General features: G+C 28.8%; 51 protein-coding genes and 1 riboswitch. Of the genes, 11 read left to right on the top strand and 40 right to left on the bottom strand.

Annotated elements, in window-relative coordinates; genetic code table 11:
• From QK892_RS11855 to QK892_RS11890, 8 genes are all read right to left on the bottom strand, one after another.
• Nucleotides 1-401: hypothetical protein (locus tag QK892_RS11855; RefSeq protein WP_317273751.1), on the bottom strand; the 401-nt coding region annotated here is incomplete at its 3' end.
• Between the two features lie 219 nt (nucleotides 402-620).
• Nucleotides 621-1286: a deoxynucleoside kinase gene (locus QK892_RS11860; RefSeq protein WP_317273752.1), complete on the bottom strand. Its 666-nt coding sequence runs from the start codon at nucleotides 1284-1286 to the stop codon at nucleotides 621-623.
• A 223-nt stretch (nucleotides 1287-1509) separates the two neighbouring features.
• Nucleotides 1510-2232, bottom strand: coding sequence for an ABC transporter ATP-binding protein (locus tag QK892_RS11865; RefSeq protein WP_317273753.1), 723 nt, complete (start codon nucleotides 2230-2232; stop codon nucleotides 1510-1512).
• Nucleotides 2213-3217, bottom strand: coding sequence for an ABC transporter substrate-binding protein (locus tag QK892_RS11870; protein ID WP_317273754.1), 1005 nt, complete (start codon nucleotides 3215-3217; stop codon nucleotides 2213-2215). Before QK892_RS11870 ends, QK892_RS11865 begins: the two co-directional genes overlap by 20 nt.
• A 15-nt stretch (nucleotides 3218-3232) precedes the next feature.
• A complete protein-coding gene (locus QK892_RS11875) occupies nucleotides 3233-4018 on the bottom strand; it encodes an ABC transporter permease (RefSeq protein WP_317273755.1) in 786 nt (261 codons plus the stop codon).
• The gene (locus QK892_RS11880) at nucleotides 3990-4280 is read right to left on the bottom strand and encodes a thiamine-binding protein (RefSeq protein WP_317273756.1); all 291 of its coding nucleotides are present in this window, start codon (nucleotides 4278-4280) and stop codon (nucleotides 3990-3992) included. Before QK892_RS11880 ends, QK892_RS11875 begins: the two co-directional genes overlap by 29 nt.
• Nucleotides 4281-4402: 122 nt before the next feature.
• Nucleotides 4403-4510: riboswitch (TPP riboswitch) on the bottom strand.
• A gap of 49 nt (nucleotides 4511-4559) precedes the next feature.
• Nucleotides 4560-5324 (bottom strand): TatD family hydrolase, encoded by a 765-nt coding sequence (locus QK892_RS11885; RefSeq protein ID WP_317273757.1) that lies wholly within the window; start codon nucleotides 5322-5324, stop codon nucleotides 4560-4562.
• A gap of 66 nt (nucleotides 5325-5390) precedes the next feature.
• Nucleotides 5391-6251 (bottom strand): metallophosphoesterase, encoded by an 861-nt coding sequence (locus QK892_RS11890; RefSeq protein WP_317273758.1) that lies wholly within the window; start codon nucleotides 6249-6251, stop codon nucleotides 5391-5393.
• 196 nt (nucleotides 6252-6447) lie between these two features.
• Between QK892_RS11890 and QK892_RS11895 the strand changes: the two genes are divergently transcribed.
• The 4 genes from QK892_RS11895 (at nucleotide 6448) to QK892_RS11910 (ending at nucleotide 10612) form a co-directional block, all read left to right on the top strand.
• A complete protein-coding gene (locus QK892_RS11895) occupies nucleotides 6448-7116 on the top strand; it encodes a response regulator transcription factor (RefSeq protein WP_317273759.1) in 669 nt (222 codons plus the stop codon).
• A 237-nt stretch (nucleotides 7117-7353) separates the two neighbouring features.
• Nucleotides 7354-7770, top strand: coding sequence for a hypothetical protein (locus tag QK892_RS11900; RefSeq protein WP_317273760.1), 417 nt, complete (start codon nucleotides 7354-7356; stop codon nucleotides 7768-7770).
• Between the two features lie 60 nt (nucleotides 7771-7830).
• On the top strand, nucleotides 7831-8598 hold the full coding sequence (locus QK892_RS11905; RefSeq protein ID WP_317273761.1) for an ABC transporter ATP-binding protein: 768 nt from the start codon (nucleotides 7831-7833) through the stop codon (nucleotides 8596-8598).
• On the top strand, nucleotides 8588-10612 hold the full coding sequence (locus QK892_RS11910; protein ID WP_317273762.1) for an ABC transporter permease: 2025 nt from the start codon (nucleotides 8588-8590) through the stop codon (nucleotides 10610-10612). Before QK892_RS11905 ends, QK892_RS11910 begins: the two co-directional genes overlap by 11 nt.
• An 89-nt stretch (nucleotides 10613-10701) precedes the next feature.
• Here QK892_RS11910 and QK892_RS11915 read toward each other — a convergent pair whose 3' ends face one another.
• The 5 genes from QK892_RS11915 to QK892_RS11935 form a co-directional block, all read right to left on the bottom strand.
• Nucleotides 10702-11514 carry an alpha/beta fold hydrolase gene (locus tag QK892_RS11915; protein WP_317273763.1) on the bottom strand — a complete coding sequence of 271 codons (813 nt, stop codon included), beginning with the start codon at nucleotides 11512-11514 and terminating at the stop codon, nucleotides 10702-10704.
• 121 nt (nucleotides 11515-11635) lie between these two features.
• Nucleotides 11636-13039 (bottom strand): APC family permease, encoded by a 1404-nt coding sequence (locus tag QK892_RS11920; protein WP_317273764.1) that lies wholly within the window; start codon nucleotides 13037-13039, stop codon nucleotides 11636-11638.
• 258 nt (nucleotides 13040-13297) lie between these two features.
• Nucleotides 13298-15085: an ABC transporter ATP-binding protein gene (locus QK892_RS11925; protein WP_317273765.1), complete on the bottom strand. Its 1788-nt coding sequence runs from the start codon at nucleotides 15083-15085 to the stop codon at nucleotides 13298-13300.
• Nucleotides 15086-16822: an ABC transporter ATP-binding protein gene (locus tag QK892_RS11930; RefSeq protein ID WP_317273766.1), complete on the bottom strand. Its 1737-nt coding sequence runs from the start codon at nucleotides 16820-16822 to the stop codon at nucleotides 15086-15088.
• A gap of 469 nt (nucleotides 16823-17291) precedes the next feature.
• Nucleotides 17292-17786 (bottom strand): deoxycytidylate deaminase, encoded by a 495-nt coding sequence (locus tag QK892_RS11935; RefSeq protein ID WP_317273767.1) that lies wholly within the window; start codon nucleotides 17784-17786, stop codon nucleotides 17292-17294.
• A 198-nt stretch (nucleotides 17787-17984) separates the two neighbouring features.
• Here QK892_RS11935 and QK892_RS11940 point away from each other — a divergent pair, with 198 nt between their 5' ends.
• Complete coding sequence (locus tag QK892_RS11940) at nucleotides 17985-18749, top strand: biotin--[acetyl-CoA-carboxylase] ligase (RefSeq protein WP_317273768.1); 765 nt, start codon at nucleotides 17985-17987, stop codon at nucleotides 18747-18749.
• A gap of 156 nt (nucleotides 18750-18905) precedes the next feature.
• On the opposite strand, the gene QK892_RS11945 is transcribed toward QK892_RS11940, so the two are convergent.
• The 12 genes from QK892_RS11945 to QK892_RS12000 form a co-directional block, all read right to left on the bottom strand.
• Nucleotides 18906-19697 (bottom strand): acetyl-CoA carboxylase carboxyltransferase subunit alpha, encoded by a 792-nt coding sequence (locus QK892_RS11945; RefSeq protein ID WP_317273769.1) that lies wholly within the window; start codon nucleotides 19695-19697, stop codon nucleotides 18906-18908.
• 2 nt (nucleotides 19698-19699) lie between these two features.
• Nucleotides 19700-20557 (bottom strand): acetyl-CoA carboxylase, carboxyltransferase subunit beta, encoded by an 858-nt coding sequence (gene accD / locus QK892_RS11950; protein WP_317273770.1) that lies wholly within the window; start codon nucleotides 20555-20557, stop codon nucleotides 19700-19702.
• 11 nt (nucleotides 20558-20568) lie between these two features.
• Nucleotides 20569-21912 (bottom strand): acetyl-CoA carboxylase biotin carboxylase subunit, encoded by a 1344-nt coding sequence (locus tag QK892_RS11955; RefSeq protein ID WP_317273771.1) that lies wholly within the window; start codon nucleotides 21910-21912, stop codon nucleotides 20569-20571.
• Nucleotides 21913-21928: 16 nt separating this feature from the next.
• Nucleotides 21929-22345, bottom strand: coding sequence for a 3-hydroxyacyl-ACP dehydratase FabZ (fabZ, locus tag QK892_RS11960; RefSeq protein WP_317273772.1), 417 nt, complete (start codon nucleotides 22343-22345; stop codon nucleotides 21929-21931).
• Nucleotides 22346-22354: 9 nt separating this feature from the next.
• Nucleotides 22355-22846: an acetyl-CoA carboxylase biotin carboxyl carrier protein gene (gene accB / locus QK892_RS11965; RefSeq protein ID WP_317273773.1), complete on the bottom strand. Its 492-nt coding sequence runs from the start codon at nucleotides 22844-22846 to the stop codon at nucleotides 22355-22357.
• 1 nt (nucleotide 22847) lies between these two features.
• A complete protein-coding gene (gene fabF / locus QK892_RS11970) occupies nucleotides 22848-24089 on the bottom strand; it encodes a beta-ketoacyl-ACP synthase II (protein WP_317273774.1) in 1242 nt (413 codons plus the stop codon).
• 14 nt (nucleotides 24090-24103) lie between these two features.
• Complete coding sequence (gene fabG / locus QK892_RS11975) at nucleotides 24104-24847, bottom strand: 3-oxoacyl-[acyl-carrier-protein] reductase (RefSeq protein ID WP_317273775.1); 744 nt, start codon at nucleotides 24845-24847, stop codon at nucleotides 24104-24106.
• On the bottom strand, nucleotides 24840-25793 hold the full coding sequence (gene fabD, locus QK892_RS11980; protein ID WP_317273776.1) for an ACP S-malonyltransferase: 954 nt from the start codon (nucleotides 25791-25793) through the stop codon (nucleotides 24840-24842). The genes fabG and fabD overlap by 8 nt, the downstream gene beginning before the upstream one ends.
• A 14-nt stretch (nucleotides 25794-25807) precedes the next feature.
• Nucleotides 25808-26734, bottom strand: coding sequence for an enoyl-[acyl-carrier-protein] reductase FabK (gene fabK / locus QK892_RS11985; protein WP_317273777.1), 927 nt, complete (start codon nucleotides 26732-26734; stop codon nucleotides 25808-25810).
• A 36-nt stretch (nucleotides 26735-26770) separates the two neighbouring features.
• Nucleotides 26771-26992: an acyl carrier protein gene (gene acpP / locus QK892_RS11990; protein ID WP_317273778.1), complete on the bottom strand. Its 222-nt coding sequence runs from the start codon at nucleotides 26990-26992 to the stop codon at nucleotides 26771-26773.
• Between the two features lie 12 nt (nucleotides 26993-27004).
• Complete coding sequence (locus tag QK892_RS11995; protein WP_317273779.1) at nucleotides 27005-27982, bottom strand: beta-ketoacyl-ACP synthase III; 978 nt, start codon at nucleotides 27980-27982, stop codon at nucleotides 27005-27007.
• 68 nt (nucleotides 27983-28050) lie between these two features.
• Nucleotides 28051-28602: a biotin transporter BioY gene (locus QK892_RS12000; protein WP_394855027.1), complete on the bottom strand. Its 552-nt coding sequence runs from the start codon at nucleotides 28600-28602 to the stop codon at nucleotides 28051-28053.
• A 183-nt stretch (nucleotides 28603-28785) separates the two neighbouring features.
• Between QK892_RS12000 and QK892_RS12005 the strand changes: the two genes are divergently transcribed.
• A complete protein-coding gene (locus QK892_RS12005) occupies nucleotides 28786-29844 on the top strand; it encodes an NAD(P)H-dependent flavin oxidoreductase (protein ID WP_317273781.1) in 1059 nt (352 codons plus the stop codon).
• A 14-nt stretch (nucleotides 29845-29858) separates the two neighbouring features.
• Here QK892_RS12005 and QK892_RS12010 read toward each other — a convergent pair whose 3' ends face one another.
• The gene (locus tag QK892_RS12010; RefSeq protein WP_317273782.1) at nucleotides 29859-30746 is read right to left on the bottom strand and encodes an AraC family transcriptional regulator; all 888 of its coding nucleotides are present in this window, start codon (nucleotides 30744-30746) and stop codon (nucleotides 29859-29861) included.
• Between the two features lie 137 nt (nucleotides 30747-30883).
• On the opposite strand from QK892_RS12010, the gene uxuA reads away from it, so the two are divergent.
• From uxuA to QK892_RS12030, 4 genes are all read left to right on the top strand, one after another.
• On the top strand, nucleotides 30884-31951 hold the full coding sequence (gene uxuA, locus QK892_RS12015; RefSeq protein WP_317273783.1) for a mannonate dehydratase: 1068 nt from the start codon (nucleotides 30884-30886) through the stop codon (nucleotides 31949-31951).
• 1 nt (nucleotide 31952) lies between these two features.
• Complete coding sequence (locus QK892_RS12020) at nucleotides 31953-33563, top strand: mannitol dehydrogenase family protein (protein ID WP_317273784.1); 1611 nt, start codon at nucleotides 31953-31955, stop codon at nucleotides 33561-33563.
• Between the two features lie 11 nt (nucleotides 33564-33574).
• Nucleotides 33575-34978: a glucuronate isomerase gene (gene uxaC / locus QK892_RS12025; RefSeq protein WP_317273785.1), complete on the top strand. Its 1404-nt coding sequence runs from the start codon at nucleotides 33575-33577 to the stop codon at nucleotides 34976-34978.
• Between the two features lie 84 nt (nucleotides 34979-35062).
• Nucleotides 35063-35887, top strand: coding sequence for a VanW family protein (locus tag QK892_RS12030; RefSeq protein WP_317273786.1), 825 nt, complete (start codon nucleotides 35063-35065; stop codon nucleotides 35885-35887).
• A 94-nt stretch (nucleotides 35888-35981) separates the two neighbouring features.
• Here the strand turns inward: QK892_RS12030 and QK892_RS12035 are convergent, their stop codons facing one another.
• From QK892_RS12035 to QK892_RS12065, 7 genes are all read right to left on the bottom strand, one after another.
• Entirely contained in the window at nucleotides 35982-36617 is a 636-nt protein-coding gene (locus QK892_RS12035) for a DsbA family oxidoreductase (protein ID WP_317273787.1), read from the bottom strand.
• Between the two features lie 156 nt (nucleotides 36618-36773).
• Nucleotides 36774-37712: a sugar kinase gene (locus QK892_RS12040; protein ID WP_317273788.1), complete on the bottom strand. Its 939-nt coding sequence runs from the start codon at nucleotides 37710-37712 to the stop codon at nucleotides 36774-36776.
• A gap of 30 nt (nucleotides 37713-37742) precedes the next feature.
• The gene (locus QK892_RS12045; RefSeq protein WP_317273789.1) at nucleotides 37743-38363 is read right to left on the bottom strand and encodes a bifunctional 4-hydroxy-2-oxoglutarate aldolase/2-dehydro-3-deoxy-phosphogluconate aldolase; all 621 of its coding nucleotides are present in this window, start codon (nucleotides 38361-38363) and stop codon (nucleotides 37743-37745) included.
• Nucleotides 38364-38380: 17 nt separating this feature from the next.
• Nucleotides 38381-39418 (bottom strand): LacI family DNA-binding transcriptional regulator, encoded by a 1038-nt coding sequence (locus QK892_RS12050; RefSeq protein ID WP_317273790.1) that lies wholly within the window; start codon nucleotides 39416-39418, stop codon nucleotides 38381-38383.
• Nucleotides 39419-39663: 245 nt separating this feature from the next.
• Nucleotides 39664-40287, bottom strand: coding sequence for a DUF47 domain-containing protein (locus tag QK892_RS12055; protein ID WP_317273791.1), 624 nt, complete (start codon nucleotides 40285-40287; stop codon nucleotides 39664-39666).
• 27 nt (nucleotides 40288-40314) lie between these two features.
• Nucleotides 40315-41367 carry an inorganic phosphate transporter gene (locus tag QK892_RS12060; protein ID WP_317273792.1) on the bottom strand — a complete coding sequence of 351 codons (1053 nt, stop codon included), beginning with the start codon at nucleotides 41365-41367 and terminating at the stop codon, nucleotides 40315-40317.
• 133 nt (nucleotides 41368-41500) lie between these two features.
• Nucleotides 41501-41704 carry a heavy-metal-associated domain-containing protein gene (locus QK892_RS12065; protein ID WP_317273793.1) on the bottom strand — a complete coding sequence of 68 codons (204 nt, stop codon included), beginning with the start codon at nucleotides 41702-41704 and terminating at the stop codon, nucleotides 41501-41503.
• A gap of 207 nt (nucleotides 41705-41911) precedes the next feature.
• On the opposite strand from QK892_RS12065, the gene QK892_RS12070 reads away from it, so the two are divergent.
• Nucleotides 41912-42856 (top strand): hypothetical protein, encoded by a 945-nt coding sequence (locus QK892_RS12070; RefSeq protein WP_317273794.1) that lies wholly within the window; start codon nucleotides 41912-41914, stop codon nucleotides 42854-42856.
• 118 nt (nucleotides 42857-42974) lie between these two features.
• Here the strand turns inward: QK892_RS12070 and QK892_RS12075 are convergent, their stop codons facing one another.
• The 7 genes from QK892_RS12075 to QK892_RS12105 all read right to left on the bottom strand — a co-directional run bounded on the left by QK892_RS12075 (nucleotide 42975) and on the right by QK892_RS12105 (nucleotide 51732).
• Entirely contained in the window at nucleotides 42975-44567 is a 1593-nt protein-coding gene (locus QK892_RS12075; RefSeq protein WP_317273795.1) for a family 20 glycosylhydrolase, read from the bottom strand.
• 177 nt (nucleotides 44568-44744) lie between these two features.
• Nucleotides 44745-46259, bottom strand: a complete 1515-nt coding sequence (locus QK892_RS12080) for a bifunctional metallophosphatase/5'-nucleotidase (RefSeq protein ID WP_317273796.1) — start codon at nucleotides 46257-46259, stop codon at nucleotides 44745-44747.
• Between the two features lie 138 nt (nucleotides 46260-46397).
• On the bottom strand, nucleotides 46398-47660 hold the full coding sequence (locus QK892_RS12085; protein ID WP_317273797.1) for an ABC transporter substrate-binding protein: 1263 nt from the start codon (nucleotides 47658-47660) through the stop codon (nucleotides 46398-46400).
• A 17-nt stretch (nucleotides 47661-47677) separates the two neighbouring features.
• A complete protein-coding gene (locus QK892_RS12090; protein WP_317273798.1) occupies nucleotides 47678-48970 on the bottom strand; it encodes an MBL fold metallo-hydrolase in 1293 nt (430 codons plus the stop codon).
• Complete coding sequence (locus QK892_RS12095) at nucleotides 48954-49772, bottom strand: carbohydrate ABC transporter permease (RefSeq protein WP_317273799.1); 819 nt, start codon at nucleotides 49770-49772, stop codon at nucleotides 48954-48956. The genes QK892_RS12090 and QK892_RS12095 overlap by 17 nt, the downstream gene beginning before the upstream one ends.
• A gap of 8 nt (nucleotides 49773-49780) precedes the next feature.
• Nucleotides 49781-50662 carry a carbohydrate ABC transporter permease gene (locus QK892_RS12100; protein ID WP_317273800.1) on the bottom strand — a complete coding sequence of 294 codons (882 nt, stop codon included), beginning with the start codon at nucleotides 50660-50662 and terminating at the stop codon, nucleotides 49781-49783.
• On the bottom strand, nucleotides 50662-51732 hold the full coding sequence (locus QK892_RS12105; protein ID WP_317273801.1) for an ABC transporter ATP-binding protein: 1071 nt from the start codon (nucleotides 51730-51732) through the stop codon (nucleotides 50662-50664). Before QK892_RS12105 ends, QK892_RS12100 begins: the two co-directional genes overlap by 1 nt.
• Nucleotides 51733-51905: the final 173 nt, after the last annotated feature.

A 51905-nucleotide genomic window follows, 5' to 3' on the forward strand; every position in this document is an offset into this window, starting at 1 on the left:
CAATTTAAAATAGAAATTATAATAGGTACAACAGTACTAAAATTCTCAAATCCATATAATGGTCCAAAACAAATTATTATGAATGGTATAATTAGTGAACCATAAATATCTAATTTTACTATAATTATAAATAATATTATTACTATAAAATCAAATATCCAAAATCCTAAAAATATCTTTAATAACTTCTTACTCTTAATTTTATATGCAAAAAATATAATTAAAAACCAGATTAATAAATAAGCTAGTGATACTACTATATTTTTAAGCTTTACTGGTCCTCCCATTAAAAGTTCATTAAAATTTAAGCATATAGAAATAACTATATTCAATATCCCTACAATAAGAATTCCCACTTTTTTAATCCTTAGTTCCAAATTTCTATTAAGATCACCTTCCAAAATATCTCCTTTCATTGACTTTATAATTTTCTTCTTTAAACTAAAGTTGATAAATACGGATACTTTAAAATCCTATATAAATATTTTACAATTTATATCTTACAAAAAAATTATTATATTACTTAAATTTTTCTAACAAACTTCATATATCTGACATTATTTATTAGTATATAAAAATAGAGCAACTAATTTGTTGCTCTATTTCTATATAACATACTATTATGCAATTTCTTCTACTTTTCTTACTTTTTTCAATTTTTCTTCAACTAATTCTATAAGTTTATATTTATCAGCTTCATTATTTACAACATCCATCTTATCCATATCTATAATCAATACTTCAGATGCTTTATAACAATTATGAACCCAATCATCATAATCCTTCCATAAGAAGTTATAATATTCTTTTAGACTTTCATCTACTTCAAAATCTCTACCTCTCAAAGCTATTCTATTTAGAACTGTTTCAAAAGACCCCTTTAAATAAACCATAACATCAGGTGCTTTCTTTGGAAGTTCTTCCAATTCTTCTAACATGTTATGTAAAAGATCTTCATAAATCTTCATTTCTAATTCATTTATTCTACCAAGCTCCATGTTTTTCTTAGCAAAATACCAATCTTCATATATTGATCTATCTAAAACATTATTATTATTTACTAATGCTTCCTTTATGCTTTTGAATCTTGTGTTTAGAAAATATAGTTGTAATAAAAATGGATATCTTCTCTTTTGAATTTCATCTTCACTCTCGCTATAGAATAAAGGCAATATAGGATTATCATCTACACTTTCATAAAATACATCTGAATTAAAATGATTTCCTAGAATTTCAGCAACTGAACTTTTCCCAAGTCCAATCATACCTCCAACAACTATCAACATGCTTCACCTATCCTTTACTTTTTGTCTTTCTCTATATTACATAATAAATAAATCACTTTCAAGTCTTGACATTTATGATTTATACTATATATGGCCATAAATAATAAAATAATACTATATATTGTATAATTGTCATAATATTTTAAATTTATAAATTAAAAAAGAAACTACATAATCGTTATAATTAATAACTATGTAGCTTCTTATTTCTTTACAGTTTAATCTACATTAAACTTAATATTTCTTTTTTAATATTTATAAATTCTTTGCTAGTCACAATTTTTTCATTTCTATCTTTAGGTAAATTAACTTCAATTTCTCCTTTAATCACAGCAGGCTTCTCAGATATAATATAAATTCTATTAGAAAGTAATATAGCTTCATCTATATCATGAGTTATAAATAAAATGGTAGAGTTCATTTCTTTAGTAAGTTCTAAAAGCCAGTTTTGCATCTTTCTTCTTGTTATAGAATCTAATGCTCCAAAAGGCTCATCTAAAAGCATAATATCACTAGATGTTAAATATGTTTTTAAGAAATTAGCCCTTTGCTTCATCCCCCCTGATAATTGCGAAGGATATTTATATTCAAAACCACTTAGTCCAAACTCATCTATATGTTTTTTAACATCTTCTCTTGCATCCTTCTTAGCAATACCCTTAAATATAAGTGGAATACCTATATTATCTATTACCTTTTTCCAAGGAACCATCATATCCTTTTGATACATATAGCTTATATTACCGTTTATTTTAACCTCACCATTATCACTATTTATAATATTAGTTAATATATTAAATATAGTACTTTTCCCACTACCTGATGGCCCTAGTATTGAAACTAACTCCCCTTCATTCACTTCAATATTAATATCTTTTAATATCTTCATGTTATCAAAGGATTTAGAAATATTTTTTAGTAAAATCTTATTTTGATAAGAATTCATTTGTATAAGCCTCACTTGCTTTCATTTCCGTATTAATTAATTTATTCTCATACAAGAAGTTAGTATAGTTATCCCATACACTATCCTTCATTTCTCCCCAAACTTCAGTATCTTCCATATATTTATCTGCTAAATACTTTTGACTTTCTATTGCTAATTCTTCACTTATTTCTGGTACTTTACTTACTAATAGTTTAGCAGACTCTTCTGGATTTGCTATTGCATCTTTATATCCTTTTGTAGTAGCTTCCATAAATTTTTTTGCTAAATCTTTTTTATTATTAACTGTATCCTCAGTAGTAGCAATAATTGGTGTATAGTAATCTAAAGCTGGGTCTAAATCTCTAACTGGAATATAATTTATATCAAACCCTCTAAGCTTAGCTTCAATATTAGTCCATGCCTCAAATGTCCATTCAAAGTCTAAATTGTTTTTAGTTGCTATAAAGAAATCTTCTGTACCTACATCAACCATTTTTAGCTTACTAAAGTCTGCTCCATTTTTCTCCATAACAGCTTTTAGTATAGCCGCTTCTGATGGGCCTCCCCATCCACCATAAACTTTATTTTCAAAGTCCTTTACAGTTTCTATTCCTTTTTCTTTAGGTGATGCAAAGCCTGATGTGTTATGTTGTATTATAGCCGCTACTGCCATAACAGGTAATGGGCTATCTGATGTTCTTGCATAAGTTAAATCTTCTTGATAGCTAACTGCAAAATCACCCTTTCCAGCTGCTAATAATTGTAGAGATGATCCTTCTGCTGGTTGTATTATTTCAACATCTAAGCCTAACTCTTTATAATATCCTTTTTCTTGTGCCACATAAAATCCTGTATGATTTGTATTTGGTGTCCAATCTAATATTAGAGTAACTTTTTGTAAATCTTCATTTTCACTAGTTCCCTTATTATTACTACATCCTGCAAATAAAGTTAATGTTGCTACAGATGCTAATACCACTGATAATATTTTCTTTTTTAACATTATTTCCGCCTCCAATTAATTTGTTTCTCTTATACCATTCACTTTTTTACTATTCCAAGGAGTAAATATCTTTTCCAAAATTGAAACTAAAATAAATATAGCCATACTAATAATGACTATTATAACAATTGCTGCAAACATCTTATCTAAAGCATACGCACTTCTTGCTCTAGTCATATATACACCAAGGCCCTTATCTCCTCCAAGCCACTCTCCAATTACAGCACCCATTATGCTATAAGTTGCTGCAATTCTCATACCTGAAAAGAAATTTATCATTCCATAAGGTAGCTTTAAATGTATAAATATATTCAACTTAGATGCACCCATTAATTTAAAATGATTTATTAAATCCTTATCTACGCCTTCTAATCCGTCAACTATACTTATTACTATTGGGAAAAAGCAAACAATAACAACTACTATTATCTTAGGTAAATAACCAAACCCAAACCATATAATGAATAGTGGGGCTAAGGCAATAGTTGGTATAGTTTGTGATATAACTAAAACTGGATAAAGAGCTCTTTTTAAAAGTGGTACCATATCCATAATTATAGCTAGTATTATAGAAAGTACTATAGCAATTAAGAATCCTATAAAACCCTCATATAATGTAGCCAATATATGCGGTATCATCACCTTAAAATCACTAACTAAAACTTTAATTACATCTGTTGGAGATGGCATTATATATTTTTCTATTCCACCAACTCTAACTACCAATTCCCATAAGCTTAATAGAATTATAATAAATATTATAGGTGCTAGTTTATTTCCTATATTTTTTGATTTTTTCATCCATAGTCACGCCTTCTTTTTTATAGTCTATTTTAACCATAGAACATACTCTTGATGCACCCTCTTCTGTGCATATCTCTTGAGCCCTCTTCACTATCTCTAGTAAAGCATCTAGTTCTCCTTCCATTGTGGTTTCCATTGCTCCAACTTCATACTTTACTCCTGTAGAAGCAATATATTCGATAACCTTGTCCACTACAGGGTAAAGTTTATCTTCACTAACTGTTGGTATTACTTGAAGACTTACATTACAAAGTGCCATAAAATATCCTCCTTTATTTTATATTAACTTTAATAATTTTTCTTAAATCTGATAGAGTGTATATTAAAAATAAAAAGCAGCATTCTTAGATAAGAACGCTGCTCAATAGCTTAATTTGTGGTTGAAAACAACACTAATCTCCCTACGTTGGCATTATCCAAATCAGGTTCATGGGTCAAAATTGTATCAATTTTATCTCAGACAGTTCACTGCCCCCCCAGATAAATTATTAAGTTTATATATACATTTTATTCATCTTGGTTATAAATGTCAAGTTAGTCAATAATTATTATCATCTATATTTTCTTTAATTCTTAATAATCTTTTTAAATTTTCTTCAACAGTGCTTAATAAATCTTTAATATTAATATTTTTATATTTTGCTACCTTTTCATAAACATTTTTTATTTCTCCTGGATATCCATATTCTCCATTCACCCATTCTAATGCAGTCGGTCCATCCGTCTCTAAAAGTAATTTATCCATTGGTATCTTACTCAATACCTCATAAGTCTTTTCTGAGTATCCTATATCCACACTAATAGTAAAATAACATCCAAGGTCAATAAATTTTTGTAAAGTACTTATATCTCCACTATACCAATGAATTATTGCTCTATTATAATTATATTTTTTAAGTGCTTCATATACCTCTTCTTCTGCATCCTTAGTATGAAGGCTTACTACTTTATTTCTCTTTATACTTTCCTCTAAAATAAAGTAAAATACCTTTCTTTGAGGTTCGAAGGTAGTCTTATCCTCTACCCAAAGATAATCTAACCCTATTTCCCCTATAAATTCACTTTCTTCAATATAGGGAATAAGTTCCTGTAAATCTCCTTTATATTCTGCTGCCTTCCATGGATGGATTCCAAAGCAAGGTTTTATAAATATACTCTTCTTGCTATATTCTTTATTTTTCATATAGCTTTCTATATCTATACTATTTGCAAGAGTAAGAATTTTATTATCATTAACATTTCTTATCGCTTCTTCAATATTATCTTCAAAAAAATCTAAATGTGTATGACAGTCTATATACATATGCCCTCCTTATTTATAAAAATCAAACCTCAAATAAGTATTTTCTAATATGCATTTTTTGTATTCTTATTTTGAAACTTTTAACGTAACAGATATAATTTCTGGCCTATTAAATATCCTGATTGGAAATAAACTATTCCCAAGTCCTCTACTAACAAACATCGTAGTTTGATTACTGTTATAGCTCCCTTCTGAGTATTTAGGAAAAAATCCTTGATTTGGCGCTATAATACCTCCTAGAAATGGAATTCTAATTTGCCCACCATGAGCATGTCCAGAAAAAACTATATTAATGTTATTTTTAGAATATAAATCAAATAATTCTGGTCTATGGGAAAGTAAAATCTTAAAACCTTCAACTCTTGACCAATTTTTTAAATTCTCTTCCATTTTACTTGTATCAGTTTCATCTAAATAACTAGTAGTAATAAAAGCAGGATCAGATAAGCCCAAGATATTAATAATACTATTATTTCTCTTAACTTCTATCATTTCATCATCAATAATATGAGCGCCCGCTTCGATTAGTTTTTCTTTTACTTCAGAATATTTACCAGACCAAGCCTCATGATTACCTGAAACATAATAAATCGGTGCAATTTTTATCGCTTTATCTACGAAATACATAGCATTTTCTATATTATATTTCCGTCTGTCCACTATATCTCCTGTTATTACAATAATATCTGGTGATAAACTTTCAACTTTTTCTAATAACTTATCTTGTTCTTTTCCAAAGACTTTATTATGTAAATCAGAAATTTGAACAATCTTGAAGCTATCAAAGCCTTTCGGAACTTTAGGGCTTGAGTAATTAAAACTAGAAATTACAATACTATTATTTTGCCATATAGAAAATATATAGAATGCCCCTACAAATAAAACTAGCATTACTAATATCTTCATTCCTCTTTTTCTCGACTTCATATTAATACCTCTTAATATATTTAATAGTTTATACATTAATATATATTTTACCATTTATATTTTCATTTTTCCTATATTTATATTCTTTAATGTATTTAAAGTAATTTTATTGATATCTTAATTTACTTTTTGCAGTTATACATATAATAAACTATAATATTGTAAACTGATAGATTTTTATAAAGGAAGTGATTCTATGTCAAAGATAATTATTATTGAGGATACTGAAACCATAAGGGAAGAATTAAAAATCTTTTTAACAAGGTATGGCTATAATGTTCTTGCGCCGTCTAATTTTGAAAATATTGTGGATTACATACTAAAAGAAGATCCTGATTTATTACTTTTAGATATAAATCTCCCTATATTTGATGGATATCACATATGCAGAGAAATAAGAAAAAGTTCAAATATGCCAATTATAGTGGTAACAAGCAGAAATAGTGAAATGGATGAGCTTATGAGTATGAATTTAGGCTCTGATGATTTTATTACAAAACCTTATAATACAGAAATTCTTTTAGCAAGGATTGCTTCGATTTTAAGAAGAGCCAGTGGATACTCTCCTCAAGATATCATGGTTTACTATGATTTAAAGCTTAATTTATCAAATAGTACAATTACTTACAAGGATAATACAGTAGAACTAACAAAAAATGAGCTTAGGATACTTTCCTGTATGATTAAAAACAAAGGGAAAATAGTTTCTAGAGATGATCTTATGGATTATATGTGGAACTCGGATATTTTTGTAGATGATAATAATTTATCTGTTAATGTCACGAGACTAAGAAAGAAACTAGATGAAGTGGGTATGAAAGAAAACATAGAAACTAAGCGTGGCCTTGGGTATATATTACCCTAATTTTAAAAGTTTATTTGATATGTATTTTTTATTCACTTTCATTACTTCATAATTTATTAAGTTAATATTACTTCACTTAAAATAATGAATTCATAGCTATGAATTCATTATTTTTTAATTTAATTATCTTTCAAAAATGTAACATTAATGAAATATAAACTAATATGTACTTATTATTATTACTAGTAAAATGATACTCATAAAGAACAAATCAATTAATGCTTGGAGGAAATTTTTATGAAAAAATTTATAATACCTATTTTACTAGTAATTTTAATATGGACTGGATTGAACTCTACTTATAATTATTTCTTTGGTCCTAAAATTTTAGAAATTACACTAACTAAATCTATAGATGAAAAAGGGAAGGCTACTGAATCAGCTGATACTTTTACTTCTAAGGATAAAATTTATCTTTCCGCAAAGGGAAAGAAATTTGCTATAAAAGAAGCAACTGTTGTTTGGTACAAGGGGGAAGTAGCAACAAAGAATAGATTTAAGGTAGAAGAAAATATAGAAAAAAATAAATCTGGATACTTTACTGCTGAATTCTCAGTTCCTGAAGGTCTTGAAGAAGGTAACTATGGAGTAGCAATCTTTAATGGGGATAACGATATTATAGAAAAAGAATTAGAGTTTGAAATAAAAAATTAAGTACTTACCCATTATTCTAATTAATAAATCTCTTTATGAGGAAATATAGGAGGAATTGTAATGAAAAATATATTACATGTAGAAAAAATTGAAAAATATTATGGTAATAAAGGCAATATAACAAAAGCTATAGATAATATAAGCTTTACTGTAGATAAGGGAGAATTTGTTGGTATAATGGGTCCTTCTGGTAGTGGTAAAACTACCCTATTAAATTGTATTTCAACTATTGATAATGTAACAACAGGTAATATTATTATAAATAATAAGGATATTACTAAACTTAGACCTAAATCTCTAGAAAAATTCAGACGCGATGAGTTAGGCTTTATATTTCAGGATTTTAATCTGTTAGATACTCTTACTGCTTATGAAAATATAGCTTTAGCTCTAACAATACAAGATAGAAAGGTTACTGAAATAGATAGCCTTATTAAAAAGGTAGCAGAAAAACTTGAGATATTAGATGTTCTAACTAAATATCCTTTTCAAATGTCAGGAGGTCAAAAGCAAAGAGTAGCTTCTGCTAGAGCTCTAGTTACTGAACCAGCACTTATACTAGCTGATGAGCCTACTGGAGCATTAGACTCCAAATCCTCAAGTCTTCTATTGGATTCCTTTGAAAAGTTAAATAAAGAATTCCAAGCTACTATACTAATGGTTACTCATGATGCTTTTACAGCAAGCTATGCCCATAGAATTCTATTTATTAAGGATGGTAAGATATTTAATGAACTTCTTCGTGGAAATGACTCTAGAAAAGAATTTTTCAATAAAATAATAGAAATTGTAACTTTACTTGGAGGTGATGCCAACGATGTTTTCTAAAATAGCAAGAAATAATGTAAAAAGGAGCTTCAAAGATTATTCTATATATTTTCTTACTCTAACCTTTGCAGTATGTATTTTTTATAGCTTTAATTCTATTGAATCTCAAAAGTCACTACTTGATATAAATAATAGTACAGAAGAATATATGGTAATGCTAAACAAACTAATAGCTGGAGCCTCTATATTTGTATCCTTTATTCTAGGAGGTCTTATAGTTTATGCTAATAACTTTCTTATAAAAAAACGTAAAAAAGAACTAGGTATATATATGACATTAGGTATGCCTAAGAAGAAAATTTCTAGAATCCTAATTCTAGAAACCTTTTTTATTGGAGTATTATCCTTAGTTGTTGGAATTCTCTTAGGAATTATAATTTCCCAAGGATTATCAGTTATTATAGCTAAATTATTATCAGTTAATATGAATACCTATAAATTTATTATATCAATAAGTTCAATAGCTAAATCTTCATTATATTTTGGAGTAATATTTATTTTAGTAATGATATTTAATCAAGTTACTATTTCTAAATATAAACTTATAGACATGCTTAATGCAGCAAAGAAAAATGAAGAAATAAGAATTAATAATCCCATTATTTCAATAATTTTATTTATTTTATCCCTAGCATCACTTATATCAGCATATATTCTAATAATAAAAATTGGGTTATCTGTTGATGATTATCGTTTTATGCTTTCAATTGTCTTGGGCTTTATTGGAACTATACTATGGTTTTTTAGTCTCTCAAGTTTCTTAATTCAAATTATACAAAAGAATAAACAAATATATTTAAAAAAATTAAATATATTTGTTTTAAGACAAATTAATAATAAAATAACAACTAACTTTATATCTATGACTACTATATGTCTTATGCTTTTCTTAACTATAACACTTTTATTTAGTATGTTTAGCTATAAGAGTACATTTGATACATCCTTAAAAGGTAATACTTACTTTGATAGCTCTGCAAAGCTTCATGTTGATACTGATGTCCAAGAAATTAATGATATGGAAGAGCTTTTAAATAGTATAAACTTTAACTTTGATCCTTCTGAAAAATATGTTTTTTTCAACCAATACAAGCTTGATATTTATCTAAGCCAATTACTAAATGATTATTTAACTAAAAAAGAGATAGATGAAATGAAGTATTCTTATTCAGATCATAATATATCAGCAGTAAAAGTATCTGAATATAATTCCATAAATAAACTTTTAGATAAAGCTCCTATAGATTTAAAAGATAATGAAATTTTAATTGTGTCAAACTATGATGAGTTTAACAAAGCCTTCAATAAATTTATTAAAAATGAGAACTCTGTAGTCATTGATAATAATACTTATATTATTAAAAATGAAAGTTTAATTAAAGATAATATATCTAGTGTGTTTCAAGAATTACAATTCCTTTATTTCATAGTACCTGATAACTTTGAAGGAAAATTAACGCTATCACACTCAAATGTTAATGTAATATTTGATAAAAGTACTTCTGCAGAATCAGAAGAAAAATTTTCAAAATTCTATGTTGATATCTTAGAAAATAGAAATCCTGATGGTTCAACTGCTTTAGTTCTTGGAAACACATTGGACCAGTTATATTCCATGGTGTATGGTGCATCTACAATGGTAGTATTCTTAGGTATGTATTTAGGGATAGTATTTTTAATATCTAGTGCTGCAGTGTTAGCATTACAGCAATTATCAGAAGCAAGTGATAGTCTTAGTAGATATAATTCTCTTAAGAAAATAGGTGTTACTGAAAAAATGATAAATAAATCAATATTAAAACAAACCTTAATTTATTTTATGGCACCTTTATCACTGGCGGTTATACATTCAATAGTTGCTATGAAAGTAGTAAATGAAGTCTTTTCTACTTATAATAAAAATTTATTTAGTAACTCTTCTATAATAATAGCCTTAGCTCTTATTATAATATATGGTGGATATTTCTATACAACTTATATTAGCTTTAAAAATATAGTTAAAAATAGTAATTAGTATTTTAAATTTATGAATAATAAGTTAGACTCCTAAATATCTTAGGAGTCTTTTCTCTTTAAATAAAATAATTCTATCTTATAATTTTTTTAATCTTCTATAAACCTCACAAGCTCTTCATTAAATTTATCTCGCTCATCATAAAATGATGCATGTCCACTAAATTCAAATGGTATAAGTTTTGAATCTTTAATAATTTGATTTTGTATTTCACCTAACTCAAATGGAACAACTTTATCATGAATGCCATGAATTATTAAAGTAGGGGTATTTATCCTCTCTAAATCTGAAAATAGAACTTCATCCATCCAAGTATTAGCAATAGCTGCAGTTGCCCATCCAGCTGCCTGTAATCCTAATTGAAAGAACCAGTCAGAAAATGGCTTGCTTATACTCTGAAAGAAAAATATATCCCCAAAATCTCTTAACATTTTAGGACGATCAGTATATGTTCCCTGAATAATTTTAACTACCTCTTCTTTTTCTAAACCATATGGGAAATTGCGACGTTTAATAAGACTAGGCGCTGCTGCTGCAAAAAGAGCTAGTTTAGATACTCCATATCCTTTATGTCGACTCATATATCGTATAGCTATAGCTCCTCCTGTTGAATGTCCTGCCAATATAAAATCTTGTAATTTTAATGCATCAACTACACATCTAACATCGTCTGCTAATCGATCATAATCGTAACCCTCATAAGGCTTACTTGAATCACCAAATCCTCTTGTATCTATTCCGATACATCTATATCCCATTCTAGGAAGCTTATCAAATTGATATTCAAATAGTTTATGACTTCCAGGCCACCCATGTAAGAACAAGATTGTCTTATTCCCGTATGGATTAAGGTCCTCTACATAAATTGTTACATCTGGTTCTACTCTAACGTAATATCCCACAGAAATACCTCCATTAATAAAATTTTATTATTAATAGACTATTCTGAGGTACACAAATATATGATTTTAGAAAAGCTGTTTAAGCAATTTATTAAATTACTTAAACAGCTTTTTCACTATATTATAAATTTGTTCTTCTTGCTATATATGGCAATATTAATCCTAATGCAATTAATATAAATGGCGTTATAACATTTAATACTAATTGGAATATATCTTCTGAATACATTCCACCTATACAAGCAAATGCTGTAAATGCAAAGCACCATGCTCCTAAAACTATTCCCAAAGTTCTGTTTTTAACAAAATAGTATTCTCTTTGGAATTTGTCTCCAACTTTCTTTAAAGCTATATAGGCAACAAATACCCATAAATATCTTAACGGCATACACACTGCATTTAACTTTACTAACCATCTAACTAATTCATCAACACTTCCAATTCCTAATGCAGGAACTATAATTAATATAGAAACTATAATAAATATTAATTTGAATCCATTAGTATATGCACCATTTTTATTTTTTACAAATAGTTTTTCCGGAATAAATCTTCTATCACCACTATCAAGTAACATACGTAATGGAGCATCAATTGAAATTATTAATACAGCAAATTGCCCAATCATATTAGTAATTGCATAAGCAATAACAAATAAATTTCCTACTCTGTAATACTCACCTAACTTTTGGAATGCATAATATGCTCCATTTGTCATTAAGTCTTTCGGAATATTATTTGAATCAAACATCATTCCTAATGAAATTGTTCCAAGTATTGCTGTAACTGAAATCATAACAGCTAATGCAATCATTCCCTTAGAAAACCCTCTTGCTGGATCTTTCATTTGATTTACATATGGAGATATTTTTTCACATCCACCAACTGCAAAAACTAATATTGATATACTTGTAAAGAATGATGCATCAAACTTAGGTATAAATGTACTTAATGACCAATCAATTTCATTTAGTTGAACATTTGTAATAGCTGGAGCTGCTATCATTAATAATATAAATAAAATAGACATCACGAACATAGATGTTCCAGCTAAAGAAGATAATTTCTTTAATGGATTTAACCCCTTAGATGCAATGTACATAGCAATTACAAAAACAATTAAACAACTTATTTGTAGTAACACTGTATTCATACTACTAACTCTGCTATCCTGGAAAATAGCCCAGCTTGTTGCAATCATAAAGCTATTAGGTTTTTGTGAAAGGTATGGCATATGAACAATCCAATATGTCCAACCTGCATAATATGCAAGCTTAGGTCCTATAGTTTCTCCAACCCAAGAACTAACACCACCTCCATGATTCTTAAATGCTGATCCTAATTCTCCAACCATCAATGCATATGGTATAAAATATATTGCAAAAATAATTAACCAAGCTGTAACTGCTTGTAATCCATTATATTCAGAAAAACCGTTGATTACATTACCAAATCCCCAGACACCTGAAAAAGCCATTAATGCAAGACTATACCACATGATTTTTTTTCTTTCGTTTTCCATCATAATTTTAACCTCGCTTAAATAAATTATAAAACTACAAATATGATATTATCATATTTTGTAGTTTTTTTTAATTATTTTTATATATTTATTTTTTATTTACCTTATTCATGATAAATGACTTCAAAATCCTCAAAGGTTTCAATATTTGCTAGACTATAAAAGGGAATGCCAAAGCATCCCCTTAATTTCTGGTTATATTACTTATTTGAGTATTTATAATGAATTTTTCAAAGTATTAAACAATATAATTAATTATTTTTAAGCACCCTCACTTAAGAATCTATATTGAGCCATATAAAGCTCGTAATAACTTCCTTTTAACTTTAATAGTTCTTCATGACTTCCAGCCTCTTGAATTCTTCCATCATTTATAACCATTATCTTATCACAATCACGAATTGTAGATAATCTATGGGCTACAACAAAGGAAGTTCTTCCATGAAGTAGTTTTTCAATTCCTTCTTGTACTAGTTTTTCAGTTTGAGTGTCAATATTTGAAGTAGCTTCATCTAGAATTAATATTCTTGGATTGGAAAGTAAAGCTCTTGCAAAGGAAACTAATTGTCTTTGTCCTAAAGATAATCTTGATCCTCTTTCATTAACTTCTGTTTCATACCCATTCTCTAAATTCATAATAAATTTATGGGCATTAACTGCCTTAGCTGCTGCAATAACTTCTTCATCTGTAGCATCTAATTTTCCATATCTTATATTTTCCATAATTGTTGATGAAAATAAGAAGGTATCTTGAAGCATTATTCCCATTTGACTTCTTAAGGATTCTAAATTAACCTTCTTTATATCCTTACCATCAATCAAAACTTCACCCTTAGTTGGATCATAGAATCTACTTATTAATGAAACAATAGTGCTTTTCCCAGCACCCGTTGCTCCAACTAAAGCAATCTTTTCTCCTTTATTAACCTTAAAGCTAACATTACTAAGTACTTCAACATCTTTGTCATATGCAAAATGAACATTTTTAAATTCAACTATACCATTAATTTTCCCCATATCTTTTGCACCTTTTAAATTCTTAATTATTGGTTTTATATCCAAAATATCAAAAATTCTATCTGCTGCTGAAAAGTTAGTAATTAAATTATTATAAAATGAAGTAAGATTCATTATAGGTCTCCAGAACATTCCTACATACATTGTAAAAGCAATTAATGTCCCTATTTTTATTTCTCCACTCATAACTAGTTTATATCCAATAAAAAACACAACAACATTTCCAATTCCCCAAGATAATTCAACTATAGGCCAAAAAAAGTCATTTATTTTTACAGCTGAAATAAAGGTATTACTTTGTTCCTTAACCATCTCTTTAAAGTTTTTTTCTGTTTCCTTTTCTTTTGCAAAGCCTTTTACTACCTTGATTCCTGAAAAATCTTCATGAGTAAAACCATTTAAGTTTGATCTCTTATTTCTATAAATCTCCCATCTTCTTCTTGATATGATCTCAATTGCAAACATGGCTCCAGTTAAAATTGGTAGAAGTACTAAACAAGCTAATGCAAGTTTTACATTAAGGATAAACATTATTATAGTTACACAAATAAGGTTTAAAATTTGTGGAATAAAGGATTGAATACTTTGAGAAAATAAATTCTTCAAAGAGTTAACATCTCCAACTACCCTTGCAAGAATTTTCCCTACTGGTCTTCCATCAAAGAAATCAAAAGATAAATATTGAATGTGTTTATATAATTCATGTCTTATATTAACCAAGATGTTATTTGTTACTGAGGTTATCATTGTCCATCTAACTTTTGATAAAATCCATGAAATTATATTTATTACAACTAAAACTATTCCAATATAAATTAATCCATTAACATTCTTATTTACAACATAATCATCAATTGCAATTCCTAATAAAAAAGGATTTACAATACCTGCTAACATAACCAAAATCATAAGGATAGAAACAATAACGGCTTGAAATTTATAAGGCTTTAAATACTTTAGAAGCTTTATAACTATCTCTGTTTTACTACGTCTTATAACTTCTTCGTCTTTTCTAATTGCATTTTTCTCCATCTATATAACCTCCTCTTCTAAAAGGTTAAAGTCTTTGAATTGATTGCAATAAATATCAAAGTATTTTCCCTTAACCTCTAATAATTCTTCATGAGTGCCCATCTCTTTTATTTCACCATCTTCTAAATAAAGAATAAGGTCTGCATTTTTAACAGCAGAAATTCTATGAGCTATAATGAAGGTTGTACTTGTGTTTTTTCTTTCTGATAAATTCTTTAAAAGACTATATTCAGTTTCCATATCTAAAGCTGAAGTTGAATCATCTAATATCAATATCTTAGATTTTCTAACTAATGCTCTAGTAATAGAAAGTCTTTGCTTTTGCCCCCCTGAAAGTCCCATACCTCTTTCACCAATTTCAGTATTTAATCCTTCTTCTAATTCATCTATAAATTCTAAGGCACAAGCAAGTCTTGCTGCTTCTCTAACTTCCTCTATAGTAGCACTATCATTACTAAACTTTATATTATTTAATATTGTATCAGAGAAAAGGAAGGTATCTTGTGGAACTATGGACATATTTTCTCTTAAGAATTTTAAATTATAGTCATTAATATTAACCTCATCTATTTCAATACTTCCATCTGTTGCATTGTAATACTTACCAATTAAATTAATTAAAGTAGATTTTCCTGATCCTGTTGTTCCCATAATAGCAACTGTACTACCTGCTTTAATATCTAAATTAATATTCTTCAATACATATTCATCTTTATATTTGAAGCTAACATTATTAAATTTTATTCTACCCTTAACTTCATTACTTTCATAAGAACCTTCTTTATTTAAACTTTCTGGTTCCTTGTCCATAATTTCAAATATCTTCTTAGCTGAAGCTGTATTTCTTGAAAGTAAGTCAAGTAATTCTCCAAGCATTCTCATTGGCCAAATAAGATTCCAAATGTAACCACTAAAAGCTACTAAAACTCCAATAGTTATATTTTCATTCATAACTAAGTAACCACCAAAAACTATCATTACAACTAAAGAAATATTAGTTAAAAATTCAATTGGTGGGAAGTAATCTCCAATTATCTTACCTTGAACCATACTTAAATCATAAAACTTCCTATTCATTTTTAAGAACTTACTAATTTCATGTTTTTCTCTTGAAAATGCCTTAACTAATCTAACTCCAGCAATGTTTTCTTGAGCTGTAGTTGTTATTTTAGCCGTTTGATCACTTAAATCTTCATAAGCTTTTCCAAACTTTTTTTCAAGTTTAATACCAATAAATCCAATAGGAATCATAATTACAAAGCAAGCCAAAGCAAGTTTTGCATTTAACATAAATAAAATAATTGTTGAAACAACAAAGTAAATTATATTTTCAATAAAAAGTCTAAGTCCAAATCCAAGAGTTTGCCAAATATTTTCAACATCTTCCCCAATTCTAGACATAAGCTCTCCAGTATTCATATCATCAAAATACTTAAACTCTAATTTTTGAATATGATTAAAAAGATCTTTCTTTATATCTTCGTGAACTTCAACTCCTAAAAGATCATAAAGATATTCTTTTCCATATCCAAGAATAGATTTTAATAAAGTAATAATAAGAAGGCCTATTAATATTTTTTTGATTAAGCTATAGTTTCCTTCTCCAATCCCATTATCAATGAATAATTGTTGTAAATAAGGTGATATTAAATCAATTCCTATTACTGAAATCATTGAAAATGTTCCAAAAAATAATAAAGCTTTATGTTTTGAAACATATTTTAGTACTCTAGTCATTTAAATTCCCCCTTTTGCTTAAGAATATTATTGCAAATTTTTTAATTAATTTTTAAACATCTCCATCATCCTTCCAAAAATAAAAAGGCCATGGAACACCATAGCCTTCTAACTTGCCTAATTTAGATAAACAAAAAAAGCCATGGTTAATAACCCTGACCTAAATTACTTTTCTATAAATTTATTCTTTAAAACAAAATAATACATTTAAAGTAAAGCTGTATAAATTTTACAATATAAATTTACACTTTGAGATAGGATTATTAATTTTATTTTTAATTTTATTATTTTTATATGGTCTTGTACTTATAATAATATTTGACATCTTTCCTACCTCCTTTTTTCTTTATTTTCTAGTCTTTTCCATTCTATTCCTTTAAATGGTATTTGTCAATATTTTTATAATTTATTTTTATAATTATCCCATAATATATAGACTAAAAGGAAGCATTACGCTTCCGTAATATATTTATATTTTATTTATATCAAAAGATATTTCTATTCTCTTATTTTTAGGTTCTAGCTCAGTCATCTTAACGCCAGCTGCACTCAACATTCTCTTTGATGCTTTAACAATATCTGTATCAGAATACTTATCTGATATATATACGACTTCTTTAATTCCTGATTGAATTATTGCTTTTGCACATTCATTACATGGAAATAAAGCAACATATATCTTTGAACCTACTAAATTACTTCCTCTACTATTTAATATAGCATTTAATTCAGCATGAACTACATAAGGATATTTTGTTTCAAGCATATTCCCTTCTCTATCCCATGGAAATTCATCATCTGAACACCCTCTTGGTAATCCATTATAGCCTTGACTTAATATTTTGTTATCATTATCCACTATACATGCACCAACTTGAGTACTTGGGTCTTTACTCCTCATCCCTGCTAAAATAGCAACCCCCATAAAATATTCATCCCAAGATATGTAATCACTTCTTTTCACTTAAAATGCCCCCTTATTGCAATTTGAATACTATATTTAAATTGGTTATTTAGTCTATATTATACCTTATATATAATATAATTTAAATCCTTTTACATCATAGACAACATTTACCACTAAGGTTAAAATATCTATAAGATACTTTATTTATTATGTTAAATACATATTCAAATATTTAGAGATGGCGGTAATATAACTATGCACAAAAAATTAATAGATACTTATAAGGATATAAATTTTATATTTCTAGATACTGTAAACTCTACTAATACATATTGTAAAGAAATATATGAAAAAGGATTTACTAAAGACACTATAGTAATAAGTGATACACAACTTGATGGAAAAGGAACAAAGGGTAGAAAATGGAATTCCCCTAAAGGAAAAGGTCTATGGTTTTCACTCCTATTAAAGCCTCATATAGAATTGAAAGATATAAACTTCTTAACAATACTAACATCTACTGCTTTACATAATACCTTTTTAGACTTTGGAATCGATACTAAAATAAAATGGCCAAATGATATTTATCTAAATTCAAAAAAATTATCCGGTATCCTTACAGAATCAAAAATTTCTGATAATAAAATTGAATACTTAATTATAGGAATAGGTATTAACGTCAATTTAGAATTAACTGATTTTAATTATGAACTAAAAAATATAGCTACTTCATTATTAATTACAACAGGAACGCTTTTTAACAGAGAAGATATATTAATTAAATTCTTAGATAATTTTTACGAACAGTATAATGAACTACTAAACGGAAACAAAAATAATATTTTAACAATATATAAAAATAACTCCCTTATACTAAATAAAGAAGTTAGTCTAGAATATAAAAATTCTACAAGAAAAGTAACACCAATAGATATATTAGAAGATGGATCGCTATTAGTCAGAAACCTAAATAGAGAGGTAGAAAAAATAGTTTCTGGAGAAATATCCTTAAGATTATAATATCATTTTGATGCGACTTGGAGTTTACGACGGAACAAGCAAATCTGAAACTCCGAACTTTGAGGAGTTTCTTCCTTCAGTTTTAAAGGGGAAAAATATCATTTTGATGCGACTTGGAGCCTGCGACGGAGCACTCAAAATGATATTTTCCCCTTATTAAAATTTTCTAAACCTTTGATATCTTTCTTCTAAAAGTATATTTTTAGGTTTGTTAAGTAAAATCTTAAATTCTTTAATTAATTCATCCTTTATAGAGTTTGCAACTAAATCTAAATTCTTATGAGCCCCACCATTTGGCTCCTTTATTATTTTTTCAATTACACCTCTATCTAAAAGTTCATATGATGTGATTCCCATAACTTCTGAAACTTCTTTTGATTTAGATGGATCTTTTAATAAAATGGATGCAAACCCTTCTGGTGATAAAATTGAATATACTGAGTTTTCAAGCATCCATACTCTATCTCCACATGCTAATGCAAGAGCTCCTCCACTTCCACCTTCACCGATTATTATAGATATTATAGGAACTTTTATTTGTGATATTTCTATTAAATTCCTAGCAATTGCTTCCCCTTGACCTCTTTCTTCTGCTCCAACACCACAATATGCTCCAGAAGTGTTTATAAAACAAACTATTGGTCTATTAAACTTTTCTGCTTGTTTCATCAGCCTTAATGCCTTTCTATATCCCTCTGGATGAGGAGCACCAAAATTTCTTTCAATATTTTCTTTTAAGTCTTTTCCCTTTTGAATACCAACTATAGTAATTGGTCTACCATTTAAGAGACCTATTCCCCCTACTATGGATTTATCATCATGAAAAATTCTATCACCATGTAATTCAAAAAAATTTGTGAATATTTTATCTATATAGTCTAGTGCAGTAGGTCTTTCTATCATTCTAGAAATTAATAGTCTGTCATATGCTTTAATAGTATTCTTCACCCCTACACCTCCTTACTTCTATGAAAACTTAGAAGAGATGAAAGTGCCATTTTCATATTTTCCCTTTTTACAATATTATCTATAAATCCATTTTCTAATAAAAATTCAGTGCTTTGGAAATTTTCCGGCAATTTTTCTTTTATAGTTCCTTCAATAACTCTTCTTCCTGCAAATCCAACTAAAGCTTTTGGCTCTGCTAATATTATATCTCCAAGCATTGCAAAGCTAGCTGTAACTCCACCAGTTGTTGGATCTGTTAAAACTGTAATATAAAGCAATCCTGCTTCACTATGCTTTGCTAATGCATTACTAATTTTCGCCATCTGCATAAGGGATAATATTCCTTCTTGCATTCTTGCACCACCTGAAGCAGTAAATATAATAATGGGTAGTCTTCTCTTTGTAGCTTCTTCCACAGCAAAAGTGATTTTTTCGCCCACTACAGTTCCCATACTCCCCATTAAAAAATTCGAATCCATTACTGCAATAATAGTTTTATTCCCGGTAATTTCACATATCCCTGTTATTACAGCCTCATTAATACCACTTTTTTCTTCATCTCTAATTAATTTTTCTTCATAGTTTGGAAAATTCATTGGATTTTTAGACTTCATAAATTTATTAAACTCTTTAAAACTACCTTTATCGCAAACTTGCTTGATTCTTTCATAACTACCAATTCTAAAATGATAATTGCAATTAGTACAAACATTATAATTTTCTTCTAAAGATTTTTTATATAAAATCTTGCCACAATCATTACATTTTATCCAAGTTCCATCTGGAACTACAGGTATATCCTTTTCTTCTAATTGTGTTATGTTTATAACTCCATATTGTCTTTTTTTAAAAATACCCATATTTTCACCAACTATAAATTATATTCTTTGCTTATGAAACTAGTATCGTAATTTCCTAAGCGAAATTTTTCATTATTTAATATATCTATTTGAAATTCAATATTATTGTCAATTCCTTCTATTACAAATTCATCTAAAGCTCTAAGCATCTTGTTTATAGCCTCTTCCCTATCCTTACCATAAGCTATTAACTTTGCTATCATCGAATCGTAGGTAGGAGGTATATTATACCCTGTAAAAACAGCTGTATCCACTCTTATTCCATTTCCACCTGGTAAATTTAAAAACTCTATCCTTCCTGGAGAAGGTATAAATCCTTTGCTTGGATTTTCGGCATTTATTCTACATTCAATAGCATGCCCTTTAATTTCAATATCTTCTTGAGAAAAACTTAATCTTTCTCCATTAGCAATCTTTATTTGTTCTTTTACTATATCTGTAGATGTAACCATTTCTGTTATAGGATGTTCTACTTGTATTCTAGTATTCATCTCCATAAAATAGAAATGTCTATGCTTATCTACTAAAAATTCTATAGTACCTGCATTAACATAATTTACTGCTTTAGCAGCATTAATAGCTGCTTTTCCCATTTGTATTCTAAGTTCATCACTTAAAATCGTAGATGGAGCTTCTTCCAATACTTTTTGATTTCTTCTTTGAACAGTACAATCTCTTTCTCCTAAGTGAACTATATTGCCATACTCATCTCCTAAAATTTGAAATTCAATATGTCTAGGATTCTCAATAAATTTCTCTATATATATTGTATCGTCACCAAAGTTTATCTTAGCTTCAGTTTTTGCAGTATTATAAGCATTTTCTAAATCATTTTCTTGATGAACAATTCTTATCCCTTTACCGCCTCCACCTAAAGCAGCCTTTATCATAACTGGATATCCTATTTTTTCAGCTTCGAAATATGCATCCTCTAAGCTTTTAACTATTCCTTTACTTCCTGGAATTATAGGAACATCTGCATTTTTCATAATTTCTCTTGCCCTAGACTTATCCCCCATTATCCCAATGGTCCTACTGCTAGGTCCAATAAATTTAATATTACATTCTTCACATATCGCTGCAAACTCGCTATTTTCAGATAAGAATCCAAAGCCAGGGTGAATGGCATTACACTTAGTTATTACTGCAGCACTTATAATATTACTTTCATTTAAGTATGAGTCCTTAGATTTAGATTTTCCAACACAAATAGCTTCATCCGCCAACTGTGCATGCATAGCATCTTTATCGGCCTCTGAGTAAATAGCTACTGTTTCTATTCCAAGTTCTTTACAAGCCCTTATTATTCTTACTGCTATTTCTCCTCTGTTAGCTATTAATACCTTTCTAATCATAAAAACACCTCTTTTATTAACCAACCATAAAGGTTAGATCTGCCTCGCAGGCCTTTTTGTCATCTACATAAGCTATTCCTTTACCTATACCTGCTGCCCCTCTAATTTTAGTGAGTTCTACTTCTAATCTTAATGTATCTCCTGGTACAACCTTTTTTCTAAATTTAGCATTATTTATTCCACCAAAATATGCTATTTTCCCTTTAAACTCTTCTCTTGTAAGTAAAGCCACAGCACCTGCTTGAGCCAAAGCTTCTATAATCAAGACTCCTGGCATTACTGGTTCTATTGGAAAATGACCTTGAAAGAATTGTTCATTCATAGTGACATTTTTTATAGCAACTATTTTATTATCTTGTAAATAATCTACTCTATCTATTAATAAAAATGGATATCTATGTGGTATTATTTCCATTATTTCTTTTATATCCAAAGATTTCACCTACTTTATCTTAAATAATTCCATGCCGAATTCTACAATATCGTCATCACTTCTTAAAACTTCAACTACTTCACCATCAAATTCAGAAGTTATTTCATTCATGATCTTCATAGCCTCTACTATACAAAGAACATCTCCTTTTTTGACATGATCTCCTTTATTAACATAGGCCTTTCCTCCAGGAGTTCCAGAGGAATAATAAGTTCCTACTAATGGAGATTTAACTACATTATATGAAGAGTCACTAGTATCAATATTAGTTTCATCATTATTTACTTCTTCTGTCCTATTAACTACATTATTATTTATTTTTAATGGAACAATTTGTTTTGGGTCTTCGTTTAATTTATCACTATCTTTTATATTAGTATTTAAGTTTTCTTCGTTTTTACTTAACTTTAATTTAAATTCTTGATTTTCCAATTCAAAGACTCTAAGAGAGGATGAGTCTATTGATTTAATTAATTCTTTAATTTGCTCATAAGTTAACATCTTATTTACCTCTCCATTTTTTAAATATTACCGTTCCATTATGACCACCAAAGCCTAATGAATTAGACATAGCATACTCTATTTCTTCTTTCTTACCTTCATTTACTACTAGATTTAGATCGCACTCTTCATCAGGATTTAAGTAATTTATATTTGCTGGTATAAAACCATCCTCTAATGCCTTAATTGAAATTATAGCTTCAACTGCCCCTGCTGCTCCAAGTAAATGACCAGTCATTGATTTAGTTGAACTTACATATACATTTTTTGCTGCTTCTGCAAAAGCATTTTTAATTGCTAATGTCTCTACCTTATCATTTATTTCTGTTGAAGTACCATGTGCATTTACATATCCAATATCATTAGGAGATATATTAGCATCTCTTATTGCATCTCTCATAGCTCTATATGCTCCATCACCATCTAATCTTGGTGATGTAATATGATAAGCATCACATGTAGTTCCATATCCAACTACTTCCCCATAAATTTTAGCACCTCTACTTAAAGCACTATCTAAATCTTCTAATATAAGTGCACCTGCACCTTCACCCATTACAAAACCACTTCTATCTTTATCAAAAGGAATAGATGCTCTATTAGCATCTTCACTTGTACTAAGGGCAGTCATAGATTGAAACCCTGAAATTCCAAACCTACATATTGAAGCCTCTGTCCCTCCAACTATAGCTCTGTCTAAATATCCATCTTTTATACTTCTATAAGCTTCTCCAATACAATGTGTTGATGATGCACATGCAGTAGTAATACTTAGACAAGTTCCTTGTACACCTAATTCTATAGCAATTGCACCAGCCGCCATATTTGAAATTATAGATGGAATCGCTAATGGCGATACCCTGCTAGGTCCCCTATTAATTAAATTTGTCATCTGATTTTCTATAGTTATAAGTCCACCAATCCCTGAACCAAATACAACTCCAAATCTTTCTCTATCAACAGAATCTAAATCTATATTGCTATCCTTTATACATTCCTTTGCAGCTATTAAAGCAAGTTGTATATATCTGTCTAATCTTCTTGCATCTTTTTTTCCTATGATTTCTTCTGCATTTAACTCTTTAATTTCAGCTGCTACTTTTACTTTATAATCTGTTGTATCAAAACAAGTAATTTTATCTATGCCATTTTTTCCTTCCTTTACAGAATTCCAAAAGCTCTCTACAGAATTACCAATAGGAGTTATAGCTCCTAATCCTGTAACTACTACTCTTCTTCTCATAATAATTCTCTCCTTTAATGCATAACCATTCCACCATCAACATTTATCACTTGCCCAGTAATATAGTTTGATAAATCTGATGATAAGAATAAAGCTAAATTAGCTATCTCTTTAGGTTCTCCTATTTTTTTCATAGGAATAGTTTTTAAAACCTCTTCCTTAACTTTATCTGGCAGAATACTAGTCATATCTGTATTAATATATCCTGGTGCTATTACATTAACATTTATGTTTCTTGATGCAAGCTCTCTTGCTACTGATTTAGAAAATCCTATTACACCAGCTTTAGAAGCTGCATAATTACATTGTCCTGCATTTCCAGCTATACCAACTACAGATGAGATATTAATTATCTTACCAAATCTTTGTCTAATCATTATTGATGATACAGATTTTGTCATATTGAAAGTTCCTTTTAAATTTACATCAATAACATCATTAAAGTCTTTTTCACTCATTCTTAATAATAAGCCATCCTTAGTTATCCCTGCGTTATTTATTAATATATCTATACTTCCAAAATTCTCTTTAACTTCATTAATAAAATTATTAACTTCGTCACTATTACTAATATCACATTTAATAGCTAAAACTTTCACTCCTAAAGCTCTTAACTCTTCTACTAAATGTTCAATTTCTTCATTGTATTTTCTATAATTGATTGCAATGTTTGCACCATTTTCTGCTAGAGTTCTTGCAATTTCCTTTCCAATCCCTCTGCTTCCTCCGGTAACTATTGCATTTTTATTATTAACCATTCAATGCTTCAATCCCTTCTATTGTCTTTTTTAAAGATTTCATATCTTCAATATTAAAGATATTAACTTTTAAATTTTTTTCTCTACTAATTTCTTTTATAAATCCACTTAATACTCTTCCAGGTCCAAGCTCTATAAAAGTGTCTACACCCATATCAATCATCTTATCCACACTTTCAGCCCATCTTACAGAAGATTTAACTTGCGTACATAATATATCTTTTATTTCTTCTTTGTTTTCAATAATATCAGCAGTAACATTAGATATTATTTTAATTTCTGGTGTATTAAATTCTATTCTTTTTAATTCTTCCCTAAGTCTAACTGAAGCACTTTCTAGTAAAGATGTATGGAATGGACCTGATACCTTAAGTTCAATTGCTCTTCTAGCTCCTAATTCTAGGCATATTTCTTTCGCCTTTTCTACTGCTAACTTTTCTCCACCAATAACAATCTGGTTACCCGTATTGTAATTTGATATCTCTACTACTCCTATAGAACTGGCTTCTTTTATGGCTAAACTAATTTTTTCTATACTTAGACCTATAATAGCTGCCATTGATCCTACTCCTATAGGAACTGCTTCTTGCATAAACCTTCCTCTTTTTCTTATTAGAGGAATTGCCTTATCAAAAGATAAAGAATTAGCTGCTACTAATGCTGAATATTCTCCAAGACTTAGTCCCGCAACTACATCAGGCTTTACTCCTGCTTCTTCCAAAGCTTTCATAGCCATAATAGATGTAATTAATATTGCAGGCTGTGTATTTTCTGTAATATCTAATTCCTCTTTTGTTCCATTAAACATTAATTCTTTTATATCAAAATCCAATAATTCTCTTGCTTTATCGAAGGTCTCTTTAGAAACTAAAATATTATCATATAATTCCTTGCCCATTCCTATATATTGAGAACCTTGCCCAGAGAAAATAAATGCTATTTTCATATTTTCGTATCTCCTTAAAAGCTATTCTTAACTTTTTCATACTCACTAAACATCTCTTCAATTATTTCTTTAGCACTTTGCCTTTTGTTAATAAGCCCTGAAATTTGCCCTGCCATAATAGAGCCATTTTCCATATCCCCATCAATTACAGCTTTTTTCAGCGCGCCTTTTCCTAATTCTTCCATTCTTTCTAAAGATACATCTTCCTTCTCAATTTTCATATATTCTCTTGCTAATTTATTTTTTATTACTTGAACAGGATGCCCTGTTGATCTTCCTGTTACAACTGTATCTATATCTTTTGACTTTACTACTGCATCCTTATAATTATCATGAATCGTACATTCATCAGCAACTAAGAATCTTGTTCCAACTTGCACACCTTTTGCACCTAGCATAAAGGCTGCTGCAACTCCTCTTCCATCGCCTATACCACCAGCAGCTATAACAGGAATATTTACAGTATCAACTACCTGTGGCACTAATACCATAGTAGTTAATTTACCTATATGCCCTCCTGCTTCACATCCTTCTGCTATAATTGCATCTGCACCAGCTCTTTCCATTCTCTTTGCTAATGCTACTGATGCTACAACTGGAATTATCTTTATCCCTGCTTTTTTCCACTTTTCAATATACTTTCCTGGATTACCTGCACCTGTAGTGACAACTTTAACACCTTCTTCTATTACTATATCCGCTAAATCATCAGCATTTTCAGATAGTAACATTATATTGACACCAAAAGGTTTATCAGTTAACTCTTTAGCTTTCTTAATTTGTTCTCTTACAAGACTTGCAGGAGCATTTCCTCCTGCAATTATGCCAAGACCACCTGCATTAGATACTGCAGCAGCTAACGAACTATCTGAAACCCATGCCATCCCTCCTTGAAAGATAGGATACTTAATATTTAACAAATTGCAAATATTGCTATTCATGAGTCTTCCTCCAATATAAATTTATATAACTGTATCTTATAGTACGCTTTCTATATACTTAACTGCATCTCCAACTGTTTTCATATTTTCAACATTACTAACTTTTACATTAAAAGCATCTTCAATATCCATAACTACTTGGAATAAATCTAATGAGTCAGCTCCTAAGTCTTCCATAAAATTAGTTTCTAATTTTATATCATCTCCATTTACACCTAATTGTTCAACTACTATTTCCTTAATTTTTTCAAATACCATTTTTATTTCCTCCTAAAATTTTATTAATGTGCCTGCCCAGGTTACTCCTCCACCAAAGGCTGCTAATATTATTTTGTCACCTTTATTTATAAGACCTTTTTCTAAAAGTTCACTTAATGCAATTGGAATACTTGCAGCTGAAGTATTACCATATTTATCAACATTAACATAAAATTTATCTCTATCAATTTTTAATCTTCTTGCTGCTTCGTCTATTATTCTCAAATTTGCTTGATGAGGAACTATAAACTTAATATCCTCAATATCTTCGTTAGATTTATTTAATAATTCTTTAACTATTTCTGGAAGTATAGATACTGCAAATTTAAATACCTCTCCCCCCTTCATTTCTATATATCTTCTTTCAACAGAATTATCAGAGGTAAAAGGTGTATTAAGTTTTAGCTCAGCTGCTACTAATGATTTCTCACCTAAGTTTCCATCTGCTGAGAAACAAGTACTAATAATAGCATCTTCATTATCACAAAGCTCTATTACAGCAGCCCCTGCCCCGTCACCAAATAATACGCAAGTGCTTCTATCACTCCAGTCAACTATCTTAGATAAAACTTCAGCTCCGATAACTAAAGCCTTCTTTTTATCTGTAGCTTTAATTAAACTTGATGCAACTATCAGTGAATATACAAATCCTGAGCATGCTGCTGATATATCAAAAGCTGCTGCATTTTTACATCCTAAAAGCCCTTGAATGCTACAAGCTGTTGATGGCATTATTTTATCTGGCGAAGTAGTAGCTACTATTATTAAATCTATATCATCTTTACTACAATTGCTCTTTTCTAATGCATTTAGAGCTGCCTTATATGCCAAATCAACAGTACCTTCTCCTGTTGATATTCTTCTTTCTTTTATACCAGTTCTTTTTATAATCCATTCATCAGTAGTATCAACTATTTTTTCTAAATCTTTATTTGTAACTGATTTTTCTGGACAATAATGACCAATTCCAAGTATTCTTACTCCCTTCATTATACGCCTCTTTCTAAATCATAAATTTTATCAGTCAAATATTTTTATTATCAAAGTAAGTAATTATATTAAACTACTGTTTTTAATTTTATTGTATTAACTACCCTAACACTTACCAAAGCTGTTATTATTGACTTTATAAGATCACCAGGCAAGGTTAATAATAAACCTTGATAAATAGCTAAGCTTATAGTCATATCTATACCTAAATAAAATTTATTTATTAAGTAAAAATAACTAACTCCAATAAGATATATAAAAATAATCCCTAAAATATTTGCTAATAGTAAATTTTTAAAATTATTATTTCTTAATTCAACTACTTTCCCAATTACATAGGAAGCTACAATAAGCCCAATCAAATAACCAAATGTAGGTTGAAATATATATTGAGGGCCTCCCCCCTTAGTGAATACAGGAATACCTATAAGTCCTATAAAAAGATAAAGCAGCTGCGATAACGAACCTTTCTTAGCTCCTAATATAATACCACTTATACTACAAAAGAAAAATTGCATCGTAAACGGAACATAAGGTATAGGAATACTTATAAATGCCCCTATTGCTGTTAAGGATGCAAAAATTGATATCATCACCTTATCCCGTAATGACAGATTCACCATATCACCCCTCTCAAATATTTTGACCATCAAAATATTAATCTCATAATAATACCATTTTTTTATTTTGTCAATATTCAAATTATTTTATATTATTATTGTATTTTTAAAATTACTATATTATACTATAAATAATATTTTGATAATCAAAGTATTATTATTATATATAAAAGGAGTAGATTTATGAATATAAAACCATTAACTATAGGAAATTTAGTAGCTAAAATACCAGTAATTCAAGGTGGTATGGGGGTCGGTGTATCCCTATCAAATCTTGCTGGAAACGTTGCAAAACATGGTGCAATTGGTGTAATATCAGCTGCCCATCCTGGATATCTTGAAGAAGATTTTGAAACTAATACTCTAGCAGCCAATTTAAGAGGATTGACTAAACACATAAAGAGAGCAAAAGAAATAAGCTCTAATGGAATCATCGGTGTTAATGTTATGGTTGCAATGAATAACTATATAGAACACGTTAAAACTGCTATAGAAGCAGGTGCAGATATGATAATTTCAGGTGCTGGATTGCCTTTAAACTTACCAGAAATAACAGAAGGTAGTTCTATAAAAATAGCTCCTATTGTTTCATCTTCAAAAGCTGTAAGAATAATACTATCTTATTGGAAAAAGCATTTTAATAAGACAGCTGATGCAGTAATAGTTGAAGGTCCCTTAGCAGGTGGACATTTAGGATTTAAAAAGAATACTATAGACGAAGAAATTGGTAATTTTGATAAAAATGTTTTAAGTATAATCGAAGAAGTTAAAAATTTTGAGAAAGAATTCGATAAAACTATACCTGTAATCGTAGCTGGTGGCGTATTTACTCATGACGATTTAGTAAAAAAATTACAACTTGGAGCTAGTGGTGTTCAAGTAGCAACTCAATTTGTAGCAACTCATGAGTGTGATGCTCATATTAATTTTAAAAATGCTTTTGTAAATTGCAAAAAAGAAGATATTGAACTTACAATCAGTCCAGTAGGTATGCCTGGAAGAGCAATTAGAAATAAATTAACAGAAACCTTAAAAACTCAAAGAGTAAAAATAACTAAATGCTATGATTGCTTAATTCCTTGTAATCCTGGAAGTACACCATATTGTATAAGTTCAGCTTTAATTAAAGCTGTTAAAGGCGATGTTGAAAATGGATTAGTTTTTTGTGGTGCTAATGCATATAGAATAAATAAAATATCTTCTGTAAAAGAAATACTTAATATGCTTATGGGCGAAGAATAAAATTTATAGGGAGATTATTTTAATCTCCCTTTTAAAGTGCTTATGTTATGAGTATTTTTAAAATCCTTTGGTGATACCCCATATTCTTTTTTGAAAGCTCTATAAAAACTTGAATAATCATTAAAACCGAACATTAAATTTACTTGATTTATTGCTATATTACTTAAAATAGCATTCTTACATTCTGATAATCTTTTCTTTGTAATGTACTTGTGTATTGAAATACCAGTATTTTTCTTAAATACATGACAAATATAATATTTACTTAAATAAAACTCACTTGCTAATCTTTCTAATGATAACTCTTCATCTAGATGCTCTTCTATATAATTAATAATGCTTCTATATAACTCTACTTCTTCTTTTGGACTCTCTGGATTATTTTCTTCATAAACAATTCGATTCAAATATAATAATAAATCATTTACACATATTGTAATCTTTATATCTCTTCCAAATCGATTAGAATTCATTTCCTCTATTATTTGAAATATCTTAGATTGTATTTCATTAAAGATAATTATATCATTATGAAATATATATTTTTTTCTACTTTTAACGTAGTCTATTAAATACACATAATCTGAAGAAACTTCTGATAGCTTATTTAAATATTCTTCACTTAACCAAAATACAAATCTACTATATAAATTCTTATTATTAATTATTGGATAGTGAGCTACTTTTGGTGGAACTAAAATCATATCTCCTTTTCTTAAATTATATCTATCATTGTTAATAACAATATCCACATCCCCCTCTAAAAACAAATAAAATTCATAATAGTTATGTGTATGAGACTCTATTTTTGATGGATCGAAATCACTATAATAATATAATTCAAAGTCCTTGGAAAACATATACTGTCTTTTTGTGAATTCAGTTTTTAAATTTTTCTTCATAACTTTCTCCTTTTACTTAATTTACCATAAGACAGCAACTTTTACAATGTAAATGACAATTGATTCAATTGGATTTCTTATTAGAATATTTAATAATAAAAGTAATTAATTATATTATAAAAGGAGAAATATCTATTATGGAAATGACACTAAGATGGTTTGGTTCAAAATTTGATACAGTTACATTAAAACAAATTAGACAAATTCCTGGAGTTACTGGAGTTATAACTACTCTATACGATACTCTTCCAGGAGAGGTATGGAGTATAGAAAGTATCCGTAAAATTAAATCTGAAGTAGAAGCTGCTGGTCTTCATATATCCGGAATTGAAAGTGTTAATATTCATGAATCAATTAAGATTGGTTCACCAGATAGGGATATTTATATTGATAATTATATAAAAACCCTTGAAAACCTAGGTCAAGAAGATATTCATCTAGTGTGCTATAACTTTATGCCTGTTTTTGATTGGACCCGTACAGAACTTGCTAGAGTAAGGAGTGATGGGTCAACTGTTCTGGCTTATAATCAAGATGCTATAGATGCATTGAATCCAGAAGATATGTTTAGTCATATTTCTGAACATTCGAATGGCACAGTTCTACCTGGATGGGAACCTGAGCGAATGTCCAAAATTAAGAACTTATTTGAAATGTATAAAGATGTAAATGAAGAAAAATTGTTCAGTAACTTAGAATATTTTCTTAAAAAGATTATGCCAGTATGCAATAAATACAATATAAATATGGCGATACATCCTGATGATCCTGCATGGAGTGTATTTGGACTACCTCGTATAATCATTAATAAAAATAATATTCTACGTATGCTTAACATGGTAGATGACACACACAATGGAGTCACTTTCTGTTCTGGCTCCTACGGAACTAATCCTAAAAATGATTTACCTGATATGATTCGTTCACTAAAGGGACGAATACATTTTGCACATGTTAGAAATTTAAAGTTCAATTCACCAACTGACTTTGAAGAAGCAGCTCACCTCTCATCCGATGGTTCTTTTGATATGTATGAAATAATGAAAGCCTTATATGAGATTGGATTTAATGGTCCTATTCGTCCTGATCACGGTCGAATGATATGGGATGAGGTTGCAATGCCTGGATATGGTTTATATGATAGAGCTCTTGGAGCTACATATTTAAACGGTCTTTGGGAAGCTATTGAAAAAGGAGATAAATAATATGCAATTAACTGAAGTGGGATTATGTAATAGAGAATCTTTCGAAAAAGCTGGCTACATTCTTCCAAATTATGATAGACAGTCACTAATAAAAAATACGAAGGAAAACCCTAAATGGATACATTTTGGTTCTGGTAATATATTTCGTGCTTTTCAAGCAAATCTTGCACAAAATCTTATTAATGATGGTCTCCTTGATACTGGTCTTATAGTTGCAGAAGGTTATGATTATGAAATTATAGAAAAGATTAATAATCCTCACGATAATTACAGCATTCTTGTTACATTAAAATCAGATGGAGCAATTACAAAAACTATAATAGGAAGTGTAGTTGAATCATTAATGGTTGATTCAACTAATAAAAGTGATTTCTTTAGATTAAAGGAAATCTTTCAAAGTGATTCTCTTCAAATAGCAAGTTTTACAATCACAGAAAAGGGATATAGCTTAATTGATGGACAAGGTAATACTCTACCATCAGTTTTAAAAGATATAAAAAACGGTCCAGAAAATCCAGAAAGTTATATTGGCAAAATAGTTTCACTCCTCTACACTCGCTATTCTTCAGGAGAAAAACCAATTGCTATGGTAAGTATGGATAATTGTTCAAATAATGGATTTATATTTCATAATGCTGTACTAGAGTTAGCTAATAAATGGTATGATTCTAATTTAGTTGAAAAGGAATTCATTAATTACATTAATAATAATGATAAAGTTTCGTTTCCGTGGACTATGATTGATAAAATAACACCACGCCCCTCTCTTTCTATAGAATCCCTTTTGAAAGAAGATGGATTAGTAGAGATTAAACCTATAGTTACAGAAAAGAATACTTTTATTGCACCATTCGTAAATGCAGAAGAATCTGAATACCTAATTATAGAAGATACATTCCCAAACGGCCGTCCTCCGTTAGAAAAAGCTGGTGTAATATTTACTACAAGAGAGAATGTTGAAAAGGTGGAAAAGATGAAAGTATGTACATGTTTAAATCCTCTGCATACAGCTCTTGCGATATTTGGATGTATCCTTAACTACGATTCAATTGCTAAAGAGATGGAGAATTCAACATTGAGAAAATTAGTAGAATATATCGGTTATAATGAGGGACTCCCTGTAGTTGTAAATCCAGATATATTAGATCCTAAAGATTTTATTGATACAGTTTTAAAAGTAAGGCTTACAAACCCTTTTATACCTGATACCCCACAAAGAATTGCTACTGACACTTCTCAAAAATTAGCAATTCGTTTTGGCGAAACAATTAAAGAATATTATAATTCACAATACTTAGATGTATCTGATTTAAAATTTATACCTCTTGTCTTGGCTGGATGGCTTCGTTATCTTATGGCAATAGATGATAATGGAAATAAATTCGAATTAAGTCCTGATCCAATGCTATATTCATTAACTTCCATTATGTCTTCAATTAATATTGGTGATAATAAAAACTTTGAAGAATTATTAATGCCTATACTTAAAAACAAAAAAATATTTGGAGCTGATCTTTATGAAGTAAATATGGCTAGTACCGTATGTAATTATTTTAAAGAGATGGTGTCTGGAATAGGTGCAGTAAAAGCTACACTTGAAAAATACGTGTAAGGAGAATTATTATGAAACCTTTTATTAATGAAAATTTTTTATTGCAATCTAAAACAGCTAAAACCTTATATAATAGCTATGCTGTAAAAATGCCAATTATCGATTTTCATAATCATTTAAATCCAAAAGATATATATGAAGATAGAATTTATAATAATATTACAGAGATTTGGCTTGAAGAGGATCATTATAAATGGCGTGCTATGCGTGCATATGGAATCCATGAAGATATTATAACTGGTGCTGCTTCTCCTTATGATAAGTTTTTAGCTTGGTCGGAAACGGTACAAAACTTAATTGGAAATCCTTTATACCATTGGACACATCTTGAGCTAAAAAATTACTTTGGAATTGATACACTACTCTCTCCTGAAAGTGCTGATGTAATATGGAAAGAATGTAACCAAAAACTAAATTCACCTAGTTACTCAATTCGCAACCTTCTTAGAATGCAGAATATAGAAGTACTATGTACTACAGATGATCCAATTGATGATTTAGAATATCATAAAAAGCTGAAAAATGATAACTTTCAAATTAAAGTACTTCCAACCTTTCGCCCTGATAAAGCATTAGGGATTGAAAAAGAAGATTTCAATGAATATATACAAAGTTTAGGAAGAATAAACGAAAATCAAATAACTAATATTTCAGATTTAATTCACTCATTAAAAAAACGACTTTTATATTTTATCGAAAATGGCTGTTTCATTAGTGATCATAGTATAGAAGATAACTTTTTGGTAACAGCCTCTAAAGAAGAAGTCAATACTATTTTTGAAAATAGACTTTCTGGAAGAGCCCTCACTTCTATTGATTGTGCTAAATATCGTGGATTTTTATTAAAAGAACTCGCCTTTGAATATTCTAGAAATAATATAACTATGCAATTGCATATAGGGGCACTTCGTGATAATTCTACACGCATATTAAATAAAGTAGGTATTAATTCAGGAATAGATAGTATGAATGATTTCAATTATGCAGAGTCTCTTAGTTCATTATTAAATTCTCTAGATATTAATAATGAACTTCCAAAAACAATATTATACTGCTTGAATCCAAAAGACTTAGAGATGCTCTCTACTATGTGTGGAAATTTCCAAAGCAATAATAATGGTATTAAAGGGAAAGTGCAACTTGGTGCTCCATGGTGGTTTTCTGATAATAAATTAGGAATAGAAAACCATATAGATATATTATCTTCTACAGGAGTGCTCTCTACTTTTGTTGGTATGCTTACTGATTCGAGAAGTTTTATATCCTTCCCGAGACATGAGTACTTTAGAAGAATCTTATGTAATAAAATTGGTATCTTAGTTGATAACGGTGAATATCCTGCTGACTTTGATTATCTAGGAAAACTAATTAAAAATATTTGTTACTATAATTCTAAAAATTATTTTGGTATATAAGTCTTTAACGCATTCCATATATTTACATAGTAACAATAATTTCGTATAATTATGCTATCTGGAATATTGTGGAGGATAATTTGTATGTCCTATGTTGAGAAAAAGCCTATAAAAAGAAGTAAGCTAAGGTTGTTTGTAGGTAAATTTTACTATAAAGCAAAAAAATATATTTATTGGTTTTTATCTAATAAATCTTATAGCAGAAGAAGAACTAGTAACAAACTAGAATATTTAGTGTTTACGCACAAAACCCCTCTTTATAGAAAGCTAAAAGATGTAGATATGTATTTACAAGAAAATAAAGTTGAAAATCTAAAATTAGCTTTAAAAGAACTTAATGGCCTAGAAGTGAATCCAGGTGAATATTTCTCTTATTGGAAAGCTCTAGGTAAGCCAAGCTATAGAAAAGGATATAAAGATGGCCTTGTTTTATGTCCTGATGGTAGCTTTAAGCCTGGAGTTGGTGGAGGGCTTTGTCAACTTTCTAATTTGATTTATTGGATGACTCTTAATACACCATTAACTGTAACAGAAAGGTATAGACATAGTCATGATGTTTTTCCTGATGAAAAAAGAACACAACCTTTTGGTTCTGGTGCTACTTGTTATTATAATTATTTAGATTTAGAAATAAAAAATACTACCAATTCGAAATATCAGCTTATACTCTTTCTAACTGATACACATTTAGTTGGCGAATGGAGATCATCTGAACCATGTCAATATTATTATGATATTTATGAAAAAGAACATTCTATGACTCCTGGCTTCTTTGGAAATTATATCAGAAACAATGTAATTTATAGAAAAGTATATAATTTAGATAGCGAATTAATAAATGACGAATATATATGTGAAAATCATGCTTTTATGATGTATCAACCATATTTGAGTCAATCAAAACAATAAAATTTAAAGAGCTTACGCATATGAATTAATTATCATTTGCGTAAGCTCTTCTATTTTTATATTGCCTAGTAAACTTTTCTCATCTATCTTTTACTCAATCAACTTCAGCAGCTCTATTTAAAGCCATTAAGAATATCTCTTCTGACTGTGCACCACTAATAATAAATTTATTATTAATAATATATGTAGGTACAGAAGTTATAGAATAATTTCTAGCTAACTCTTCATCTTCTCTAACTTCTTTTTTATATTTATCACTATTTAATACTCTAATTGCCTCTTCTTTATCTAACCCGACACTACTTGCAATATCTCCTAAAGTATCAAAATCGCTTATATTTTTAGAATCTATAAAATATGCTTTAAATAAAGCCTCTGCCATTTCATTATTCTTATTAAAACCATTTGCAAAATAAATCATACGATGTGCATCAAATGAGTTATTAAGTATTAATTTATCAAAGTTATAATCTAGCCCTAATTCTTTAGCCTGTTTTACTATATTATTATTGTTACGTTTAGCTTCGTCATAATCTATACCATACTTTTCTGCAATAGCTTCATGAATATTATTATTGTTTATTTTTTCTGCATTAGGATTTAATTCAAAACTTCTAAATAATACTTCTACCTTTTCTTTATTCTCAAATTTATTTAAAGCATTTTCAAATCTACGTTTACCAATATAACAAAATGGACAAAATATATCTGACCAAATTTCTACTTTCATCTTTATTACTCCTTTACTTTTTACACATATTATATACCTATTTTTAGCTTTATTCAAAATAAAAGTATAATCCTATGTTATAAAAAAATTAAGAAAGAAAATTTAAAATATAAATCCTCTTTCTTAATTAATAATTCAAAGCTTCATCAATAAATTTTAATTCATCTTTATAAATTCATCTAATTTCTCTCTAGTAGGTAAACCTTCATTATCACTAACAAAAGTAACTTGTATTGCACCTATCGCATTTGCTCTTATTAAGGAATCTTCAAGTTTTAGTCCTTCTAATATTCCACTTACTATTCCTACTGCGAAACCATCACCAGCACCTACAGTATCAACTACTTTCTCAACTTTAAATCCTGATTTTCTATAAGTTTTAGATCCACTTCTAGCATATGCACCCTTGCTGCCTTCTTTTATTACGATATCTTTTACTCCTAAATTTTGATAGAAATCTGCAATTTTATCTGGATCACTACTTCCTGTTAATATCAATCCTTCTGATATACCTGGTAATATTAAATCACACTTACTAGCTATGTCATTAATAACTTTGATCATTAACTCTTTACTCTCCCATAAAGCAGGTCTTAAATTAGGATCAAAAGTAATATATGCACCTTGCTCTTTTGCTTTTTCTATTAATCTGTATGTTGCTTCTCTACAACTTAATGATAGTGCTGGTGTAATTCCTGTAACATGTACCAGTTCTACTCCATCAAAATTTATTTTATTAATATCTTCTGAATTCATATAAGAAAATGCTGATCCTTTTCTATAGTAAGCAGTTACAGGATCTCCTGATGAAACCTTACTCTTAAGCATAGTTGCAGTTTTATACACAGAATCAAAAGTTATAAACTTTGTTCCTATACCTTCTCTATCTAAAAATCTTTTAACATACATACCTAATGGATCTTCTCCTAATTTTGCTATGTATTCTACTTTATGTCCTAATCTTGTTAGTCCAATACACACATTAACTTCTGCTCCTGCTAAAGATCTTCTAAATAATTCTATCTCTTCTAATGGTCCCTCTTCTTCAGCTGTGAACAGTGCCATAGGCTCACCAAACAAAATAACTTTACTCATACTCAAGTCCTCCTTTATTCCAGAAACTATCTACTTAGTTGCATCTATTAATTTTTTGCAACGTTCTCTTAATAAATCTAAATTTGATGAATTAATTCCACTTGTTAGATAGCCACCAAAACCTATTGAAAATGCTCCATTTTCAAACCATTCCTTAACATTCTTGTCATCAACACCACCTGTTGGCATCATGTCAATAAAAGGCATTGGAGCTTTTATTCCCTTAATCATCTTCATTGATATGCAATCTCCTGGGAAAAGTTTAACTACATCACTACCTGCTAAATAAGAGTTATATGCTTCAGTTGGAGTCGCAGCTCCCATTGAACAGAATATATCTCTTTCTTTGCAGTAACTTCCAACTTCTTCTACTATACAAGGTGAAACTATAAAATCTGCTCCATTAGATACTGCTAGCTCTGCTTGTTCTATATTTAGAACAGTTCCTGCTCCTATTAATGCATGTGGCAATTCACTTTTAAGTACTTTTATTAGTTTTTCTGCATTTGGTATACTAAAAGTAATTTCTAATGTTGTTATTCCAGATTCAACTAAAGTTTTACATATTTGCTTTGCCTCTTCTAAGTCATTTCCTCTTATTACTGCAATTAATTTACCCTTCATTAACTTTTTAATTTCTTGTTTACTCATTGATCATAACTCCTTTTCTATTTTGGATTTGTAGAACCTCTAATAATAAGTTCCGATGGTATTTCAATAAACTTAGTTCCACTATTATCTTTCTTATTAATTCTATCAATAAGAAGTTTTGCTGATTGAACTCCACAGTCATAGGAATTTTGAGTGATAGTTGTTATTCCTGGTGTTATTAATGATGCCCATCCCCAGTCATCATATCCACAAACTCCTAAATCATCTTTAATTTTTATATTTAGATTTTTCATAGCATGAAGCACATTAAGAAGTATAACTCCATTAACTGCAAAAATAACTCCTTCCTCTCCATTGCACTCTTTCCTAAAATCGATTAATTTTTTTTCAAAAGTATCTATATTATTATTATCAATTACATATGTATATTTATTTCCATCAATTTCATAAAAATTTTTAGCAGCATCTATATAAGCATCATATCTAAAATATCGACTACTATTATCCGTAAGGTCTTGAGTAAAAAAAGCAATTTTTTTATAACCTTGATTAAATAAAAATTCCATACATTTGTAGGTAGCTTTATAATTATCAGTTGTAACTGTATCAATTTTATTAATCTCCTTTAAGCACCTATCTACAAGAACTATATTAATTCCATTTTCGCTTAAATCAATAAGATAATCATCAATTTTACCCGTAGTATTTATAATAAGCCCATCTACTTTATTATCCATTAATGATATAATACTATCTTTCTCTCTATCCGAGTTATTATCTGTATTAGCAAAAAGAACATCATATCCCATATCTTTACATACATCATTTATTCCCTTTACTACTATAGATGAAAACTGACTTCCTATATCAGCAATAATACATCCAATTACTCCTGTTTTCTTTGATTTTAAACTTCTTGCTATATTACTTGGACGATAATTAAGTTTTTTGATAGCTTTTGCTATTCTTTCCTTAGTTTCTATAGACATATATTCATATTGACCATTTAGATATCTCGAAATAGTAGTTTTAGATACCTCTGCTAATTCTGCTACATCTTTTATAGTTGCTTTTTTTTGATTTAAATTATTCACTAAATAAGACCCCCAAGATCCTTTATAAACCGGTTAACTAAAGAAAAAAATAATTGTCCTACTCTATACTTTCAATAGTTTAGGAACCGGTTAACATAAACTAAATAATATTCAACTAACTTAGTTATTAATCTGATTATATATCTATTTATATATAAAAACAATATACAAATCATTTTTTTCTTAATATTATGAAAAATACAAAGATACTTAATACCAATATTTTGTATCTTTGTATTTTTATATTATGAATTTTCCATTATTACACGTTCTACTAAATTGGCTACACTTTCAACTGCGTCACAACACCTTTCAAAATACTTAAAAGTATCAGTCCATGTTGCAAGCTCTATTGGATCCTTAGAAGTAGTATATAAGTTTCTTATACTACTAATATATAATCTGTCACCTTCTTCTTCCAAATCATTTATACTTATTACTAACTTTGAAATTTTTGATGATTTTTTGAAATTATGAAACTCTTTCATTATCTTTTTCAATTCAGCACAATTCTTAATAATAATATTAGAAAAATCTATAGCTTCCTTTTTTATATCTGTAATATTAAACATATAAATTCTAGTTAAAATATCCTCAATTGCATCGGTGACATTATCAATATAATGGGCTATCTCAATAATATTCCCTCTTTCAATTGGTGTTATAAATTCTTTAGCTAATTTATTCATCATTTCATGCTTCTTAACATCAGCTGCATGCTCTATAGTATGCATTTCCTCTATTTTTTTCTGTATTTCATTTGAATCAAAATTTAATAGTGTACTTTGAAGTAAATTTGCCGCATCATATGAATAGTCAACTAATTCTGCTAACATTTCAAAATAATTATTATCTTTCTTTCCTATCATTAAACTTTACTCCTCTTTATTTATATTTTAAAATATCCAAATAAATAATTCTGCCATTAAAAAACCTATTAACCCGCAGCCTGGAAAAGTTAAAATCCATGTCCAAACCATTTCTTTAACTACACCCCAATTAACTGAACTAAGCCTTTTTGCTGCACCTACTCCCATAATAGAAGTAGTTTTTGTATGAGTAGTACTTACTGGAATTCCAGTAACTGAAGAAATTAAAAGACATCCAGCAGCTGCTAAATCTGCTGAAAAGCCTTGATATTGTTCTAATTTAACCATGTCCATTCCAACAGCTTTTATTATCTTATATCCACCTATGGATGTTCCTAATGCCATAACTAAAGAACAAACTATCATAAGCCATACTGGTATAACAAAGCTTTCAACATCTGCTCTTCCATTTGCTAAGAAAATACCCAGCATAAATACCCCCATAAATTTTTGTCCATCTTGTGCACCGTGCATAAATGCCATAGCTGCACCACCACCAATTTGAGAATATTTGAAAAAGCTGCTAGTTTTCCTACGATCAAATCTTCCAAAAATTAGCCCAATAATTTTTACGGTTAGCCAACCCATTCCAAAGCCTAAAAATGTAGATAATACAAGTCCATATACTACCTTCATCCATTCGCCTCCGTTTATACCACTCATTCCACCTTGTAGTGCAATTGCTGCTCCTGAAAGTCCAGCTATTAAAGCATGGCTTTCACTTGTAGGAATTCCGAAGTACCATGCTGCTGTTGCCCATACTACTATAGCAAACAATGCAGCACACAATGCTATAAGTGCATTATGTGAATCTCCACCAAAATCTACCATATTATATATAGTTTGCGCCACATTAGCATTTATCATTGTCATCACAAAAACGCCTAAAAAATTGAATATTGCAGCCATAAAAATGGCAGCTCGTGGTCCTATAGCTCTAGTTGACACACATGTAGCAATAGCATTAGGTGCGTCTGTCCACCCATTAACCAAAATTACTCCTAATGTTAAAATAACAGTAATTAATAAGGGAATGTTGTCCACTATCTGACTTAAAAATTCAAAAAAAGAAATTGTCATTAATTCTCTCCTTTCAGTTTATGTATATAAGTAAAATACTTTGGGTTATAATTTAACGATATATCTTTTTTCATAATTTTGCAATTATTTTGTATAAAAATAGTCTACGTTTTTTACATAGACTATTTTTAATTTATAAAATTTTATGCCCAGTGTTTTCTATGCAACTCCTAATGCTTTGTTGTGTAGCTGGTTTATTATAAATAATTTCAACAGATCCTCTTGCCATATCAACACAAACTTGATTAACTCCCTCAACTTTTTCTAATGAGTTTTTTAGTTGTGTTTTCATATTTTCATTTGCTATTCCGCTAACATTACAGTGTAATCTTTCCATATTATATCTCCTTTCATGCTTAGTACAAATATAGTATGTTCAAAATACATCAGTATATATTCACCACTTTCATTAGTATCACATAACTTATATAGTATTATTTTTAATATTAATTATTAAATAACTCTTTATATCAGTTGATATTAATTACAATTTTTGGTATAATTATGAATTATTTTATAAATAAATATGAAAGGGGTATTAATAATGAAAGATAAACTACTTTTAAATCTTACTGAATTAACTCAATTACACCCTATTATTAATCAAGAGGCTTTGTTTGGCTCATATAGGGGATATAATATTTCTATAAGTTCAATTAATTATATTTATTATATTGATTTCCCTATCAAACTAACTGATGAAAATGAAGTATATAAAATTAATTCTTTTCTTAATGAATTAACAAAGGAATTTAAAAAACTTAATTATGCCTCTTACAAGCCTTCTAGTATTCAATTACAATATGCTCCAGGCTATAAAAAACATAATCATTCAGAAATAATATTATCCATACTAAATAAACTTATAGATTTTTCTATTATGAATAATTTTATTACTGGTTGTAGTTCTTGTGGGGAAAATACAGAGGTATCTCCATTTTTACTAGGTTCTACTATCATTCCTTGTTGCAAGGGATGTCAACTTGAAATTAAAAATACTATTAATGAAAATCAAAATAGCATTAAAAATGTAAGTAATAATATTGTTGGCGGAATTGTAGGTGGATTTATAGGTGCTTTAATAGGTTCAGTGGTTTGGATATTGATATACCAAATGAATTATATTGCATCTATCGCTGGACTAGCTATTGCTATATGTTGCATTAAAGGATATCAATTACTTGGTGGAAAACTTAATATATCAGGTGTTGTTATTACTTCTATAATAACTGTAATAATGGTTTATTTGGCAAATCATTTTTCACTAGCCATAGACATTTATTCAGAATTTAAAAGTTATTATGAAATAACATTCTTTGATGCCTTAAGCTCTGTTCCAGACTTTTTAACTGAGCCTGAACTTAGAAGTGATTTTATGAAGAATTTACTTATTGGTTATGCTCTAACATTTATAGGTTCAGCTTCATATATTAAAAAATCCTATAAAGATGCTAATTTTAGGATAAAAGCTGAAGAAGTAGAAGTTTAAAGTGTGCTATCGCACAGTGTAAAATGAATAATGTAAAATGTAAAATTAAAGAAGAAACTCCTTTGGAGTTTCCAAATTTATATATTAATAAAATAGAGCTGTAAGCAGCTCTATTTTATTAATTTCTAAATATAGTTTTATCTTTATAGTAGTTTATTCCTTCGTATTCCATCCTAGGACCTTGCTTCTCTAACCTAATTTTATATTCTTCAAAGTTTCTAAGATTTTTAGGAGTCCAACCAATTTCCGCATATCCTAATAACCTAGGATATATCATATATTCCATTTGCTCTACATCCAATATGTTTTCAGTCCACAATGGAGATTCTATTCCTAGCACTAAATTCTTAGGTGCATAATCTGTTGGGTCCCAATTATATGCAGTTTCAATTGGAATATATCCAGCCCAATCTAATCCATAAGGTGTATCCTTATTATATTTCATATCTAAATAAGCTTTACCTGCAATAGAAATTATCATATTCATATTCTTCTTTCTTGCAGCTTCATTTGAATCCTTCCAATTTTGTAGTATAACACTAGAATCAATTTCTGGTGATGTGTCTATTGGATCCCATCCTATTGGAGTTTTTCCATATTTCTGAACTATCTTTGAAACTCTTCCTACAAAATAATCATAATCTTCTTTTTTTGTACTATCAGCTTCATCACCACCCATGTGAAAATATTTAGATGGTGAAATCTCTGAAATTTCTTTAACAACATCTTCTATGAATTCATATGTTTTTTCACTATCTGTCATTAATGTGCTGAATCCAACATTAATCCCTGTATATAAAGGCTTCCTTTTACCATCTGGATTCAAAAAACCGTAGGAAGCTAAAGCAGCATTAGTATGTCCTGGCATATCTACCTCAGGTATAATTTCAATATATCTATCTGCTGCATATTGTACTATACTTTTAAACTGTTCTTGAGTATAATATCCACCAGGTCCCCCACCTACTTCTGTACTTCCTCCTATAAGAGTTAAGTCAGGATACTTCTTTATTTCTATACGCCATCCTTGATCATCAGTTAAGTGTAAATGTAATCTATTAATCTTATACTGAGCAGCAAGATCTATTTGCTTTTTTATTTCTTCTTCAGTGAAAAAATGTCTTGCTACATCTATCATAAACCCTCTATAACTATATTCTGGCTTATCATAAATCTTTGAACTTGGAATACTCCACTCAATATTACTAATTAAATCAGTTGCTGATATTTCTTGAGGCAATAATTGTCTTAAAGTTTGAATTCCTCTGAATAATCCCTCTGGTTTATTGGCTTTTATTTCAACTCCATTTGAAGTAGTAATCAATTCATATCCTTCATCGCCTAAATCTGAATTACCATCTATAGTAGTAAGATAAATATAATTTTGTTTTGTACCATCATTTTTATTTATTTTGAAATCATAACCTGTTGATGGCATTAATTTATCTTTTAAATATTCTGCAATCTTAGTTATTTCTGTTGTTTCAGTTTCACTATTTCCCATAACATATATAATGGTATCTTTATTAAGTATGAATTTTCCTTCATTAGCTTCATATGATAATGGCTTTGGTATAATAGTGTTATTTATACTATCTGCTTCCGCAGATACTTGGAATTCCTTATGATGATTTTTATTATTTACTGATAGTAATACAACTGAAAAAATAATAGTAATTAAATATACTATAAATCCTTTCTTATATTTCATAGCAACTTATCGCCTCCTTATAATTTATAATCATCATTAGTTTGTGAAAAAAATTTTATCTTATTCACTCTAAATCCATTACTTGCTTTTTTGTTTTCCTAAAAAAATAATTCTTATAGACTTCATTTACAAATTATTAGTACTATAAAAAAAGAGCTGTTAAAACAGCTCTAACTTTTAATATTTAAATATATAATTGCTTTCAGATGGTATATCTACTTCGTGATTTCTTTGGAAATAGTCTATAATAAGCTCACTCATATCCATATTTATTTCCTTCACTACTTCTGCATTTTCATAAGCAGGATAAATAGATGTATTGCTTGCTCTATAGTTATTTAATACAATTGTATAATCTTTATTTAAATCTATATCTTCTCCATTTTTTTTCATAGAGACAACTCTATTACCAAACTCTTTAGTTAAGTCTATTTCATAAGTTAACCCCGCATAAGTATCATAATTATAATTTTGAACCTTTGGTACTAAGAACTCTTCATTAATTTTAACTTTATCATTTTCTACCACAAAATAAGTAGCACTCTTTTCAATAGCTTCTTTAAGTTTGCTTCCCTTTATGTTAAGCACTTTTAAAGTATTAGGATATGGATAATTTATTAATACATCTCTTATTGAAACGCTCTTCTTAAATCCAATAGCACTATCGAATAATGATAAGGCTGAAAAGTCTGCATTGGAAACCTCTAATTGAACTTCATGTAGAAAATTTATAAACGGATGTCCTTTAAGTCTTGCCTTAAATATGTCATCTAAAATAATATCATTCTTAAAATGGCCTATTTCTTTATCTAAATATTCTTGTAATTCCTTATTTACATTTGTAAATCTCTTTTCTAAATTTACATTTATCTCATCATTTAACTTTGATACATCTATTAATTCATAACTTGCTTCCTTAGTTTCTGTATCAATTACTATTTTAGTAAAGTTTTGACCATTATGCATAGGTTGAGAACATATTACTCCATTAATTTTTGTTATAAAGGATCTATGTTGATGTCCACTTAAAACTATATCTATAGAATCATAAGTTTCTAATAATTCACTTGCTTGGTTTTCTTTTGTCAACGCTTCTGTTGGAGTATTTTTTCCATCTAAGCTTTTTTCAAAACCACCATGGTAACATACTATTATCAGATCAGATTTTTCTTTTAATTCTTTTTCATATTCTCCATAAATCTTAACTGGATCTAAAAACTTTATATTTTTTATATTTTTTTCTTGTTCCCAATTTGGAATAAATGATGTTGTAAATCCTATGCAACCAACCTTAAAGCCATTAATATCAAATATTCTATAAGGCTTGCTATCAAAGGCTAATCCCTTAATATTTGCATTAATAATTTTATCAGATACTAAACTATATGCAGCATTTAAATAATCTAATCCATAGTTAAATTCATGATTACCTAATATATAAGCATCATATCCTATATCTTCTAATAGTCCTATTATAGGATTATCATTTAATTGTTGTTTAGATAAATAATGTGTTAATGCAGATCCTTGAACTAAATCTCCACAATCTATCTTTAAAGAAGCCTCATAATTCTTTTCATCTTCTAAAATATAGCTTCCTATTTTTAATATTCCAAGTGATTGTTCTGTTACATAATTAGTTGGATATACATATCCATGTAAGTCACTAGTTTGATATATTACTAATTTCATAGTTCCTCCTTTGTGCTTCGCACAATGCATAATTTATAATGCATAATTTATAATGCATAATTTATAATGCATAATGCATAATTAAAGAAAAAACTCCTTACGGAGTTTTAATTGAGAGCTGCCATAGGCAGCTCTGTTCTATTCCCAAATTGAATTTAAAGTTGATTTAAAATCTTCTAATTTTGCATTTAAATCTACATTGTTAGGATCTGCTAATACTGATTCTAATACTGTATTAGCTTCACGGTATGCAGCATCTGCACCATATATTACTGGATTAGTATATAAGTTAGCAGTTGCATCTTCTAATATTGGAGCTATTAAGCTTCCAGAATTCTTGTATTCTTCTGATTGAAGAGCACTTTCTCTTACAGGGATATATCCTGTTTCTATAGCCCATGTTATTTGGTTTTCAGTTGTAGTTAAGAACTTTAAGTATTCATATGCAGCAGTTTTTTGTTCTGGTGTAGCAGTAGAGAATACATATAAATCTGTTCCTTGTTGTAATGATACATTTGTTGGATATGGAGCAACTCCTATTTCAAACTTACCATCAACACCTAGTTTAACAAAGTTTTCACCAGCATTTGAACCAACATACATTCCTAAAGTTTCATTTCCAAATGGTCCAGATAAATATTTATCTGTTCCTGCAATTCTAAAGTAACCTTCTTTAACACCTTTTAGATAATATTCAATAGCTGCTTTTGATTCTTCACTAGTAACATCTACATTATTATCATAAGTAATTCCTTCTGTTTTTAAGAAAGTTGTATAATAAGTGTGTAAAGCGTCAAATCCTGCTCCTGGAATGCCCTTAGCTTCATAAATTTTCTTAGAAACTTCAGCAAGTTCTTCATAGTTTGTTGGTACGCTTAATCCTAATTCATCAAATAAAGTCTTGTTATACCATAAAACTTCTGTTGATTTATTAAATGGAAGAGCATATATTTTTCCATCTATAGTATTGGCTTCTCTAAGACCTGGTAATATATCTTCATAATTATCAAATCCTATTGTTTCATTTTCTATATATGGAGTTAAGTCTGTAACTAAACCTTCTTCTCTCGGATTGAACATCCAATCTGGATATGCTTGAGTTATTGTTGGTAAGTTATTTGGACTTGCAACAGTTGCAGTCACTTTTTGTTGTAAATCTGGATAACTTGATTGGTTTTGTAAAGTAACAGTTATATTCGGATTTTGTTCCATAAATTTTTCTGTTAAATTTGTTAGAGATTTTTCTAAATCTCCACTCATAGCATGCCAGAAAGTAATTTCTACTGGTGCTGTAATTTCTGTTACGATTTCTTCATTAGATGTTGTAGCTCCATTATTTGATGAGCAACCTGTTAATAAACCTAATGAAAGTACTAGTGCTAGTATTTTCTTCATCTTCATAGTTTTTCATCCTCCAATTATATGGTTTGTTTTTTTTCTGGTAAAAGTACATCCCCATTTTCATTATACAGTTTTTCAGGACGATAAGAGTGTATTGGTACTAGTAACTTAGGTTTAATTAAGTTAATTATCTTAATTAAATCATAAGGATGTGCATGACCACTACATGAAACTCTTTCGAATTTAATATTTCTATCCTCAAAGCTCTTTATAAATGGTGCATACTTAGGATCAAAATCTCCTAATGGCACTGCATTTGAGTGAATATAAATTCCACCTTCCTGTAATTTATCTATATATTCAATGGCAAGTGTATCTAATTGCCAGAAAAAATCACCTTCATCATTTAATAGTCTTTCAAAGTCTATTTCTAAATCTTTATTTAATCCATACTCTTTATTATCTAATGAATAATAATAAGATTCATAACCTGTTGCTTCTTTAAGAACATAAGAATAGTATGCAGATAAAACAACTTTTCTTGGATTCGTCTTAATTATATTTAAAATTCTTTCTATATTTGAAATATAGTAGTTAAATGTTATTTGTTTATTAGGATTATATTTAACTATTTCATTTATTTTTTCTATTAACTCTGGTTCATTTGATATTTCATCTTCTCTTACTTCATCAAAGTCTTGGAAAGAAACACTAACTCCTTCTATTAATAGAACATCACAATTTTCACTTTCCCTGCAGAAATTAAGAGTAGCATCTTTTCTATATCCATGAAGTCTTATATCTCCAGTATATGAAATAACTAAATCAGGAGTTTCAATTAATAAACCACAAGCACCATAAGCATCATGGTCAACTGGCATTACTTTAACTTTTATCTTACCAATTTCAATAACTTCATTTTCCTTTACTCCAGTTATGTCTCTAGTATTCTTTCCTTTATTTTCATATAGCGGGAATAAGAAATCATTATTTATATTTAAAGTATTTAATAATGATTTTGTTCCTTCTAACGTATATAAAGGTATTTCTGGATTTAAGTAGTTCACAATCTTAGAATGATCTAAATGCATATGTGATAAGAATACAGCAGTATTCTTAAATTTATTTTCTTTAGATTCATATCCCTTTAATGGAATACTTGGATCAAACATATTATCTAAATATGGTACTAGATTTTCATCTAATAATTCTTGTAAATTTTCCGGCTGAACTGGAGCCTTTGGATTATATTCACTACCAAAATCAAAGAATATATGACTATCCTCATACACTACTTCAATTATTGTTCCTCCAATAGTTAATATACCATTGTGAAAAGTGATTTTTGTCTTTTTATCCTTTAACGCCACTCTTAACAACTCCTCTGATTATTTGTTTTCTAAATATTAAATATAAAATTAGTATTGGTACTATAGCTATAGTCGATGCTGCCATTTGAAGATGTACATTTGTACCACTTTCTGTTGCAAAGGAGCTTAATCCATTACTTAATAATCTCATTTCCTTACTATTAGTTACTAATATTGGCCATAAGAATGAATTCCATCCTGTAATAAAACTTAATATTCCCATAGTAAACAATGCTGGCTTAGCTAGAGGTATTAATATTTTTCTAATGAATTCTAAATCTGAACATCCATCTACTTTCGCTGCCTTATAATATGAAATAGGAACGCTTGTTAAATACTCTTTCAAGTAGAATATATAAAATATACTTGCAAGAGATGGTAATATTAATGCCGTATATGTATCTAGTAAACCAAGCTGTGCAATAGTTTGGAAGTTTGTAAATATAGTTACTTCATAAGGTACCATTAATAAGGCTGCCATACCTAATACTAATGCATTTTTATACTTAAACTCTAATTTAACTAAAGCAAATCCTGCTAAAATAGAAGTAATAACTGTTCCTATGGTAGTTACACCAGCAACAAAAATTGTATTAAAGAAATATCTTACAAATGGAGCCTGCTCCATTGCAATCTTAAAGTTATTCCATTGAAATTTTTCAGGAATTAATGTTGGTGGTATACTAGTTGCCTCTTGATAAGTCATTAAACTTGCTAAAATCATATATACAAAAGGAAATAATGTAATTATTGCCATAATAACTATAAATGTTTTTGATAAAACCGAATTAAATTTCTTCATATTTTCACCTACTTAGATATTCTTTTTAATATACGATTTTGTATTAATGTGAAAATTAAAATTAAAGCAAATAAGATAACAGCAGCTGCCATACCTTGGCCATATCTATTTTCTACATAGAATTTATTAAATATGTAGAATACCCCTGTTGTTGCACTATCTGCAATCCCTGCTTTCCCATTAAAAATTGAGAATACTTGTGCATAAACCTTAAATGCATTTATGAAATTGACCATTAATAAAAATGTTATTATTGGTACCATTTGAGGTAAAGTTATTCTTAAAAATTGCTCCATCTTTGTTGCACCAAACATATCAGCAACCTTATAATAGCTTTTATCAACATTTCTAAGACCTGAAAGTAATATTATTATATTAAATGCAAGTCCTGACCAAATACCGAATATAATAAGTGTTATCATACTCATATTGGGATCATCAAGGAAATTAAATGGTCCTACATTAAAAAATCCTAAAATATAATTAACAAATCCATATTCACCATTTAATAAAAATCTAAACACAACCCCTACTGCAATTACACTTGTTAAATATGGTATAAAGAAGATTGTTTCAAATATATCTTTATACTTAATTTTTTCATATATTGTAATAGCTATAAACATAGAGATAATTAATCCTACTGGAACTACTACAAATGCAAAAAGTGCTGTATTTCCTATTGCAGTATGGAATTTAGGATCTTTAAGTACTATTTCAAAATTTTTAAATCCATTAAATGTTAAGTTGTTTAAAGTTCCCTTTTGAAAAGACATAATAAAAGTCTTTATTAAAGGTAATACGTTAAATATTCCTACTATTATTAAAGCAGGAAGTAAAAATAACCATGCTTGTGGCGAATTCTCTGCTCTATATTTAAACTTCTTCATTAGTACACTCTAACTCCATTCTCTTGGAATACATAAATTCCATTATAATTAATATTAAAGCCTATTTTATCTCCTTCTAATACTTTCTTACTAATATCTGTAATAGACTTTGCATTAATATCATTAATATTAAAGTTAATTATGCAATCTTTACCAATTAATTCTACAGATTCAACCTTAACTTCAAATAATGGATTGTCACTTAATTCAAAATACTCTGGTCTAATTCCAACAATGTAATTTTCTTCTGTTAATTCACCTTTGAATCTTTCTTTATTTAAAAGTCCTAAATCAATAGAAAAATCCTTAGATACCAATTTATTTCCATCTTTTTTCATATCAATTAAATTTATTATTGGATTTCCCATGAACTTAGCTACAAAAAGATTTGCTGGTTCTAAATATAGATTTTGAGGTATATCAAATTGTTGAACTACACCTTCATTCATTAAAACGATTCTATCACTTATAGATAGCGCTTCTTCTTGGTCGTGAGTAACGAAAATAGTAGTTATTCCAATTTCTTTAACTAATCTTCTGATTTCTTCTCTAATCTTTAATCTTAATCTCGCATCTAAGTTACTTAAAGGTTCGTCAAGTAATAAAATTCTTGGATTTTGAACTAATGCTCTTGTTATAGCAACTCTTTGTTGTTGTCCTCCAGACATTTCTCCGGGCTTCTTATTTGCTAATTCTTCAATACTAGTAACTGCCATATATTTCTTCGCTATTTCCATAGCTTCACTTTTTGGCTTTTTATTTTTTCCAACAGTAAGTGGGAACATTACATTTTCTAAAACTGTCATATGTGGATATAAAGCATAATTTTGAAAAACTAATCCAATACCTCTATCCTTAGGGTGCTTATCTATAACTGATTCATTAGCAAATTTTATATCTCCACCACTTGGATCTAAAAGACCAGCTAATAAATTCAGAATTGTTGTTTTACCACATCCACTAGGCCCTAAAAGGCAAACTAATTCTCCTTCATTAATTTCAAGATTAATGCTCTTTAGAGCTTCATAACCATTACTATAAACCTTTTTAAGTTTTTCAATTCGTATCATATGCCACCTCTAATATAAATTTTAATCTGCTACTTTATTACTACATATATAATATACTAAATATATTATTTTATGACAATATATTATCTTTTTTTACTTTTATTTTTTATCAAATTTAACATTCTGTTAACTTATTTTTAATTAAATTAAAAATATTAACTAAATTTTCTTAA

The sequence above is a fragment of the Clostridium lamae genome, from assembly GCF_033043255.1.
Taxonomy (GTDB): Bacteria; Bacillota; Clostridia; order Clostridiales; family Clostridiaceae; genus Clostridium; species Clostridium lamae.

What these genes read in the sequence shown, in the direction of transcription:
- QK892_RS11925 (WP_317273765.1), bottom strand. Translation starts at nt 15,085, where the DNA reads ATGGAGAAAAATGCAATTAGAAAAGACGAAGAAGTTATAAGACGTAGT.
- fabK (WP_317273777.1), bottom strand. Translation starts at nt 26,734, where the DNA reads ATGAATAGCAATATTTGCAATTTGTTAAATATTAAGTATCCTATCTTT.
- QK892_RS12010 (WP_317273782.1), bottom strand. Translation starts at nt 30,746, where the DNA reads ATGAAGAAAAATTTAAAAACTGAATTCACAAAAAGACAGTATATGTTT.
- fabF (WP_317273774.1), bottom strand. Translation starts at nt 24,089, where the DNA reads ATGAGAAGAAGAGTAGTAGTTACAGGATTAGGAGCTATAACTCCTATT.
- QK892_RS11940 (WP_317273768.1), top strand. Translation starts at nt 17,985, where the DNA reads ATGCACAAAAAATTAATAGATACTTATAAGGATATAAATTTTATATTT.
- acpP (WP_317273778.1), bottom strand. Translation starts at nt 26,992, where the DNA reads ATGGTATTTGAAAAAATTAAGGAAATAGTAGTTGAACAATTAGGTGTA.
- accB (WP_317273773.1), bottom strand. Translation starts at nt 22,846, where the DNA reads ATGTTAACTTATGAGCAAATTAAAGAATTAATTAAATCAATAGACTCA.
- QK892_RS11885 (WP_317273757.1), bottom strand. Translation starts at nt 5,324, where the DNA reads ATGTATATAGACTGTCATACACATTTAGATTTTTTTGAAGATAATATT.
- QK892_RS12060 (WP_317273792.1), bottom strand. Translation starts at nt 41,367, where the DNA reads ATGACAATTTCTTTTTTTGAATTTTTAAGTCAGATAGTGGACAACATT.
- QK892_RS11910 (WP_317273762.1), top strand. Translation starts at nt 8,588, where the DNA reads ATGTTTTCTAAAATAGCAAGAAATAATGTAAAAAGGAGCTTCAAAGAT.
- QK892_RS12055 (WP_317273791.1), bottom strand. Translation starts at nt 40,287, where the DNA reads ATGATAGGAAAGAAAGATAATAATTATTTTGAAATGTTAGCAGAATTA.
- QK892_RS11900 (WP_317273760.1), top strand. Translation starts at nt 7,354, where the DNA reads ATGAAAAAATTTATAATACCTATTTTACTAGTAATTTTAATATGGACT.
- QK892_RS12065 (WP_317273793.1), bottom strand. Translation starts at nt 41,704, where the DNA reads ATGGAAAGATTACACTGTAATGTTAGCGGAATAGCAAATGAAAATATG.
- QK892_RS12030 (WP_317273786.1), top strand. Translation starts at nt 35,063, where the DNA reads ATGTCCTATGTTGAGAAAAAGCCTATAAAAAGAAGTAAGCTAAGGTTG.
- accD (WP_317273770.1), bottom strand. Translation starts at nt 20,557, where the DNA reads ATGGGTATTTTTAAAAAAAGACAATATGGAGTTATAAACATAACACAA.
- QK892_RS12080 (WP_317273796.1), bottom strand. Translation starts at nt 46,259, where the DNA reads ATGAAATTAGTAATATATCAAACTAGTGACTTACATGGATATGTATAT.
- uxaC (WP_317273785.1), top strand. Translation starts at nt 33,575, where the DNA reads ATGAAACCTTTTATTAATGAAAATTTTTTATTGCAATCTAAAACAGCT.
- QK892_RS12100 (WP_317273800.1), bottom strand. Translation starts at nt 50,662, where the DNA reads ATGAAGAAGTTTAAATATAGAGCAGAGAATTCGCCACAAGCATGGTTA.
- QK892_RS12005 (WP_317273781.1), top strand. Translation starts at nt 28,786, where the DNA reads ATGAATATAAAACCATTAACTATAGGAAATTTAGTAGCTAAAATACCA.
- QK892_RS11895 (WP_317273759.1), top strand. Translation starts at nt 6,448, where the DNA reads ATGTCAAAGATAATTATTATTGAGGATACTGAAACCATAAGGGAAGAA.
- QK892_RS12035 (WP_317273787.1), bottom strand. Translation starts at nt 36,617, where the DNA reads ATGAAAGTAGAAATTTGGTCAGATATATTTTGTCCATTTTGTTATATT.
- QK892_RS11995 (WP_317273779.1), bottom strand. Translation starts at nt 27,982, where the DNA reads ATGAAGGGAGTAAGAATACTTGGAATTGGTCATTATTGTCCAGAAAAA.
- fabG (WP_317273775.1), bottom strand. Translation starts at nt 24,847, where the DNA reads ATGGTTAATAATAAAAATGCAATAGTTACCGGAGGAAGCAGAGGGATT.
- QK892_RS12020 (WP_317273784.1), top strand. Translation starts at nt 31,953, where the DNA reads ATGCAATTAACTGAAGTGGGATTATGTAATAGAGAATCTTTCGAAAAA.
- QK892_RS11890 (WP_317273758.1), bottom strand. Translation starts at nt 6,251, where the DNA reads ATGAAGTCGAGAAAAAGAGGAATGAAGATATTAGTAATGCTAGTTTTA.
- QK892_RS12095 (WP_317273799.1), bottom strand. Translation starts at nt 49,772, where the DNA reads ATGAAGAAATTTAATTCGGTTTTATCAAAAACATTTATAGTTATTATG.
- QK892_RS11865 (WP_317273753.1), bottom strand. Translation starts at nt 2,232, where the DNA reads ATGAATTCTTATCAAAATAAGATTTTACTAAAAAATATTTCTAAATCC.
- QK892_RS11955 (WP_317273771.1), bottom strand. Translation starts at nt 21,912, where the DNA reads ATGATTAGAAAGGTATTAATAGCTAACAGAGGAGAAATAGCAGTAAGA.
- QK892_RS12105 (WP_317273801.1), bottom strand. Translation starts at nt 51,732, where the DNA reads ATGATACGAATTGAAAAACTTAAAAAGGTTTATAGTAATGGTTATGAA.
- QK892_RS11880 (WP_317273756.1), bottom strand. Translation starts at nt 4,280, where the DNA reads ATGGCACTTTGTAATGTAAGTCTTCAAGTAATACCAACAGTTAGTGAA.
- QK892_RS12070 (WP_317273794.1), top strand. Translation starts at nt 41,912, where the DNA reads ATGAAAGATAAACTACTTTTAAATCTTACTGAATTAACTCAATTACAC.
- QK892_RS11870 (WP_317273754.1), bottom strand. Translation starts at nt 3,217, where the DNA reads ATGTTAAAAAAGAAAATATTATCAGTGGTATTAGCATCTGTAGCAACA.
- QK892_RS12085 (WP_317273797.1), bottom strand. Translation starts at nt 47,660, where the DNA reads ATGAAGATGAAGAAAATACTAGCACTAGTACTTTCATTAGGTTTATTA.
- QK892_RS11875 (WP_317273755.1), bottom strand. Translation starts at nt 4,018, where the DNA reads ATGAAAAAATCAAAAAATATAGGAAATAAACTAGCACCTATAATATTT.
- QK892_RS11905 (WP_317273761.1), top strand. Translation starts at nt 7,831, where the DNA reads ATGAAAAATATATTACATGTAGAAAAAATTGAAAAATATTATGGTAAT.
- QK892_RS11930 (WP_317273766.1), bottom strand. Translation starts at nt 16,822, where the DNA reads ATGACTAGAGTACTAAAATATGTTTCAAAACATAAAGCTTTATTATTT.
- QK892_RS12045 (WP_317273789.1), bottom strand. Translation starts at nt 38,363, where the DNA reads ATGAGTAAACAAGAAATTAAAAAGTTAATGAAGGGTAAATTAATTGCA.
- QK892_RS12075 (WP_317273795.1), bottom strand. Translation starts at nt 44,567, where the DNA reads ATGAAATATAAGAAAGGATTTATAGTATATTTAATTACTATTATTTTT.
- QK892_RS11920 (WP_317273764.1), bottom strand. Translation starts at nt 13,039, where the DNA reads ATGATGGAAAACGAAAGAAAAAAAATCATGTGGTATAGTCTTGCATTA.
- QK892_RS11860 (WP_317273752.1), bottom strand. Translation starts at nt 1,286, where the DNA reads ATGTTGATAGTTGTTGGAGGTATGATTGGACTTGGGAAAAGTTCAGTT.
- QK892_RS12040 (WP_317273788.1), bottom strand. Translation starts at nt 37,712, where the DNA reads ATGAGTAAAGTTATTTTGTTTGGTGAGCCTATGGCACTGTTCACAGCT.
- fabD (WP_317273776.1), bottom strand. Translation starts at nt 25,793, where the DNA reads ATGAAAATAGCATTTATTTTCTCTGGGCAAGGTTCTCAATATATAGGA.
- uxuA (WP_317273783.1), top strand. Translation starts at nt 30,884, where the DNA reads ATGGAAATGACACTAAGATGGTTTGGTTCAAAATTTGATACAGTTACA.